The 56231-nt window shown below is 69.4% G+C and carries 56 protein-coding genes (1 of these 56 running past the window's edge); 12 read left to right on the top strand and 44 right to left on the bottom strand.

Annotation, left to right across the window (positions count from 1 at the left end):
• Together AC4BGC_RS00280 and AC4BGC_RS00275 are read left to right on the top strand one after the other, a co-directional pair.
• Window positions 1-636 carry the 3' portion of a methylenetetrahydrofolate reductase gene (locus tag AC4BGC_RS00280; RefSeq protein WP_490553880.1) on the top strand. The gene continues 375 nt to the left of window position 1, outside the view, so only the last 636 of its 1011 coding nucleotides appear in the window; the start codon falls outside the window, past its left edge; its stop codon occupies window positions 634-636.
• A complete protein-coding gene (locus tag AC4BGC_RS00275; RefSeq protein WP_490553879.1) occupies window positions 633-1400 on the top strand; it encodes a class I SAM-dependent methyltransferase in 768 nt (255 codons plus the stop codon). The genes AC4BGC_RS00280 and AC4BGC_RS00275 overlap by 4 nt, the downstream gene beginning before the upstream one ends.
• Window positions 1401-1441: 41 nt before the next feature.
• Here the strand turns inward: AC4BGC_RS00275 and AC4BGC_RS00270 are convergent, their stop codons facing one another.
• Window positions 1442-2197, bottom strand: coding sequence for a DUF1353 domain-containing protein (locus tag AC4BGC_RS00270; protein ID WP_490546742.1), 756 nt, complete (start codon window positions 2195-2197; stop codon window positions 1442-1444).
• Between the two features lie 184 nt (window positions 2198-2381).
• Here AC4BGC_RS00270 and AC4BGC_RS00265 point away from each other — a divergent pair, with 184 nt between their 5' ends.
• Together AC4BGC_RS00265 and AC4BGC_RS00260 are read left to right on the top strand one after the other, a co-directional pair.
• On the top strand, window positions 2382-3797 hold the full coding sequence (locus AC4BGC_RS00265; RefSeq protein ID WP_490555699.1) for an MFS transporter: 1416 nt from the start codon (window positions 2382-2384) through the stop codon (window positions 3795-3797).
• Window positions 3798-3830: 33 nt separating this feature from the next.
• A complete protein-coding gene (locus AC4BGC_RS00260) occupies window positions 3831-4385 on the top strand; it encodes a universal stress protein (RefSeq protein WP_490553878.1) in 555 nt (184 codons plus the stop codon).
• Between the two features lie 22 nt (window positions 4386-4407).
• On the opposite strand, the gene rhaI is transcribed toward AC4BGC_RS00260, so the two are convergent.
• The 11 genes from rhaI to AC4BGC_RS00205 all read right to left on the bottom strand — a co-directional run bounded on the left by rhaI (window position 4408) and on the right by AC4BGC_RS00205 (window position 17808).
• Window positions 4408-5571 carry an L-rhamnose isomerase gene (gene rhaI, locus AC4BGC_RS00255; protein WP_490553877.1) on the bottom strand — a complete coding sequence of 388 codons (1164 nt, stop codon included), beginning with the start codon at window positions 5569-5571 and terminating at the stop codon, window positions 4408-4410.
• A gap of 13 nt (window positions 5572-5584) precedes the next feature.
• The gene (gene rhaD, locus AC4BGC_RS00250; protein ID WP_490546745.1) at window positions 5585-7645 is read right to left on the bottom strand and encodes a bifunctional rhamnulose-1-phosphate aldolase/short-chain dehydrogenase; all 2061 of its coding nucleotides are present in this window, start codon (window positions 7643-7645) and stop codon (window positions 5585-5587) included.
• A 10-nt stretch (window positions 7646-7655) separates the two neighbouring features.
• The gene (locus AC4BGC_RS00245; RefSeq protein ID WP_490553876.1) at window positions 7656-9092 is read right to left on the bottom strand and encodes an FGGY-family carbohydrate kinase; all 1437 of its coding nucleotides are present in this window, start codon (window positions 9090-9092) and stop codon (window positions 7656-7658) included.
• Entirely contained in the window at window positions 9089-9811 is a 723-nt protein-coding gene (locus AC4BGC_RS00240; protein ID WP_490553875.1) for an HAD family hydrolase, read from the bottom strand. Before AC4BGC_RS00240 ends, AC4BGC_RS00245 begins: the two co-directional genes overlap by 4 nt.
• Window positions 9808-10587, bottom strand: a complete 780-nt coding sequence (locus AC4BGC_RS00235) for a class II aldolase/adducin family protein (protein ID WP_490546748.1) — start codon at window positions 10585-10587, stop codon at window positions 9808-9810. Before AC4BGC_RS00235 ends, AC4BGC_RS00240 begins: the two co-directional genes overlap by 4 nt.
• A complete protein-coding gene (locus AC4BGC_RS00230) occupies window positions 10584-11696 on the bottom strand; it encodes an ABC transporter permease (RefSeq protein ID WP_490553874.1) in 1113 nt (370 codons plus the stop codon). The genes AC4BGC_RS00235 and AC4BGC_RS00230 overlap by 4 nt, the downstream gene beginning before the upstream one ends.
• Window positions 11693-12709: an ABC transporter permease gene (locus AC4BGC_RS00225; protein ID WP_490553873.1), complete on the bottom strand. Its 1017-nt coding sequence runs from the start codon at window positions 12707-12709 to the stop codon at window positions 11693-11695. Before AC4BGC_RS00225 ends, AC4BGC_RS00230 begins: the two co-directional genes overlap by 4 nt.
• Window positions 12706-14229 carry a sugar ABC transporter ATP-binding protein gene (locus tag AC4BGC_RS00220; protein WP_490553872.1) on the bottom strand — a complete coding sequence of 508 codons (1524 nt, stop codon included), beginning with the start codon at window positions 14227-14229 and terminating at the stop codon, window positions 12706-12708. The genes AC4BGC_RS00225 and AC4BGC_RS00220 overlap by 4 nt, the downstream gene beginning before the upstream one ends.
• 101 nt (window positions 14230-14330) lie before the next feature.
• Entirely contained in the window at window positions 14331-15368 is a 1038-nt protein-coding gene (locus AC4BGC_RS00215; RefSeq protein ID WP_490546752.1) for an autoinducer 2 ABC transporter substrate-binding protein, read from the bottom strand.
• Window positions 15369-15457: 89 nt separating this feature from the next.
• Entirely contained in the window at window positions 15458-17002 is a 1545-nt protein-coding gene (locus AC4BGC_RS00210) for a rhamnulokinase (RefSeq protein ID WP_490553871.1), read from the bottom strand.
• Window positions 16999-17808, bottom strand: coding sequence for a DeoR/GlpR family DNA-binding transcription regulator (locus tag AC4BGC_RS00205; protein WP_490553870.1), 810 nt, complete (start codon window positions 17806-17808; stop codon window positions 16999-17001). The genes AC4BGC_RS00210 and AC4BGC_RS00205 overlap by 4 nt, the downstream gene beginning before the upstream one ends.
• A 706-nt stretch (window positions 17809-18514) precedes the next feature.
• On the opposite strand from AC4BGC_RS00205, the gene AC4BGC_RS00200 reads away from it, so the two are divergent.
• Window positions 18515-19594 carry an MsnO8 family LLM class oxidoreductase gene (locus AC4BGC_RS00200; RefSeq protein ID WP_490553869.1) on the top strand — a complete coding sequence of 360 codons (1080 nt, stop codon included), beginning with the start codon at window positions 18515-18517 and terminating at the stop codon, window positions 19592-19594.
• 44 nt (window positions 19595-19638) lie between these two features.
• Here the strand turns inward: AC4BGC_RS00200 and AC4BGC_RS00195 are convergent, their stop codons facing one another.
• The gene (locus tag AC4BGC_RS00195) at window positions 19639-19821 is read right to left on the bottom strand and encodes a hypothetical protein (protein ID WP_490553868.1); all 183 of its coding nucleotides are present in this window, start codon (window positions 19819-19821) and stop codon (window positions 19639-19641) included.
• Between the two features lie 155 nt (window positions 19822-19976).
• Between AC4BGC_RS00195 and AC4BGC_RS00190 the strand changes: the two genes are divergently transcribed.
• Window positions 19977-20180 (top strand): hypothetical protein, encoded by a 204-nt coding sequence (locus AC4BGC_RS00190; protein WP_490553867.1) that lies wholly within the window; start codon window positions 19977-19979, stop codon window positions 20178-20180.
• Window positions 20181-20545: 365 nt separating this feature from the next.
• Here the strand turns inward: AC4BGC_RS00190 and bla are convergent, their stop codons facing one another.
• The 3 genes from bla to AC4BGC_RS00175 form a co-directional block, all read right to left on the bottom strand.
• Window positions 20546-21379 carry a class A beta-lactamase gene (gene bla, locus AC4BGC_RS00185; RefSeq protein ID WP_490553866.1) on the bottom strand — a complete coding sequence of 278 codons (834 nt, stop codon included), beginning with the start codon at window positions 21377-21379 and terminating at the stop codon, window positions 20546-20548.
• 247 nt (window positions 21380-21626) lie between these two features.
• Entirely contained in the window at window positions 21627-22571 is a 945-nt protein-coding gene (locus tag AC4BGC_RS00180) for a hypothetical protein (RefSeq protein ID WP_490553865.1), read from the bottom strand.
• 64 nt (window positions 22572-22635) lie between these two features.
• On the bottom strand, window positions 22636-22950 hold the full coding sequence (locus AC4BGC_RS00175) for a hypothetical protein (RefSeq protein WP_490553864.1): 315 nt from the start codon (window positions 22948-22950) through the stop codon (window positions 22636-22638).
• Between the two features lie 359 nt (window positions 22951-23309).
• Between AC4BGC_RS00175 and AC4BGC_RS00170 the strand changes: the two genes are divergently transcribed.
• The 6 genes from AC4BGC_RS00170 to AC4BGC_RS00145 all read left to right on the top strand — a co-directional run bounded on the left by AC4BGC_RS00170 (window position 23310) and on the right by AC4BGC_RS00145 (window position 27534).
• Complete coding sequence (locus AC4BGC_RS00170; protein ID WP_490553863.1) at window positions 23310-23507, top strand: hypothetical protein; 198 nt, start codon at window positions 23310-23312, stop codon at window positions 23505-23507.
• 211 nt (window positions 23508-23718) lie between these two features.
• The gene (locus AC4BGC_RS00165) at window positions 23719-24090 is read left to right on the top strand and encodes a nuclear transport factor 2 family protein (RefSeq protein WP_490553862.1); all 372 of its coding nucleotides are present in this window, start codon (window positions 23719-23721) and stop codon (window positions 24088-24090) included.
• 88 nt (window positions 24091-24178) lie between these two features.
• Window positions 24179-25387: a thiolase family protein gene (locus AC4BGC_RS00160; protein WP_490553861.1), complete on the top strand. Its 1209-nt coding sequence runs from the start codon at window positions 24179-24181 to the stop codon at window positions 25385-25387.
• Window positions 25384-26073, top strand: coding sequence for a 3-oxoacid CoA-transferase subunit A (locus AC4BGC_RS00155; protein WP_490553860.1), 690 nt, complete (start codon window positions 25384-25386; stop codon window positions 26071-26073). The genes AC4BGC_RS00160 and AC4BGC_RS00155 overlap by 4 nt, the downstream gene beginning before the upstream one ends.
• Window positions 26070-26747 carry a 3-oxoacid CoA-transferase subunit B gene (locus tag AC4BGC_RS00150; protein WP_490553859.1) on the top strand — a complete coding sequence of 226 codons (678 nt, stop codon included), beginning with the start codon at window positions 26070-26072 and terminating at the stop codon, window positions 26745-26747. Before AC4BGC_RS00155 ends, AC4BGC_RS00150 begins: the two co-directional genes overlap by 4 nt.
• 4 nt (window positions 26748-26751) lie before the next feature.
• On the top strand, window positions 26752-27534 hold the full coding sequence (locus AC4BGC_RS00145) for an IclR family transcriptional regulator domain-containing protein (protein WP_490553858.1): 783 nt from the start codon (window positions 26752-26754) through the stop codon (window positions 27532-27534).
• Between the two features lie 32 nt (window positions 27535-27566).
• On the opposite strand, the gene AC4BGC_RS00140 is transcribed toward AC4BGC_RS00145, so the two are convergent.
• The 28 genes from AC4BGC_RS00140 to AC4BGC_RS00005 form a co-directional block, all read right to left on the bottom strand.
• Complete coding sequence (locus AC4BGC_RS00140; protein WP_490553857.1) at window positions 27567-28463, bottom strand: dioxygenase family protein; 897 nt, start codon at window positions 28461-28463, stop codon at window positions 27567-27569.
• The gene (locus AC4BGC_RS00135) at window positions 28460-29518 is read right to left on the bottom strand and encodes a maleylacetate reductase (protein WP_490553856.1); all 1059 of its coding nucleotides are present in this window, start codon (window positions 29516-29518) and stop codon (window positions 28460-28462) included. Before AC4BGC_RS00135 ends, AC4BGC_RS00140 begins: the two co-directional genes overlap by 4 nt.
• Window positions 29518-31311: an FAD-dependent oxidoreductase gene (locus AC4BGC_RS00130; RefSeq protein ID WP_490553855.1), complete on the bottom strand. Its 1794-nt coding sequence runs from the start codon at window positions 31309-31311 to the stop codon at window positions 29518-29520. Before AC4BGC_RS00130 ends, AC4BGC_RS00135 begins: the two co-directional genes overlap by 1 nt.
• A 121-nt stretch (window positions 31312-31432) precedes the next feature.
• On the bottom strand, window positions 31433-32395 hold the full coding sequence (locus AC4BGC_RS00125; protein ID WP_490553854.1) for a helix-turn-helix domain-containing protein: 963 nt from the start codon (window positions 32393-32395) through the stop codon (window positions 31433-31435).
• A 50-nt stretch (window positions 32396-32445) separates the two neighbouring features.
• Complete coding sequence (locus AC4BGC_RS00120) at window positions 32446-33468, bottom strand: branched-chain amino acid ABC transporter permease (RefSeq protein WP_490553853.1); 1023 nt, start codon at window positions 33466-33468, stop codon at window positions 32446-32448.
• Window positions 33465-34334, bottom strand: coding sequence for a branched-chain amino acid ABC transporter permease (locus AC4BGC_RS00115; RefSeq protein ID WP_490553852.1), 870 nt, complete (start codon window positions 34332-34334; stop codon window positions 33465-33467). Before AC4BGC_RS00115 ends, AC4BGC_RS00120 begins: the two co-directional genes overlap by 4 nt.
• Window positions 34334-35044, bottom strand: coding sequence for an ABC transporter ATP-binding protein (locus AC4BGC_RS00110; RefSeq protein ID WP_490553851.1), 711 nt, complete (start codon window positions 35042-35044; stop codon window positions 34334-34336). The genes AC4BGC_RS00115 and AC4BGC_RS00110 overlap by 1 nt, the downstream gene beginning before the upstream one ends.
• On the bottom strand, window positions 35044-35802 hold the full coding sequence (locus AC4BGC_RS00105; RefSeq protein WP_490553850.1) for an ABC transporter ATP-binding protein: 759 nt from the start codon (window positions 35800-35802) through the stop codon (window positions 35044-35046). The genes AC4BGC_RS00110 and AC4BGC_RS00105 overlap by 1 nt, the downstream gene beginning before the upstream one ends.
• On the bottom strand, window positions 35799-37067 hold the full coding sequence (locus tag AC4BGC_RS00100) for an ABC transporter substrate-binding protein (protein ID WP_490553849.1): 1269 nt from the start codon (window positions 37065-37067) through the stop codon (window positions 35799-35801). Before AC4BGC_RS00100 ends, AC4BGC_RS00105 begins: the two co-directional genes overlap by 4 nt.
• A 175-nt stretch (window positions 37068-37242) precedes the next feature.
• Window positions 37243-38019 (bottom strand): cupin domain-containing protein, encoded by a 777-nt coding sequence (locus AC4BGC_RS00095; protein WP_490553848.1) that lies wholly within the window; start codon window positions 38017-38019, stop codon window positions 37243-37245.
• Between the two features lie 7 nt (window positions 38020-38026).
• Window positions 38027-38962 (bottom strand): fumarylacetoacetate hydrolase family protein, encoded by a 936-nt coding sequence (locus AC4BGC_RS00090; RefSeq protein WP_490553847.1) that lies wholly within the window; start codon window positions 38960-38962, stop codon window positions 38027-38029.
• Window positions 38963-39012: 50 nt separating this feature from the next.
• Window positions 39013-39537, bottom strand: coding sequence for a flavin reductase family protein (locus AC4BGC_RS00085; RefSeq protein WP_490553846.1), 525 nt, complete (start codon window positions 39535-39537; stop codon window positions 39013-39015).
• Between the two features lie 103 nt (window positions 39538-39640).
• A complete protein-coding gene (locus tag AC4BGC_RS00080; protein ID WP_490553845.1) occupies window positions 39641-40438 on the bottom strand; it encodes an IclR family transcriptional regulator in 798 nt (265 codons plus the stop codon).
• A 97-nt stretch (window positions 40439-40535) separates the two neighbouring features.
• Window positions 40536-41201 (bottom strand): 3-oxoacid CoA-transferase subunit B, encoded by a 666-nt coding sequence (locus AC4BGC_RS00075; protein WP_490553844.1) that lies wholly within the window; start codon window positions 41199-41201, stop codon window positions 40536-40538.
• Window positions 41198-41932: a CoA transferase subunit A gene (locus AC4BGC_RS00070; RefSeq protein ID WP_490553843.1), complete on the bottom strand. Its 735-nt coding sequence runs from the start codon at window positions 41930-41932 to the stop codon at window positions 41198-41200. Before AC4BGC_RS00070 ends, AC4BGC_RS00075 begins: the two co-directional genes overlap by 4 nt.
• A 23-nt stretch (window positions 41933-41955) precedes the next feature.
• The gene (locus AC4BGC_RS00065) at window positions 41956-42624 is read right to left on the bottom strand and encodes an SDR family NAD(P)-dependent oxidoreductase (RefSeq protein ID WP_490553842.1); all 669 of its coding nucleotides are present in this window, start codon (window positions 42622-42624) and stop codon (window positions 41956-41958) included.
• A gap of 25 nt (window positions 42625-42649) precedes the next feature.
• Window positions 42650-43066: an SRPBCC family protein gene (locus AC4BGC_RS00060; protein WP_490553841.1), complete on the bottom strand. Its 417-nt coding sequence runs from the start codon at window positions 43064-43066 to the stop codon at window positions 42650-42652.
• Between the two features lie 91 nt (window positions 43067-43157).
• The gene (locus tag AC4BGC_RS00055; RefSeq protein ID WP_490553840.1) at window positions 43158-43802 is read right to left on the bottom strand and encodes an NADPH-dependent F420 reductase; all 645 of its coding nucleotides are present in this window, start codon (window positions 43800-43802) and stop codon (window positions 43158-43160) included.
• Complete coding sequence (locus AC4BGC_RS00050; protein ID WP_490553839.1) at window positions 43799-44563, bottom strand: ABC transporter ATP-binding protein; 765 nt, start codon at window positions 44561-44563, stop codon at window positions 43799-43801. The genes AC4BGC_RS00055 and AC4BGC_RS00050 overlap by 4 nt, the downstream gene beginning before the upstream one ends.
• Entirely contained in the window at window positions 44560-45330 is a 771-nt protein-coding gene (locus AC4BGC_RS00045; RefSeq protein ID WP_490553838.1) for an ABC transporter ATP-binding protein, read from the bottom strand. The genes AC4BGC_RS00050 and AC4BGC_RS00045 overlap by 4 nt, the downstream gene beginning before the upstream one ends.
• Window positions 45327-47309 carry a branched-chain amino acid ABC transporter permease gene (locus tag AC4BGC_RS00040; RefSeq protein WP_490553837.1) on the bottom strand — a complete coding sequence of 661 codons (1983 nt, stop codon included), beginning with the start codon at window positions 47307-47309 and terminating at the stop codon, window positions 45327-45329. Before AC4BGC_RS00040 ends, AC4BGC_RS00045 begins: the two co-directional genes overlap by 4 nt.
• Window positions 47310-47349: 40 nt before the next feature.
• On the bottom strand, window positions 47350-48591 hold the full coding sequence (locus AC4BGC_RS00035) for an acyl-CoA dehydrogenase family protein (RefSeq protein ID WP_490553836.1): 1242 nt from the start codon (window positions 48589-48591) through the stop codon (window positions 47350-47352).
• Window positions 48592-48677: 86 nt separating this feature from the next.
• Complete coding sequence (locus AC4BGC_RS00030) at window positions 48678-50057, bottom strand: ABC transporter substrate-binding protein (RefSeq protein ID WP_490553835.1); 1380 nt, start codon at window positions 50055-50057, stop codon at window positions 48678-48680.
• Between the two features lie 430 nt (window positions 50058-50487).
• Window positions 50488-51231 (bottom strand): dienelactone hydrolase family protein, encoded by a 744-nt coding sequence (locus tag AC4BGC_RS00025; protein ID WP_490553834.1) that lies wholly within the window; start codon window positions 51229-51231, stop codon window positions 50488-50490.
• A gap of 29 nt (window positions 51232-51260) precedes the next feature.
• Window positions 51261-51716 carry a VOC family protein gene (locus tag AC4BGC_RS00020; protein WP_490553833.1) on the bottom strand — a complete coding sequence of 152 codons (456 nt, stop codon included), beginning with the start codon at window positions 51714-51716 and terminating at the stop codon, window positions 51261-51263.
• 58 nt (window positions 51717-51774) lie between these two features.
• A complete protein-coding gene (locus AC4BGC_RS00015; protein ID WP_490553832.1) occupies window positions 51775-53412 on the bottom strand; it encodes an FAD-dependent monooxygenase in 1638 nt (545 codons plus the stop codon).
• A gap of 146 nt (window positions 53413-53558) precedes the next feature.
• Window positions 53559-54584 (bottom strand): formylglycine-generating enzyme family protein, encoded by a 1026-nt coding sequence (locus tag AC4BGC_RS00010; protein ID WP_490555698.1) that lies wholly within the window; start codon window positions 54582-54584, stop codon window positions 53559-53561.
• 118 nt (window positions 54585-54702) lie between these two features.
• The gene (locus AC4BGC_RS00005) at window positions 54703-55221 is read right to left on the bottom strand and encodes a flavin reductase family protein (RefSeq protein ID WP_490553831.1); all 519 of its coding nucleotides are present in this window, start codon (window positions 55219-55221) and stop codon (window positions 54703-54705) included.
• Window positions 55222-56231 lie beyond the last annotated feature (1010 nt).

Here is a 56231-nt window from a genome sequence, read left to right as displayed (position 1 = left end):
CTGACCTGCCGGGACCGGAACCGGCTGGTCCTGGAGCAGGAGCTCGCCGGCCTGCGCGAGGTGGAGGCCGACGGCGTCCTGTGCGTCACCGGCGACGGCCGGGCCCAGGGGGTGCGACCGGGCGTGACCCAGGTCTTCGACCTCGACGGGACCCAGCTGGCCGCGCTGGCCCAGGAGATGGGCCACGCGGTGGCGGTGCCCGAGGCCCCGGAGGCCGCCCCCACCGCGCTGCGGCCCGGCCGGCTGGTGAGCAAGCAGCGCGCCGGGGCGCACGTCGCGATCCTCAACCACGTGAGCCGTCCGTCCGAGGTCGCCCGGTTCGTCGCGCAGGCGCGGGCACTTGGCCTGGAGATCCCGGTGATCGCCGCGGTCGCGGTGTACACCGACGAGGCCTCGGCGCGGGTGCTGCAACGCTTCCCCGGGCTGCACGTCGATGCGAACGAGGTCGACCGGGTACTGGGCGCACCGGACCCACGGGCCGCCGGGATCGAGACGGCGCTCGCGGAGGCGCAGCGCCTGCTGGCGGTCGAGGGGGTGGCCGGGGTCAACCTGTCCGGGCTGGCCTCGGGTCGTGGTGAGCTCGCCGGCACCGAGGTGAAGGCCGAGATCGGACACCGACTGAAGGAAGAGCAGTGAGCGAACCAGACGAAGCGATGATCGACGAGTTCGACACCGTGGCCCGGTGGACCTCCGACGCGGTTGAGGAGCTCGGCAGCGACCACGCGCTGCCGGCCGCCTGCCGGGGCAGTGGCAGCCCCGCGGCCCTGGAGTGGCTGGGCACGACCATGGGGCTGGGCAAGGACACCTCGCTCCTCGACGTCGGCGCCGGGGTCGGTGGTCCGGCCGAGGCGGCTGCGCGCACCCACGGCGTGAAGCCGGTGCTGGCGGAGCCGATGCTGGGCGCGTGCATCGCCGCGCGCACCCTGTTCGACAACCCGACGGCCGCAGCTGACGGCGGCGCTCTGCCGTTCCGCGACGACTCCTTCGACGCAGTGTGGTCGCTGGGGGTGCTGTGCACCCTGGAGGACAAGGCTCCCCTGCTCGCCGAGGTCACGCGGGTCGTCGTACCGGACGGAGTGGTGGGTCTGCTGGTCTACCTGCGCAGCGTCGAGGAGCTGCCCGACCAGCCCGAGGGGAACCACTTCCCGAGCGAGGACGAGCTGGAGCGGCTGCTCGGTGAGGCGGGCCTCGGGGTCGTCGACTCGGCCCTGCTGACCGACTTCGAGGCAGCCGCGCCGGAGTGGAAGGAGGCCGAGTCGCGGGTCGAGGAGGTGATCGAGCGGGACCACTCCCACGACGAGCGGTGGCAGCGGGCCCAGGAGCAGCAGGACACGATCGTCGGGCTGATCACCGACGGGCTCGTCGTCGGCCGGATGGTGGTCTGCCGGCCGGTGGCGTGACTGCCCGTGCCGGGACCGGGGGCCGCCCACCAGCGGTCGGCTCAGAAGTGCCCGTACTCCACCGGCTCGTCCCCCTTGACCTCCGCGGCCAGCGGCAGCGCGGACACGGCTCGCTCCACCAGCCAGTAGACCCAGAAGCCGACAGCCCCCAGGATCGTCGGCGGAAGCACCCACACCGCTGTCGCCGCCGCGGTCAGCCCTGCGCCGAACTGGCGCCCCCACAGCAGTGAGGCCGGGAACGGCGCGAGCAGGGCGAGGGCGACGACGCTCCAGTCCTGCGCGAACGATCCGTAGACGAGCGCGGTCATCCCTACCACCGAGGCGAGCACCCACAGCAGCAGCACCGGCCGCAGCCGGTCGCTGCGCCACCGGGTCGCGAACGCCACGGCGGTCCACATCATCCAGCGGCGGACGAACCGCACCCCGAGCTCCCGGAGCATGAACCGGAAGAACCGGTCGGCGTCGACCGGGGAGACCCCGAGGTCGTTGGCCCGGCCGACGAGCCGGTCGTGCAGCAGCGCGGCTGGGGTGTGCACGCCGTACGGACTGACGAACCAGCGCAGCGCCGGCGGCACCGAGGCGAGGTCGGTCAGCGCGGGGTCGCCCAGGTCCTCGGGGCGCAGCACGGTGGCCGCGTCGGGCAGGTCCGGCACCCCGGTCTCGCCGAGGTACTCCAGGGAGGACCGGAGCACGAACGTCTTCCGGGTCACCTGCTGCAGCTCGATCACGGCCGGTACGCCGGGCAGGTCGGGGTCCTGGAAGCAGTCCGCCCAGGGCGCGGCAGGTAGGGACGCCATGTGTTCAGGTTCGCTGGTCCGCAGCCGCGACGACAAGACCCCATCGATGAGGATCGAACCGGGCGTTACCTGAGCCGAACGCCGGGTACGGGTTCCTCGCTCGTTTCCAGATGGAGGTGTCCGCGTGTCCAGTTCCGCCACCACACCACAGGACCGGCCGATCCGGAGCCTGATCCCGGCGCGCATGCACGACATGCCGTGGTCCCGGTTCCACTGGATGGTCATCTTCGGGCTGGGCACCGCCTGGATCCTGGACGGCCTCGAGGTGCAGATCGTGGCTGCCGGTGGTTTCGAGAAGTCGCTGGACATGAGCGCTGCCGACGTGGGACTGGCCGGCACCGTCTATCTGCTCGGCGAGGTGGCCGGCGCGTTGATCTTCGGCCGGCTCACCGACACCCTCGGCCGCAAGAAGATGTTCACGCTGACGCTGACCGTCTACCTGGTCGGGGCCGCGCTGGCCGGCCTGGCGCCGAACATGTGGATCTTCCTGGTGTGCCGGTTCATCTCCGGCATGGGCATCGGCGGTGAGTACTCCGCGATCAACTCAGCCGTCGACGAGCTGATCCCGGGCAAGCACCGCGGTCGGGTCGACCTCGCGATCAACGGCACCTACTGGGCCGGCGCCGCCATCGGTGCTGCCGCCAGCTCGTTCCTGCTGGACACCGACCGCTTCGGCGAGAACATCGGCTGGCGGATCGCCTTCTTCATCGGCCCCGTCCTCGGCCTCGGCATCATCTACCTGCGCCGGCACATCCCCGAGAGCCCCCGCTGGATGCTCACCCACGGCCGGGCCGAGGAGGCGGAGAAGATCGTCTCCCGGATCGAGGAGCAGGTCCGGGCCTCCGGTCTGGAGCTGCCGCACCACGACGACTCGGAGGCGCGGTGGATCAAGGCCGGCTCGGGCCTCACCGGAAAGCAGCTTCTCTTCGTCTTCTTCAAGCTCTACCCGACCAGGACCGTCCTGGGACTGACGCTGATGATCACCCAGAGCTTCCTCTACAACGCCATCTTCTTCACCTACGCCTTGGTGCTGAAGAACTTCTACGGCCTCAGCGCATCCCAGGCGGCCCTGTTCTTCTTCCCGTTCGCGATCGGCAACCTCCTCGGACCGCTGGTGCTGGGTCCGTTGTTCGACACCGTGGGGCGTCGCAAGATGATCGGGGGCTGCTACGCCACCAGCGGCATCGTGCTCGCGATATCGGCGTTCCTGTTCCAGGCCGACGCGCTGACCGCCGGGACCCACACCGCGTTCTGGTGCGTGGCGTTCTTCTTCGCCTCCGCCGGAGCCTCCGCGGGCTACCTCACGGTCTCGGAGATCTTCCCCCAGGAGGTCCGCGGCCAGGCGATCTCCTACTTCTTCTCGATCGCCCAGGTCTTCGGCGCCCTCGGGCCCGTGCTCTACGGCGCGCTGATCGGCGACGGCACGGACCGCAACCCGATGTTCTGGGGCTACCTCCTGGCCACCGGGGTGATGCTGCTCGGGGCCCTGGTGGCGGCGGTCTGGGGCGTCGATGCCGAGGGCAGGTCCCTGGAGGAGATCGCCCCGCCGCTGACCGAGTTCGACGAGGACGGCAACCAGAAGACCCTGCTCCCGGTCTGACCCCCCAACGACTCACGACAAGAGAGGTTCACCATGCCTGAGCAGCACGAGCCGTACACCGTCGTGGTGGGTGTCAGCCCGACGACGAAGTCCCCCACCGCGCTGGCGTGGGCGCACGCCCAGGCCCTGGCCAACCACGGCCGGGTGGTCGCCGTACGTGCCTTCAAGACCGCCAAGGTCCCCGGAGGTCCCTCGGGAGCCGCGCTGCACGTGCCCCAGGACGCCCAGACCCTGCACCAGGAGGTGCTGTCGCAGCTCCAGCAGGACGTCGCCGAGGTGCTCGGCCCGGACCACGGCGTGGAGACCCACGCCGTCCAGGGCGGCAAGCGCCGGGTGCTGCTTGCGGAGGGGAGCAACGCGGACCTCCTGGTGATCGACGCCCCCCGGAAGCCGTCCACGTCCCCGCTGCTCGCCCACCACCTCGTCTATGCCGCCCAGTGCCCCGTCGTGGTGATGCCGCCGTCGATCGCCGGGGCTCCTGAGTCGGCCCTGTCCAAGTCGGCCCGCGCCGTCGGCCGGGCGGCCCTGCGCTCGGCCGCGACCAGCGGGCGGCCGGGCTACCGGCCGCCACTGATCACCGACGAGTGAGCGCGACCGCGCTGGCGGTCCCTCAGCTCCAGCCGACCTGGGTGCCGCCCACGCGGTCCGACTCGATCTGCTTCTGGTAGCCGCTGTCCCGGTAGGCCGCCATCGGGTCGCCCGGCAGGCCGCGCTCCTCGCGCCACCGGGCCAGGTCGGCCCGCACGTCGGTGTAGAAGGCGTCCATGAACACCTCGTTGGCCGCGAGCACGTCGCCCTCGGTGCGAGCCCGAGCGAGCGCCTCGGTGTCGAGCAGCAGGGCCCGTGCGGTCATCTCCTGGACGTTGAGCACCGACCGGATCTGCCCGGGCACCTTCGCCTCGATGTTGTGGCACTGGTCGAGCATGAACGCGACCTCGGAGCCGGGGCCGAACCCGCCGCCGCGGATCACCTCCACCATGATCCGGAACAGCTGATAGGGGTCGGCGGCACCGACGATGAGGTCGTCGTCGGCGTAGAACCGCGAGTTGAAGTCGAAGGACCCGAGCTTTCCGAGGCGAAGCAGCTGCGCCACGATGAACTCGATGTTGGTGCCCGGCGCGTGGTGGCCGGTGTCCAGGCAGACCATCGCCCGCTCCCCCAGCGCGCTGACGTGGGCGTACGACGTGCCCCAGTCGGGCACGTCGGTGTGGTAGAACGCCGGCTCGAAGAACTTGTACTCCAGCACCAGCCGCTGGTCCTCCCCGATGTGCTCGTAGATCTCGAAAAGTCCCTCGGCCAACCAGTCCTGACGGTCGCGGATGTCGCCCTGGCCTGGGTAGTTGGTGCCGTCGGCCAGCCAGATCTTCAGGTCTCGTGACCCGGTCTGGTTCATCACCTCGATGCAGTCCAGGTTGTGCCGCACCGCCTTGGCCCTCACCCGCGGGTCGACGTGGGTGAGACTGCCCAGCTTGTAGTCGTCGTCCTGGAAGGTGTTGCTGTTCACCGTGCCCAGCCGGACGCCGAGGTCCTCGGCGTACGCCCGGAGCGCGCCGAAGTCGTCGACGACGTCCCAGGGGATGTGCAACGCCACCGACGGGCACAGCCCGGTCACCTGGTTCACCATCGCGGCGTCGGCGATCTTCTCCTCCACGCTTCGCGGCGTGCCCGGCGACCCGAACACCTTGAAGCGGGTGCCGGAGTTCCCGTAGGCCCAGGAGGGCACCTCGACGGCGAGTGCCCCGAGGCGGTCGCTGATCCGGTCGAAGGTCTTCATCTCTCACTTCCGTTCATCGCAGGAACGCCTGGGGTACGCCGGAGTCGACCGGGACGATCAGGCCGGTGGTGATCGGCAGGGTGCCGTTGGTCAACGCCAGGGCCGCGGAGGCGACGTGCTCGGGCAGCACCTCGACCTTGAGCACCGTCCGCTGCGCGTAGTACTTGCCGAGGTCCTCCTCGGCCACGCCGTAGGTCTCCGCGCGCGAGGCTCCCCACCCCCCGGAGAAGATTCCGCTCCCGCGGACGACCCCGTCGGGGTTGATCCCGTTGACGCGCACGCCGATCTCGCCGAGCTCCGCTGCGAGCAGCCGCACCATGTGCGCCTGGGCCGCTTTGGCCGAGGAGTAGGCGACGTTGTCGGGTCCGGCGAAGACGGCGTTCTTGGAGCAGACGTTGACGATGTCGCCGCCGAGCCGCTGTGCCCGCAGCACCGGCTCGACCGCCTTGCTGGCGAGGAATGAGCCGCGGGTGATGATCGCGTACTGCCGGTCCCAGTCCTCCAGGCTGGTGTCGGCCAGCGAACCCGCCCGGGTGATGCCGGCGTTGTTCACCAGCAGGTCGATGCCCCCGAAGGCGAGGACCGCCGCGTCCACGCCCGCCTGCACCGCGGCGGCGTCGGTGACGTCCATCGCGACGCCGGCGGCCACGTCGGCGCCTCCGAGGTCGGCTGCCACCTCGGCGCACCCGTGCGCATCGAGGTCGGCGACCACGACGTTGGCGCCGTGCTCGGCGAAGATCCGGGCGGTGGCCAGCCCGATCCCGGAGGCACCACCGGTGACGAGCGCGACCCTGCCCGCCAGCGCCCGGGGGCGGGGCCGCCGCTTGAGCTTGTCCTCCTCGAGCTGCCAGTACTCCACCGCAAACTTGTCGGCCTCGGAGACCGGCTGGTAGGTCGAGACGCCCTCGGCGCCGCGCATCACGTTGATCGCGTTGAGGTAGAACTCCCCGGCCACGCGGGCGGTCTGCTTGTCCGCGCCGAAGGAGAACATCCCCACGCCGGGCACCAGGACGATCGCCGGGTCGGCACCTCGCATCGGCGGGCTGTCGGGCGCCGCGTGGCGCCGGTAGTAGCCGGCGTACTCCTCGCGGTACTCCGCGTGCAGCACCGCGAGCCGCTCGACGACCTCCTCGACCGGCGCGTCCACCGCGTTGTCCAGCAGGAGCGGGCGCACCTTGGTGCGCAGGAAGTGGTCGGGGCAGGAGGTCCCGAGCGAGACGAGGTGCTCCAGCTTCTGGCGGGAGACGAAGTCGAGCACGGCCTCGGTGTCGGTGAAGTGGCCGACCTGGCGACGGTCGGCGGAGGCGACCGCCCGCAGGTGCGGGAACAGCTGGGCTGCCCGGGCACGACGCTGCTCCACGGGCAGCGCCTCCCGGCCGGGAACGACCGGGCCGAAGGGCTCCGGGGACGACTCGCGGGAGAGGAACTCCTCCGCCTCGCGGATGATCCGCAGCGAGCGCTCCTCCACCTCCGTGCTCGTCGCTCCCCAGGCGGTGAGCCCGTGACCGCCGAGCACGGCGCCGATGACCTGGGGGTCGCGCGCGAGCTCGGCCATGGCACGACCGAGCTCCCAGCCCGGTCGCATCCACGGCACCCAGGCCACGACACCGCCCCAGATCTCGCGGACCAGCTTCTCGCCGTCGGCGGCGCAGGCCAGGGCGATCACCGAGTCGGGGTGGAGGTGGTCGACGTGCGGCAGGTCGACGAGGCCGTGCATCGGGGTGTCGATCGACGGGGTGGCGCCACCGTGTCCGAAGGAGCAGTACGCGAACAGGCCCACCATCTCGTCCTCGTGCTCGACGCCGCGGTAGACAGCGTCCAGCGCCACCAGGCGCTCCCTCTCCAGCGCCGCCAGTCCGTCTGCCTGCAGCGTCCCCAGGTCGCCACCGGAGCCCTTGACGTAGAGCACCTCCACCTCCTCGCCCGTTGCAGGGCTGGTGACCGCGACCTTGGCCGAGGTGTTGCCGCCCCCGTAGTTGGTCACCCGCGGGTCCGAACCCAGCCGGTTGGAGCGCTCCAGCAGCTCGCGGGCCTCTTTCGGCAACTGGCCGGTCGCTGTCCTCGTGGTATTCATCGTCGTCCTCCTAGGCAGTCCTGGGTGCGGGAACGTGGTCGAGCAGCCCGCGACGGTGGAGCTCGTCGCGCAACCGGTGGAAGCTCTCCAGGAGGCGGTCCCGCTCATCCTCGAGCGGTTCCACCAGCGCCTGCTCCGCCGGCGACGAGGTGCGAGCGACCACCTCGGGAAGAGTCGCCTCCTCCGTGGCGGCCAGCGCGAGCAGCGCAGCGCCGTACGCACTCGAGGCGCGGCGGGCCCGGATGGTCGGCACCTCCAGGACGGTGGCCCGCAGCCGCGACCACAGCTCGCTGCGGGAGCCGCCGCCGGCCAGGTGGTGCAGCCGCGGCACGACGCCGTGGGACCGCAGCGTGTCCAGGGCGATGCGTTCCACGAACGCGACCCCCTCCAGGAAGCTGCGGTACGCCGCGGCATCGTCGGCGGGCCGGCCGAGCGTGAAGCCGGTCGCGTCCGGGCGGGAGAACGGGAACCGTTCGCCGGTGCCGCGCAGCGGGTAGGTCACCGACGGCGACGGCCCAACGGCACCGACACGTCGCTCCAGGTCGGCGAGGGCCTCGGGCGTGGTGCCCCCGAACTCGTCGCCCACCGCCCCGGCTCCGACGTTCGAGGCTCCTCCGGCCCACCAGGAGCCGTCGGGTGCGTAGTGGGAGTACAGCGCACCGCCGATCCCGCGCACCTCCTGGGCGGCCACGGCCTTGACGACCAGCGTCGTGCCGAGCACGCCGACGCTGTCCCCTTGTGCAACCGCTCCCGCCGCGATCTGGGCGGTGCACCCATCGGTCATTCCGGCGACCACCACCGACCCCGCGGGCACCCCGGTGCGCTCGCACATCGCGGCCGTCACCTCACCCAGCACCGTGCCGGGGTGCACGAGCTCGGGCACTGCGTCGTCGGGTACTCCGAGGACCCCCAGCGCGGACCCGTCCCAGGTGCGCCGCAGCGGGTCGATCCCCGCCTTCAGCGCGTGCGAGGTGTCCGCTGCGACGACGCGCCCGAGCAGGCCCGCATGCACCACGTCGGGCGTGTGCAGGACCATCTCGGCACCCATCGAGTGGAGGCGGCCGATGCGCGCCATCGGCGACGTGGCCGTCGCCTCGATCCCCGCGCGGCGCAGGCGCGACGCCTCGGCGCCGGACTGCTGGTCGTTGTAGAGCAGGGCCGCTCCGGTCGGGCGACCACGGTCGTCACAGGGCACCATCGTGCCGGAGGTGCCGGTCACCGACATCGTCCTCACTCCGCCCACCCGGGACCCGAGGTCGCTCGCTACCTGGCCGAGGAGCGCCACCGCGGCCTCGAGGTACGCCGCCTGCTGCTCCCTCGCGTCCGGTGCCGGAGAGAGCACAGGGGGCAGCGGGGTGTCCCGCTCGGCCAGGACCGCACCCGCGTCGTCGACCGCGACCACGCGGGCATGTGCCGTGGCCAGGTCGATGCCGAGCGCGATGCTCATGCGGACGCCCCTGCCGGGAGCAGCACCCCGGCCAGTCCTCGCAGGTCCGGGACGGCGAGGTCGGGCTCGGCCAGCTGCTCGGGGGTGGGGTCGTCCGGGGCCTCGCCGCGCAGGACCCACACCGTCGCGAGGCCGAGCTGCCTTGCCGGACGGACGTCGGTGTCCAGGCGGTTGCCCACGTGAACCGCCTCCGCCGCCTCGACCCCCGCCTCCGCGAGCGCCCACCCGAACAGCTCGGGGCTGGGCTTCTCGTGGCCGACGACGGCGGAGATCCCCCACACGTCGACGAGGTCGCCCAGCCCGTCACGCCGTAGCGCGTCCATCACGGCTCGCTCCTGGTTGGCCACGACGCCCACGACGAGTCGGTCGTGCACGGCGCTCAGGAACGGGACCACGTCGTCGTACATCGTGCCGACGGGGTGCACCCAGTGCTCGCGGGTGCGCTCCTGCAGCTTGCCGCGCAAGCCCGGGTCACCGAGCAGCTCCTCTGCCAGTGCCGTGCGCAGCGAGCCGGACTGGGCAGCGCGGATCCGGTCGTAGACGCACCGGAACTCGGCCCGGTCGACGGGCCCGCGACCCTGGGTCGCCCGGATCTCGTCGAGGGCGGTCAGGGCCGCCCGCACGAAGTTCTCGTCGGAGTAGATCGGGCCCCCGACGTCGAGGAACACCGCGCGCAGGCCCGGTCGCAGCGTCCCGGGCACCTCGCCGCCCGCCGTCACAGCCTGCCTGCCGCGATGTTGCCCCGGCGCTCCGCGACGTCGTCGCGGGCGAAGAACTTCGCCACGGCCTCGTCGCTCAGCGGCGCCAGATCGCCTACGCCGTAGGCGATCCGGCGCACGGCCGCCGCCTTCACGGCCATCTCGGAGATGGCGTCGACGCCGTCCGCGGTCGGGGCGATGGCCACGATGCCGTGGTTGGCGAGCAGCACGAGCTGGGGCAGGGTGCCCTCGCGGTCGGCGTACTCGACCAGGCACCGGTGGTAGACCCGCCCGAGGTCGAGCCCCGGTTGCGCGTAGGGGACGAACAGCGGCCGGCCGATCACGACCGCCTCGTCGGAGTACGCCGCCTGCCGGAACGACTCCTCCGCGCGGGTGCTGGCGAGCAGGCCGACCACCTCGGTGGGGTGGGTGTGCCCGACGTACTCCGCCGGGGCGACCGCCTGCACCGCCGCGTGCACCAGGGTCTCGATGGACCCGCGTCGAGCCGGTGCACCCTCCGCGGTGGTCGCCACCAGGGCCGCGGTCAGGTCGGCCTGGGTGGCAGCAGTGTCGGTGACCAGCTCGACCAGCGGCCCGACCTCGACGGTCACGAAGTCCTCGGCCGTGGCGTCACGCATCCGCGCCCCGGACGCCTTGACGACCATGCGCCCGTCAGCGAGGCGCTGGGAGGTGTTGCCCTCCGCCAGGATGACCAGCCCGCGCTCGGGGCGGCCGAGCTCGCGGGTCAGCGCGAGCAGCTCAGGGCTGACCAGCTCGGGCCGGTGCAGCGCCGTCATCTCGTGCCCCCGTAGCGGCGTACGGTCCACGCGTTGAGCAGGGCGGCGAAGACCAGCACCGAGCCGAGTGCGAGCAGCTGGAACTGGGTGCCCTGGTTGCCCTCGAAGTAGAGCAGGATGCCGGCGTTGAGCCAGGTGACCAGGAGTGCGGCCAGCACCACGCCGGAGACCCGTCCGATGCCGCCGGTGATGGCGACACCGCCGAGGACGGCGATGGTGATGGCCGGCAGGGCGAGGCCGTTGCCACTCGTGCCGGCGTCCGGACGGGCGGACGCGAACTGCGCCGTCAGGTAGACCGCGACCAACCCGGAGAGGACCCCCGCGGCGACGTAGGCCACCAGCCGGGTCCGGGCCACGTGCACGCCGCTCCAGGCGGCCGCCACGTCATTGGTGCCGATGGCGTAGAGCCGGCGTCCGTAGGTGCTGCGGTTGACCACCAGCCACACCACGACGACCGCGGGGAGCAGGAACGTGAACACCCCCAGCGGGATGGGCGGCAGGAACGCGGAGAGCCCGGGGATCTCGACGCTGCGGGTCAGGGAGTACATCGAGGCGATGTCGCCACCGCTGATCGGCTTCTGGTCGTTCACGACGACCGCGAGCGAGCCGAAGGCGTAGTACGTCGCCAGCGTGGCGATCAGCGCCGGGAAGCCCAAGTAGGCGACCAGGACGCCGTTGACCGCGCCGAGGAGCCCGCCGACCACGATCGCCAGCAGGACCGCGGCCGTGAGCGGCCAGCCCCACTCGCCGTAGGCGAACCCGAAGATCATCGCGGTCAGCGAGACGATCGACCCGACGGAGAGGTCGATGCCACCGCGGCCGCTCACGATCACGATCAGCTCGGCCAGCGCCAGCAGCGCCAGTGGGACGAAGTCGATCAGCGCGGAGCCCATGTAGTCGCGGTCGTAGTTGGCGGTCAGGTAGCCACCCCAGCTGAGGTACATGAAGCTCGCGACGACCACGACGAGGAGGACGGCGATCAGCATCTCGCGCTGGGTCACCACGGCCTTGACCACTCGCGCCCCGAGGCCGGGCGACCTGTCGGCGGAGCGCCCGTCGCCGGGCTCGGGCGAGGAGGTGTCGGCGGGGAGGGACGAGGTGCTGGTCATGAGACGGTCCTGGTGCGCTCGCGAATGAGGTCGGCGCCGACCGCGACGATCACGAAGACGCCGACGAAGAGGCTGGAGAGCTGGCTGGGCCAGCCCAGCTGGGTGACGCCCGAGACGACGGTCTGCACGAGCAGCGCACCCAGCACGGTGCCGAGCACCGAGCCGCGGCCGCCGACGATCGAGGTGCCGCCGATGACGACCGCCGCGATCACCGACAGCTCGAGGCCGAACCCGATCGACTGGTCCAGGGTGCTGGTGCCCTTGGCGATGGTGAACACCGCGGCCACACCGACCATCACCCCGGTCAGGACGTAGGCCGTGGCCACCCTGCGGCGTACCTTCACGCCGGCGAGGTCCGCGGCCAGCGGGTCACCGCCGATGGCGTAGTAGTGACGGCCACCGGGGGTCTGTCGGAGGTACCACCACGCGGCACCGGCGACCAGCAGCATCATTACGAACGAGTGCGGCACCGAGAAGGTGCTGCCCGCCTGCCCGCGGCCGAAGAAGTCGAAGGTGCCGGGGATGCCGTTCACGGTCGAGGAGTCGAACACCTGGCGCCCGACCCACTGGAAGATGTTCAGCGTCCCGAACGTGATGATGATCGGGTGCACCCGCCCCCAGGCGATGAGCACGCCGTTGACCAGTCCCAGCGCGGCCCCCACCGCCATCGAGACGAGCAGGGCCGGCAGCAGCGCCAGTTCTTGGTCGACCAGCAGCTTGGCGGTGACCACGCCACAGACCATCACCGCGCTGCCGACGGAGACGTCGATGCCGCCGGCGATGATCACGAACGTCATGCCGACGCCGATCAGGGCGATCGGGGCGACGCCGATCAGCAGGGGGCGGATCGACCCTCCGGTGAGGAACGCCGGCGTGAACAGGCCCAGCACCACCCACAGCGCGGCGATGACCACGAGCAGCACGACCTCCTGCCCGGACACGGGCGGCGCGATGATCCGCTGCTTGCTCCGCCGGCCTCCGGACGCGGCCGAGGGCTTCGTGGTGGTGCTCATGCGCTCACCTCCGACTCGTCCTCGGCACCTGCTGCGGCGGCCAGGACGTCGGCCTGGCGGGCGCCGCGCCCGAACTCCCGGGTGGTGGTGCCGTTGCGTACGACGATCAACCGATCCGCGATTCGCAGGGCCTCCGGCAGGTCGGAGGTGACGACGAGGACGGCCGTGCCCTCGTCGGCGAGCTCGGTGATGATCCGGTGGATCTCCTCCTTGGCACCGACGTCGACGCCCTGCGTGGGCTCGGCCAGGACGAGCACCTCGGGGCGCTCCACGAGCTGGCGGGCGAGCACCACCTTCTGGGCGTTGCCACCGGACAGGTCCCCGATGCTCTGCCGCTGGCTCGGCGTCTTGATCGCGAGCCTGCTGATCATGTCGTCGGCCACCTTTCGTTCGCGGCGACGCTCCATCCAGCCCAGCCTGGAGAGCAGCGGGAGGTGGCCCACCGAGATGTTGAAGCTGATCGCCAGGTGGGCGAACATCCCCTCGACCTTCCGGTTCGCCGGGAGCAGTGCGATGCCCAGTCGCTGCGCGTGTCTGGGGCTGGCCGGGCTGACGGTCCTCCCGTCGAGCCGCATCTCGCCGGCGGAGGCCCGGGTGATGCCGTAGACGGTCCGGGCGATCTCCGCGACGCCGGAGCCGACCAGCCCGTAGAGACCGACGATCTCGCCGGGCCGCACGATCAGGTCGACGTCCTCGTACTCGCCCTCGCGGGTCAGGCCGACGAGCTCGAGGCGTGGGTCGCCTCCGGGCACGCTTCGGGGCGCGGCCGTCTCGTCGAGAGCACCGCCGACCATCAGCTCGGCGATGCGGCGTACGTCGAGCTCGCCGATCGGCCAGGTGCCGATCGTCTCGCCGTCGCGCATCACCGTGACCTCGTCGGCGATGCGGAACAGCTCGTCGAGACGGTGGCTGATGTAGATCACCGAGACACCCGACTCGGCCAAGCGGCGTACGACGCCGAAGAGCACGTCGATCTCGGCGTCGGTGAGGATCGCGGACGGCTCGTCGAGGATGAGGATCCGGGCCTCCCTGGAGAGCGCCTTGGCGATCGAGACCTGCTGCTGCTGGGCGATGCTGAGGTGGCCGACCGACCGCGTGCTGAGCGAGGCCGGCAGGCCGAGCAGCTCGAGCAGCTCGACGACCTGTGCGTTCTGTGCGGCCCAGTCGATTCGCGGGCCCTTGCGCCGCTCCCGCCCGAGGTAGATGTTCTCGGCGACGCTGAGCTCCCCGAACAGCTGCGGCTCCTGGTAGACGGTCGCGACCCCGAGCCGGAGGGCGTCGCCGGTGGTGGCGATGGAGACCTGCTCGCCGTCGATCGCGACGGTCCCGGTGTCGGGGGTGACCGCTCCTGCGAGGACCTTGATCAGGGTCGACTTCCCGGCGCCGTTCTCGCCGACCAGCGCGTGGACGGTTCCCGGCTGCACCTCGAAGTCCGCGTTGCGGATGGCGCGGACTGCGCCGTACCGCTTGGCGATGCCGTGCATCGCGAGACGTGCCGCTCCGGTGCTCTCCTGGCTCACACGAGACTCCTGGCCTGGGTGAAGGATGTGGTCGAGCTTCGGGCGTCCGGTGGTGGCCAGCAGGTTCCGGCCGGCCACCACCGACGCGCGACGTGGACCGATCAGTAGTCGAACTCGTCCACGTTCTTGGTCGTGATCTCCAGCGGTGGGCCGAGCAGCAGCGTCTTGCTGGCCTCGTCCCAGGTCACGTCGGGGAGCTTCTTCTTCAGCTCGTCGTCGGGCTCGAAGCCCTCCCCCGACGCGGCGCGCTTCCCGGCCCACGCGGTGAGGTAGCCGAGGTCCTCGACGTTCCACAGGATCGAGGCCGAGGAGGACTTGTCGCTCAGGTAGGGCTTCATCGACTGCGGGGTCCCGAGACCGACGGTGAAGACCTTGCCGATCTTGTTCGCGTCCTTCACGGCCTGGGCCACGCCGGGAGCCGAGGAGGTGCACTCGCCCACGAGGCCGGTCAGGTCGGGGTTGGAGTTCATCAGGTCGGTCGCCATCTGGGTCGCCTTGGCCTGGTCCTCGCCGGCGTAGACGATGTCGACGATCTCGGCGTCGGGGTACTTCTCCTTGGTGTAGGCCTTCTGCACGTCGATCCAGCCGTTCAGGTTCTCGGCCGTCTCACCGCAGGAGACGATCGCGTACTTGCCCTTGCCGCCCATGGCCTTGAGGAGCGAGTCGGTCAATGCCTGGCCGATGCCCTCGGTCGACGCCTGGCTGACGAACGCCTCGCGCACGGAGTCGGGAGCGTCGGTGTCGGAGGTGAGCACCGCGATGCCGGCGTCCTTGGCCTGCGAGAGGATCGGTGCCATCGAGTTGGGGTCGTTCGGCGCGACCACGATCGTGTCGACCTTCTTCTGGATGTAGGAGCGCACGATCTGCGCCTGCGCCGCAGCGTCGGCCTGGGTCGGCCCCTGGTACTGCCAGGTGACGCCGTCGAGCTCCTTCTCGGCGCCCTTGCCGCCGCTGTCCATCGCCTCGAAGTACGGGATCCCCTGCAGCTTGGGCACGAACGCCACGGTGGCCGTGTCGCCGCCCGAGCCGGATCCGGAGCCGGAGCCCCCCGACCCCTTCTGGCTCCCGCATCCACTGGCCGCCATCACGGCGACCAGGCCGATCGCCGCGAGGGCGGTGGTCTTCCTGGTTCTGCGCATCGTCTCTCCTGTGTTCTGGTCCCCGCCCGCGCACGGAGGGGGCTCGTGGGTGCTGCTGTCCTGGTGGAGCGCGGAGGGCCGCGTCAGGTTCAGACCGCTGCCCCCCGTTCCCGGTGGCCGGTCTCGTGGCGGAGTCCCGACTCGGCCTGGTCGCGGCGCCTGAGCCGGGCCACGACCTCGGCCGCGGCGGCCCAGTCGTGCCCGGTCCTCGAGTCGCTCGCCGGTTCGTAGGTGACGAGGCCGGAGGAGGCGGCGACGACGCTGCGGATCTCCCCGAGGCCGTCCAGCTCGCCGAGGGCCGCGAGCTGCACGGCCCCGTTGCCCAGGGCTGTCGCCTCGACGGGTCCGCAGCGCACGGGCAGCCCGGTGGCGTCGGCGGTCAGCTGCGAGAGCAGCCCGTGGCTGGCTCCTCCGCCCGTGATGGCCACGGCGCCCGGCGCCTCGCCGGTCACGGCCTCGATGGTCTCCGCGACCGCGCGGTAGCCCAGGGCGAGCGAGTCGATCACGCAGCGCGCGACCGCACCGACCGAGTCCGGGACGGGCTGGGCGCTGCGACGGCAGTACTCGCGGATCCGCCCCGGGAGGTCACCCGGCGCGAGGAACTCCTGGGCGTCGGGGTTGATGACGCTCCTCAGTCCCGGCGCGGCAGCCGCGAGGTCAGCGATCTCCTGGTAGCTCAGCTGCTCCCCCTCCAGGGCCCACTGGCGCCGGCAGCCCTGGAGGAGCCAGAGCCCCATCACGTTGGACAGCAGCCGGATCGTGTCGGCGTACCCGCCCTCGTTGGTGAGGTTGGCCTCGCGCGAGGCCGCGCTGACCACGGCGTGCGGGCGCTCGACACCGACGAGCGACCACGTGCCGGAGGAGATGAAGAGCTCGTGGGGTGCGCGGAACGGTGTGCCGACCACGGCGCTGGCGGTGTCGTGCGCCGCAGGCAGGACGATCCGGGCTCCGGCGAGCGCACCCGAGTGCTCGCCGAGCAGGGCGCCCACGTCGGTGCCGGGCGGGACGACCTCGGGCATCAGCCGCGCGGGGATGCCCAGCCGGTCGAGCAGGGCGGTGGCCCACTCGCCGGTACGCATGTCGAGCGCCCCGGTCGTCGAGGCCGCGGAGTACTCCGTGACGGTGCTGCCGCACAGCAGGTGGTGGATCACGTCCGGGAGCATCAGCAGCCGGTCCGCGGCGACGATCCGGTCGGTGTGGTCGCGCACGTCGGAGACCAGCGAGAACAGCGTGTTGATCGCGATCAGCTGCACCCCGGTGGCGTCGTACAGCTCCTCGGGTCCGTGGTTGTCCAGGGCCCACCGCATCGCCGTGAGGTTGCGCTGGTCGCGGTAGCAGGTTGGGGTGTCCACGAGGGCGCCCGAGCCGTCGAGCAGCCCGTAGTCGACACCCCAGGCGTCGACCCCGACCGAGGAGACCGGCTCCTCGCCGGCGTCGACGCGAGCCAGGCCCTCCTCGACGTCGCTCCAGATCTGGTCGAGGTCCCAACGCAGGATGCCGCCCTCCTCGGTCGGCACGTGGGTGAACCGGTGGGCAACGTCGAGGTGCAGGCGCTCGCCGTCGAAGGCGATCGTCGCGACCCGGCCGCTCTCGGCACCGAGGTCGACCGCAGCGACGGTGCGCCGGGCGCTCATGCGGAGTCCGGGTGGATCAGGCTCACCTTGGCGCTGGGGCCTGCCGTACGGATCTCGACTCCGGCCTCGCGCCACTCGGCCCGCACGGCGGGAGCGATCCCGGCATCGCTGTAGAGGGCCGTGATCCGCTCGGTCTCCACGAACGAGTGCAGGGCGAACCGGTCGGCCTTGGCGTGGTCGAAGAGTCCGTAGACCTCGTCGCAGGCGGCCGCGAGAAGACCCTTGGTGTGCGCCTCGTCGATGCTGACGTCGAGCAGCCCGAGCTCGGTGGAGAGCCCGACCAGGCCGAAGAATCCCTTGCGGATGCGCCCGCGGCCCGAGAGCAGGTCCCCGATCGGCCCCACCATCGACTCCGAGGAGCGGCGCAGGACTCCACCGGGCAGGACGACCATCGCGTTGCTCCCCTCCATCAGCAGCCTGGCCGTGCGGAGCCCGTTGGTGACCACCACGAGGTTGCGGCGCTCGAGCAGGCGGTTCGCGAGGTAGAAGCAGGTGGTCGAGGAGTCCAGGGCGATGGTGTCGCCGTGGCGGACCTGCTCGGCGGCAGCGGCCGCGATGTCCTGCTTGGCCTCGGCGGAGTGCCGCACCCTCATCGACCAGGCGCCCTCGTCGGCGTTCCCGGCGCTCACCGCACCGCCGCGGATGCGTCGCAGCAGGGAGCGGCGCTCGAGACCGTCGAGGTCCTTGCGCACCGTGACGGCCGAGACCCCGAACCTCGGGACGAGGTCGTTGACCATCACCCGGCCGCTGGACTCGAGCTCGAGCAGGATCGCCTGCTCACGCTCGTACTCGTCGAGACCTTCCATGTCCCACTCCCAAGATCACCGTGTGACTGTTGTGAAACCTGTCACTCGCGCAATCGGGAGGTCAATGAATTGAAAGGAAGCGAAAGTCGTCGGGTTGCGAAGTCGTGCTTCGCACGTGCGTCGGCGTCGGCGCCGGGCAGGGAAGGTGGTTCCCTCGCGGCGCCTGAGCCGAGCCTGGCTCGTACTACGAGAGCGGTGTGGGCCAGGCGCGTCGCGTAGGCCAAGTCAGGTCACGGAGGTCCGGATGGTTTTCCCGCCTCGCGAGGGACGCGAGTCCCGTACGACGGTCAGCCGGCTGGGCCTGCCGGCAGGTGCTCACCGCAGCGACTGGAGGGTGTTCCGGTCGTCCATCGACAGGGCGTGGCCCAGCGCGTAGGAGTTCAGCACGCTCGCGAAGGCGTGCGCAGTGGTGGGTCGAGTGAGTGGTATGTCGCTACCCACATCGACTTGCCGTGGACTGGGGTCGGCGGTCCCGGAGAAAACATCGGGCAGATCGCACCGCCACCTGTCCGAGCCGTCCCTCTACCGCGCCGTATCTCTGACCCCTGCCGTGCCATATCTCTGATCGGAGAATGTGGGGTCTCCTGACGACTTCGAGGGCCTACCGCCCGGCCCCGGGCGCTCGAGGTGCCCCAGCAGAGCCACCGGGGCCGGCGGCTCCGTTAGCGTCACCGGACGCCGTCATCGAGACCGAGGAGCACCCCCCATGAAGTTGTCCATCGTCGATCTCGCGACGGTCGCACCAGGAACCACCGAGAAGGACGCCCTGTCCGACGCACTGGACACCGCCCGCCATGCCGAGGAACGGGGGTTCCACCGCATCTGGTTCGCCGAGCACCACCTGAGCCGATCGGGTGCCTCCCACCACCCCGAGCTGCTGATCGCAGCCGCCGCCATGGTCACCAGCGAGATCCGACTGGGGTCGGGGGCCGTACTGATGAACCACTACAGCCCGTTCAAGGTGGCCGAGATGTTCAAGCAGCTCGAGGTGATGGCGCCCGGGCGGATCGACCTGGGCATGGGCCGGGCCACCGCAGGGCCGGTCCTCGACCTCGCCTTCCAGCAGAACCGTGAGAACCCGGCTCAGGTCAATCACCAACAGCAGGTGCTGGAGACACTGGCCTGGTTGTACGAGTCCTTCCCAGACGACCACCCGTTCGCCGAGCACCCCTTGATGACCACCGTGCCCGAAGTGCCACAGACCTGGCTGCTGGGCTCCAGCCCGAACGGGTCGAACCTTGCCGCCGCTCTCGGCATCGGCTACACCTTCGCCGGCTTCATCAACCCGCCCGGTGCCGCACCGGCCCTGCGCCACTATCGCGAACAGTTCAAGGCCCAGGGCTTCGGGCTGGACTCGCCACGGGCGATCCTGGCGGTCAACGTGGCCGTCGGCGAAACCACAGATGAAGGCCTGCGCCTGGCCAACTCCCCCAAGGGCTACTACGCCCGACTCAGCCGCGCCGGCCGGGCCGCAGGTTCGGTGATGGCACCCACTCCTGAGGAAGCCGCCCGGGAGATGACTCCGACCCAGTTGGACGAGCCGACGACAATCGTGGACGGTCAGTGGCCGCGCTTCGTGGCCGGCGGGCCCGACGACGTCCGCGCCACACTGGAAACAATGCTGGAGGAGAGCGGCGCTGACGAGGTCATGGTCCAGGACCTGATCGTCGACCCCGTCGACCGTCGCCGTTCCCACGAGCTTCTGGCGCACGCCTTCGGCCTCCCCCCACGGGGAGCCGCACCCGCCACGGCCACGACGGGCCGGTCCCGTTCGACGACGTGGTGACCGACGACGTCGAGTTCGACCTCACCTGCGCCGGCCCAGCCCAATCACCGGGCACGTGCGCCCACGCGTACACCCGGATCGTCCTCGGTGCCGACCACGGAACGTTCACGAACCCCGATCCGGTCGTGGATCCGGCGTAGCCACGCGGGCGACCACCAGTTCCGCTTGCCGAGCAGGCCGTCAGTGACGGCACGAGCAGCGAGGTTGGAACGGGAGCTGGTCTGCACCTGGGCAGTCCGGGTTGGCGGGCAGCCTCGTAGGCAGCCAGCGCAGCGGCTGGCTTTGACCGTTTCCCCTCAGCGAGCGCCCGAGCGAGGACGACCGCGACACCGCTCGCATCCAGCTCATGGGTATGCGAGACAGGGACCAGCGGCCAGCTCACGTGCGCGTCGACCGGGAGACCCTCACACTGGGCTATGCCGGTGTCTACGGCAGCTTCCTGCGCCACGCCGAGGCGGCAGCTGAGCGCTACGGCGTCGACGTCCGCACCATCCTCATCGAGGTGGGCAAACGCGGCCTCGTCGGCGGCCAGGAAGACATGATCACCGACGTGACGCCAGGACTTGCCGGTCGAGGTGCGGCCTGATGTCTCCGACGTGCGGCACTCACGATCGAGCAGGGGCAGGGTGCAGGCGCCGACCTTGAGGTGACCCAAGCGGCGTTACCTGAGCAGCCTGTGCGACATGGACACGCTGTCCTCCCACCGCGGTCGCTGCGACACGGATCGAGTGCACCCGAGAGTCCCTGGCGCCGCAGGCTCGGAGCTGGCAGCGGCAGCCTTCGCGAAGGCGTGCGCGGCCTCGGGCTACGGGGCCGGTGTGCCGAAAGACCCAGAGCCGTTGGTGGGTCGGTGATGAGCCGGCGGTTCGGGCTAGCTAGTCATCAAGTCCATCGAGCGCGATTCCGCGAGAACAGGCAGCCATGGATGTCAGGTCACCCTGTGGCAGGTGCTCACCGCAGCGACTGGACGACGACCCGGGCAGCGTCGGCGACCAGCTGGTCGTCGTACTCCGCGTCGGCGTCCGCGCGGTCGGAGAACACCGCGAGGACGATGGGGGCTGCCCCGGGCGGCCAGACGACCGCGATGTCGTTGCGTGTTCCGCGTCCGCCCGCGCCGGACTTGTCGATGACGCGCCACCCCTGCGGCAGGCCCGCCTTGATCAGCGTCTCCCCCGTGCGGTTGCCGCTCATCCAGCGCTGGAGGGTGTTCCTGTCGTCCGCCGACAGGGCATCGCCCAGCACGTAGGAGTTCAGCACGCTCGCGAAGGCGTGCGCAGTGGTGGTGTCACGTACGTCGCCGGGGGCGGCCTCGTTGAGCTCGGTCTCCGTGCGGACGGACACGGTGACGTCGTCACCGAGCGCCTCGAGGGTCTTCTGCAAGCCGGCGGGGCCGCCCAGGTGCTCGAGGAGGAGGTTGCCAGCGGTGTTGTCGCTCTCCCGAACCGCCGCCTCGGCGATGCGCCCCAGGGACAGCCCGGCCCCCAGATGACGTTCGGTGACCGGCGAGTGGGCGACGAGGTCCGAGGCGTCGTACCTGACGACCCGGTCGAGCTCGGCCGGAGTGGTCCGGTCGAGGACGGCGGCAGCCGCCAGTGCCTTGAAGGTCGAGGCGAAGGCGAACCGTTCGTGGGCGCGGTGCGCGACGGTGGCGCCGGTGCCGGTGTCGAGCGCGAAGACGCCGAGGCGGGCCGAGTAGCGCTTCTCGAGCGTGCGGAGCCGTTGCTCCGCCCGCTCGGACGGCGCGCGGTTCTCGCTCTCCCCAGGGGGGGTCGGGGTGGCTGACACGGTCGGCTCGTCACGACCCTGGGGTGTCTCTGAGGCGCACGCTCCCGACAGGGCTACGGCAAGGACGACCAGGACTGTGCGCGCTGCATCCCGAGCCGGCGTGCGCTGCGCGGTGGCGACGGGCCACAGACGCATGTGTTCCTCTCAGCAGGTGGAGGTGTCGGGTTGATGAGTGTGTCAGCACCGCGAGGAACGGCCGCATGCGGCGTTCGCCCTAGGGCCGGATCTCCCCGGCCTGCGCTCGCGGTCACGACCGGCGACGGGGCCTCGGCCGGCCGACCGTACGCCGGAAGCGTGCGGACATCGCCCTGACGAGGTCGCGCGCCCCCAACGGCGGAGCCGGATCTGCGAGCGACAGCCAGGCAGCGTCGAAGTCGAGCCACGCGAGCTCCGACTCCAAGAGCTCCGAGCCTGCGACCAGCAACGCCTGAGGGGCCGGACCGATGTCGATGACCGAAGCGAACTTCCGGTCTGGTTCCTCGGAGGCGCGTAGTGCTCGATGAACGTCCTCCCCGTAACGCTCCACCACAACCTCCGCACCGTCCCTGCGAATCCTTGAGATCTTCAAACCACGGGGATCGAAGTCATCGGCGACGCGCACACAGAGCACGACCTCCAGTGAAGCCACGAGAATTCGATACCGCTGCCCCCGGGCATCGACGAACTTCGTCAGCGGCAATCCGGCCTCGACGTACTCGCGCTCGGACTCGAACTCCAGGTCGGTCGCTAGATCACTCGGGCTCTCGTAGGTTCGGTCCAGGCCATCTCCGGTGGCTCGGATCGGAGGTACTGGCCCGGTCCCCGCTCCTGCTGCCACGGTCGCCCCCATCCCCTCCCTCGCCAACACGCTGCGCGCCACTTCATCTCCTGCCGCCGTGTTGTCCAGCCATCCGATCGCTCCCGGCGTCGGGACCTCGTCTCCCCAGTTCTCGATCCATTCGCGGGAGATGCGATCGACGGACTCCGCCGAGTCTGCGTTCCAAGGGACGTGCCGACCAGCCACGATGTCGCCGGCAACCACGAGGCCGGAGCCCAAGAGGTCGGCGATCAGAGCCAGGGTCGAGTCACGCAGCGTGCCGGGATCGACGTCCTCGGGCGGTCGTACCGCCCCGGCTGCCCAGCTCACGTCGGTCCAGTCCGTCAGCCCACCGACGAGCACTTCCTCCATGGCCGTCCTGGAGTTCGTCGTCATGGCTGAACACACCTCCTGACCGGATTCCGTGAATACCTGATGCCGAGGGTCCCGTTCACCGCCCTCACGGAGCGGTGTCGACGACCTTCACCTCGACCGATGCCGAGTACATGATCGCGTGGGCCGGGACGGCGCCCACGCGGCCGAGCTGGGTCTGGCGTTGTCCAAGGTAGTCGCCGCTCCCCGGGTCGACGATGACCTCGTTGAGATCCTTTCCGTTCGAGCTGGGTACGCCGATCGCGGTGCCCGTGCGGCCCTCGAAGCTCGCCTGGTCGTCGGTGATCACCACGCCGGGCAGCAGCGCGATCACGTCGTACATGGCCGCCTGGAGGTCGCGCGGCACCAGTCCCGACCGCAGCATCGCCGTGACCTGGGACATCACCTTGTCGACGCGGGGCCCCTCGGCACCCGGGGCGTTCTCCAGCCGTTTCAGCAGCTCGGGTCCACTGGTGGCGACGAGGGCAGGTCATCGACCCCGATCAGCTGCCCCTCACCGCCGCCGAGCTCCCCGTTGCCGAACGCACCGGACGGGCAGTCGATGCGCCCGTGTCGGGGCTATAGCGGTTGACAGGCGTCGGAGCTGGGGTCGCCTGTCGGACAGGACCGCCTTTATCGCAGTTCGTCCTCCCGATCCGATGCGGACGCCGGGCTCCTCCTCCTTGCCCGAGGACCTTTGACCCACAACCGGCAGCCAACCGACACTGCCGTGGACAGCGTGCCGGCGAGAACGTGGGGAGCATGGCGCGCTTTGTTCGCAGGGTCGCCCGGACCTCGCTCAGGCACGCCCGCTGCCGCCACTGCGGCCAGGACATCGTGCTGGTTCCGGAGATCGGCTGGCTCGACCCGACCCCGGGAAGCACCTACGACATGTGTCCCGACGCGCCGTACGCCGACCACGAGCCGAGTGACCCCCGAGGCGACATCCCGAAGGTCTAGGGCCCCACGTCGACGAGAACCTCAGGGCACCCACGCCCTGGCCTGGCAGACACCCTCTCGACAGATCCCGCGAGTCCCCGAGTCGGAGTGCATCGAGGCTGCGTCGCACCGGCCGTGCGGAATGCGCGATTTCCCTCCTCGGCAGGTTCGGTGCCGGGGGGTCCGTTCACGCCGATGCTTGCAGCCCAGGACGACCCGTACGCTCCGCCTTGTGAACACAGCCATCGAGACCACAATTCGCTCCCTCGAGAAGCAGCGTTTCGCTGCGATCGTGGCCGACGACTGGGACGGGTTCGGTGCACTCTGCGACGCCGACCTGCACTACGTCCACGCCAGCGGCACCATCGACACCCGCGACTCCTACCTCGAGAAGCTGCGTGGCGGCTTCTACGACTACCACCGGATCGACAGCACGGTCCACACGCTCCTGGTGACGCCTGATCTCGTCCTCGTCCGGGGCAGCATGTCCCTCGACCTACGGGCAGGCGAGCGCGAGCTATCGCTCGAGAACGTCACGGTCTCCGCCTGGGTGCGGCGCGATGCCTCATGGCTGCTGGTCATGCACCAGTCGACCGGCGTCTGACACCGGCACTGGCCCCCCGGGCGATTCCTGGGTAGGCTCACGGTTGTTCATTCAACGAACACTTGTGCGCATACCGAACCGGAGACCCATGTCAGCCTCACACATCTACGCCTCCACCCGCACCCCGTTCGGGCGGTACGGCGGCGCCCTGGCCGCCTCGCGGCCCGACGACTTGGCGGCCACGGCGCTGTCCGGCGTGCTCGCGAAGGCGCCAGGCCTCGACCGGTCGACGATCGGTGACGTCTTCTGGGGCAACTCCAACGGATGCGGCGAGGACAACCGGAACGTGGGGCGCATGGCGGCGCTGCTGGCCGGCCTCCCGACCTCGGTGCCGGCCGTGACCGTCAACCGGCTGTGCGGATCGAGCCTTGACGCCGCAATCATGGCCTCACGCACGGTCGAGGTCGGCGACGCGGACGTGGTCGTGGCCGGTGGGGTGGAGTCGATGACCCGTGCCCCGTGGGTGCTGCCGAAGCCCGCTCGTGGATACCCCGCCACCGACATGACCGCCGTCTCGACGACCCTGGGATGGCGCTTCGTCAACGAGCGGATGCCCAAGGAGTGGACGGCCTCCCTCGGCGAGTGCAACGAGCTGCTTCAGGAGCGGTTCGGCATCAGCCGCGAACGGCAGGACGAGTTCGCGGCCCGCTCGCACCGGCTCGCGACCGCCGCCTGGGACGCCGGCTTCTACGACGATCTGGTGGTGCCGGTCGACGGTGTCGACCTCCCGCGCGACGAGTCGATCCGCGAGGGCACGACGGCCGAGAAGCTCGCCGGGCTCAAGACCGCCTTCCGCCCCGACGGGACCATCACGGCCGGCAACGCCTCCCCGCTCAACGACGGCGCGTCGGCCCTCCTGATCGGCTCCGCCGACGCGGCGACGTCGATCGGCCTGGACCCGCTGGCCCGCATCGCCGGTCGAGGCGTCCACGCCCTCGACCCGCAGGACTTCGGGTTCGCGCCGGTCGAGGCCGCCAACGCTGCGCTGGTGCGAGCCGGCATCAGCTGGTCGGACGTCGAGGCCGTGGAGCTGAACGAGGCGTTCGCGGTGCAGTCACTCGCCTGTGTCGACGCCTGGAAGATCGACCCGGAGATCGTCAACACCAAGGGCGGGGCCATCGCGATCGGCCACCCCCTGGGCGCATCGGGTGCCCGCATCCTCGGCACGCTGGCGCACCGGCTCGTCGAGTCGAATCAGCGATGGGGCCTCGCGGCCATCTGCATCGGGGTCGGACAGGCGCTGGCCGTCGTGCTCGAGAACGACCGACTGGGCTCCGGCAGCCAGGCGTCCCGATGACCGTCATCGCCCCTGACGCCGCCGCGGCGGTCGGCGGCGTCGAGGACGGCGCCACGGTCCTAATCGGTGGCTTCGGCATGGCCGGGATGCCCGTCGCGCTGATCGACGCCCTGATCGACCACGGCGCGACCGACCTCACAGTCGTGTGCAACAACGCCGGAAACGGCGACACGGGTCTGGCCGCACTCCTGGCCGCCGGCCGGGTTCGAAAGGTCGTCTGCTCGTTCCCCCGGCAGTCCGACTCCTACGTCTTCGACGATCTCTACCGAGCCGGCAGGGTCGAGCTCGAGGTCGTCCCCCAGGGCAACCTCGCGGAGCGCATGCGTGCGGCCGGGGCGGGCATCGGAGCGTTCTTCAGCCCCACCGGCGTCGGCACGCCGTTGGCTGAGGGCAAGGAGACCCGCACGATCGACGGACGCGACTACGTCCTTGAGCTGCCCATCAAGGGCGACCTCGCACTCATCAGTGCCTACGCCGCCGACCCGATGGGCAATCTCGTCTACCGCAAGACCGCCCGCAACTTCGGTCCAGTCATGGCCACAGCCGCCGCCGTGACCGTCGTGCAGGTGTCCCACCTCGTGGAGCTCGGGGACCTCGACCCCGAGGCCGTGGTGACGCCCGGCATCTACGTCGATCGCATCGTGCACGTGGGCACCACCCCGCAGGAGCAGGAGACACCGGCATGACGACTGCCGACCGCACGATCGAGCACCCCGACCGCGACCCCCTGACCCGGGACGAGATGGCCGCGACCGTGGCCCGCGACATCCCGGACGGCTCCTTCGTCAACCTCGGCATCGGCCAGCCCACCCAGGTCTCCAACCACCTGTCCGCCGGCTCCGGCGTCGTCCTGCACACCGAGAACGGCATGCTCGGGATGGGACCGGTCGCGACCGGCGACGACATCGACTCGGACCTGATCAATGCGGGCAAGATCCCGGTGACCGAGTTGCCGGGGGCGTCGTACTTCCACCATGCCGACTCGTTCGCCATGATGCGCGGCGGCCACCTCGACGTCTGCGTGCTCGGCGCCTTCCAGGTCTCCGAGCACGGGGACCTGGCCAACTGGCACACGGGCGCACCCGATGCCATCCCCGCCGTCGGTGGGGCCATGGACCTCGCGATCGGCGCGAAGGACGTCTTCGTGATGATGAACCTGTTCGCGAAGGACGGATCCGCCAAGCTCGTGCCCCATTGCACCTACCCACTGACCGGTCTGGCCTGCGTGAGCCGGGTCTACACCGAGCACGCCACCTTCTTGACCGGCCCCGAAGGCGTCACCGTCCTGGAGACCTTCGGCACCACCGTGGAGGAGCTCGCGACCCGGGTAGACGTCCCGTTGCGCCGGCTGCAAGCCTGAGGCCATGACTCCCGATCCGCGCGTCGCCGGCGAGCAGTTCGTCCAGTCGCTGGCTCGCGGACTGTCGGTCATCACGGCCTTCGACGCCGACCACGCGGCGATGACGCTCAGCGAGGTCGCGGTCCGCACCGACCTCAGCCGAGCGACGGCCCGGCGCTTCCTGCACACCCTCGTCGAGCTGGGCTTCGTGCGTACCGACGGCCGGCTGTTCAGCCTCACACCCCAGGTGCTCCGGCTCGGGACGGCCTACCTGTCCGGGTCCGGTCTCCCCCAGATCGCCCAGCCACATCTCGAACGGCTGTCCGCCGAGCTCGGCGAGTCGACCTCTGCGGCCGTGCTGGACGGCACCGACATCGTCTACGTCGCGCGTGTCGCCACCCGCCGCATCATGAGCGTCGGCATCACGGTCGGCACCCGCTTCCCGGCGTACGCCACGTCGATGGGGCGGGTCCTGCTCGCCGGCATGGCGCCGGACTCGCTCGACGCATCTCTCGCGTCCGCCGACCTGGTGGCCCTCACCCCGCTGACCCTCCACACTGCGGAGGATCTCCGGGTCGAGATCACCCGGGTCCGCGACCAGGGGTGGTCGTTCGTGGACCAGGAGCTCGAGCAGGGCCTGCGATCGCTCGCCGTGCCCGTGACCGACGCCGGTGGAGTCGTCATCGCGGCCCTCAACGTGTCGGCGTCGATGGCCCTGCGCGACCCCGGCGACTTCGTGACGACCGCGCTGCCGCCCCTCCGGGCGGCGGCCGCCGCAGTCCGCGCCGACCTCGCCCACACGGCCTGAGGCTCAGGCGCGCGCCGGCCGGCCCCGGTCCGTCATGCCCGCTCGGGCGCGAGCACGATGTCGAACTCGACCCGGCTCCAGCTGGCGTCGCCCAGGTCGCGGCCGTCCGGCGTCGGTGTTCCCGCGGGCTGCTCGACGAACTCCTTCACCAGCGAGTCCTTGACACCGAACACGCTGTCGCTGGCGAGCAGCTCGTCGCCTCGGACGAAGATGTGGGTGACGAGGGTCCGGCAACCGGCAGCTTCGACCATGAAGTGCAGGTGCGAGGCCCGCATGGGTGACCGGTTGGTCGCCGTCAGCATCGCACCCACGGGGCCGTCCGCCGGGATCGGGTACGGCGTGGGCGTGACCGCCCAGAACCTGAACGACCCGTCGTCGGCACTGAACAGGTGACCCCGTCCGCCGACGCGTGCGTCCGTGTACTGCACGTCGTAGAACCCGTCCTCGTCGGCCTCCCACACCTCGATCCGCGCACCGGCAATCGCGTGGCCGTCGATGTCCTTGACCGTTCCCTCCACCCAGCAGGGCTGGCCGGGAGCGGCGCCGGAGATGTCCCCGCCGAGCTCCACGTGCGGCGCGTCGTCGACGAAGAAGGGCCCGAAGACCGTGGCCTCGGTCGCGTCCCCGACGGCCTCGTTGTTGATGGCGATGGTCTGCATCGACGCGCCGAGCGTGTCGGACAGCAGGATGAACTCCTGCCGGCGGTCGTCGGTGATGTGACCGACGGCGGTCAGGAACTCGATCGCCTTCTGCCACTCCGACTCCGTCAGCCGGACCTCGCGCAGCAGGGCGTGCAGGTGACGGACGACCGCCTGCACGAGCTGTTTGAGCCGCGGGTCGGGGGTGTCGTCGAAGGAGGCCAGGACCAGCTGGATCAAAGCTTCCTCGCGGGCCTGCTGCTCCTGCGAGATGCCGTCAGGGGATGTCATCGGGGTTCAGTTCCTTCCCACGCGGCATGCAGCAGCGCAGAGATGTTGTCGGTCGTGACCGACGTGGGGTTACCGGCCGGTGCGGCCTCGACGACGGCCCGCGCCGCCGCATCGATGCCGTCCTCGGGCATCCCGTAGTCACGCAGGGCCGTCGGGGCGTCCAGCCGCTCGCGCAGCCTCCTGAGCCCGTCGACCGCGGACGAGCTGCCGAAGGCCGTCGCCATCCGCTCGCCGGCCTCCTCCGCCGCCGGCACGTTGAACGCCAGCACCTGCGGGAGCACGACAGCATGGGTCTGCGCATGGGGCAGGTCGAACATCCCGCCGAGCACGTGGCAGATCTTGTGGTGCAGGCCCGAGCCTGCCGACGCGAAGGCCACCGCCGCCAGGTAGGCGCCGTGGAGCGCCTGCTCGCGGCCCGGGAGCCCGCTCGGGTCGTCGAGCACGGCGGGCAGTCCGAGGTTCAGTGCCCGGATGCCCTCCGCGGCGAGTGCGCCGTTGATCGGGTCGGCGCGCGGCGCCCACAGCGAGTCGACGCAGTGGGCAAGGGCGTTGAGTCCCGATGCGATGCTCATGTCGACCGGCAACGAGACCGTCAGGGCCGCGTCGTAGACGATCGCCTGTGGGAGCACCCGCGCGTCGACTCCCGTCGTCTTGCGCGAGGCCTCCGTCAGGCCCCACACGTTCGTGGCCTCCGAGCCGGCGTACGTCGTCGGCACCGCCACGATCGGGACGCCGGTCGTCAGCGCCACCGCCTTGGCGAGGCCGGTCGTCGACCCTCCCCCGATGCTGACCAGCAGATCGGCGTCGTGGTCGGCCGCCACCCGCCGCGCGCGCTCCGCCACGTCGACCGGCACGTGCATGACCACTTCGTCGTGCAGCACCGTGACCGGGAGCCCCTCGGTGATCTCCTCGGCAAGAGCACGCTCCTCGGCGGACGCGATCACCATGATGCGGTTCGCGCCCACCAGCTCGACCTCCGTCGCCAGGGCGTCGCGCGCGGCACCGGAGCCGAAGCGGACCCGCTGGCCGAGCGTCTCGTGGACGAAGCGCACCATCAGCGCTCCCGCGAGAGCACGGTCATCAGCGCCTCGCGGAGCGCGGCGGCGGGCTCGTCGACGAGCTCGTCGGCGCGCCAGCAGATGTGCTTGTCGGGACGCACCAGCAGCGCGCCGCTCTCCTGCACCTCCCGCAGCCGCGACCAGTCGAAGTACAGGTCGGTGACCTCGCGGCCGGGGCCGATCACGACGCTCTTGACCGGCACGCCCAGCTCGGCGCTAATCGCCTCGGCGGCCGACTCCCAGGCCGAGCCTGCGACGCCGGTGATGAGGGTGAACTGGTCGTACGGCGCCAGGTCCATCATCGCGAGCTTGCGCTTGTGGTCACCCACCCAGGCGTGCGGCAGGTGGCTGCCCGGGACGGTGGAGACCTGGTAGTAGAGGTCGGTGTCGCGCTCCGGCTCCGGCAGGGATCCACCGGGCACGACGGCCGTCGACTCGTAGAACTGTCCGAGCTCGACGCCGTGCGCGTTGAACTCGTAGTTCTTGATCTCCATCGCCTTGACGAGCGCGGCGCGCTTGGCGGCACCTTCAGGGGTGTCGGCCTTGCGCTCCTCGATCCGCTCGATCATCTCCTGCTCGGTCTTCGCCTCGGTGACGCCGAGAGCGACGAACAGATCGGCGAACTCGCGGCCGGACTGGTTGGCGCGCTTGACGATCCGTTCGGCGACCGGCGCTCGCTCGGTCGAGTAGGTGTCCAGCAGCGACTCCCCCGCCTGGCCGCGCAGCACCGCGGCGATCTTCCACGCCAGGTTGTACGAGTCCTGGATCGACGTGTTCGAGCCGAGGCCGTTGCTCGGCGGGTGACGGTGAATGGCGTCGCCCGCGCAGAAGACACGCCCCTTCTGCAGGTGGGTCGCGTAGACCTCGTTGTTGCCCCACAGCGACGTGCCGGTGATCTCCACCTCGAGCTCGGGCATCCCGAGCAGGTTGCGGACGATCTGGATGGCTGCAGCCTCGTCGACGACCGGCGGGGGCTGGGAGATGTCGAAGCCCCAGACGATGAGCCACTCGTTCCACGGCCGCACCATGCGGACCAGGCCGGCACCGATGCCACCCACGTTCGAGCCGGGCTGGATGACCCAGTACAGCACCGAGGGCCGGTGACCCACGTACTCGGCGATGTCGGCCTTGAAGGTGATGTTCATGGACCCGGCGATGTCCATCGAGCCCACCAGCGGCAGGTCGATGTCCGTGGCGACCTTCGAGCGGGCGCCGTCCGCACCGATCAGGTACTTCGCGCGAATCGTGTACGCCTGACCGGTCAGGCGATCGACGACCGACACGTCGACGCCCTCGGCGTCCTGGACGTGGGACACGTACTCGGTCGAGAACTGGGTCTGGGTGCCGCGCACCGTGGCGTTCTTGAGCAGGATCGGCTCGAGGTACGTCTGAGGGATGTCGACCGTCAGGCACGGGGAGGCGAGCTGGTAGTCGGCCTCGCGGTCGGCGCCGGTCCCCCACGTGCGGATGCGGCCGATCTCCTCGCCGGCGATCGAGGTGCAGAAGACCGTATCGCCGACCAGGCCGTGCTCGGTGGCGTCCGCCAGCACCTGGTCGTCGATGCCCATGTCGCGGAAGATCTCCATCGCCCGCTGGTTGGTGATGTGCGCGCGGGGCGTGTTCGCCGTCCAGCGGTACTTGGTGATCATGATGTTCGGGATGCCGAGCGTCGACAGGAACAGCGCCGCTGACGATCCCGCCGGGCCCGATCCCACGATGACCACATCGGTCTCGATCACCGATGAGCCGGGCAGTGCCGTCATCTGCTGGCCGTCGTCGAACACGGGCATCCGGGTCACCTCTCGTCATGCCCGCTACACGTGCGGGCGTACGGACCCAGTGTCGTCCGTCACGTACGAGAGGCGCCGTGGTCGGGGCGGATCAGGACGCAAAGCCCAACAACTGGCCGATTCAGGAAGCGGACGAGGCTGAGCGCGCTGCCACCGCGTCGCGACGCACGTCCGAGGCCCGCTCGGAGAACTTCAGCACGAAGGCGTTCGAGAAGTGCGTGGCCGAGGCGAAGCCGCAGAGGTGGGCGATCTCCGCGATGGTCATCGAGGTCGCCGCCGGCTTCTCCAGCAGGGCGCGGGCCAGGTCCAGGCGTCGCGCGAGGATGTAGCGCGGCACGCTGACCCCGTCGGCGGCGAAGACGCGCGACAGGTGCCGCGCGCTGATGCCGATCGCGTCGGCGACCATGGTCGCCGACAACGACGGATCGGCGATCCGCCGCTCGATGAACGACTTGGCGGCGGCGCGGTGAGCCGTGTTCCGGTCGTCCCGGGCCCCGTTCGCCAGCACGGCGATCAGCTCCAGGATGGCCTTCTCGTCGGGCGGTACGGGACTGCCGGCGCGGGTGGCCCTGTTGACGTGCTGCGCGAGCGCGGCGGCGTGCGCATTGCCTCGTTTGCTGAAGTCGAAGACCATCGGATCGGCCAGCGACCTCGGCCCCGCCACGTCGTCGAAGACCGAGCGCGGCATCTTCACCACGAGCTCCTCCAGCCCTCGCGAGAACCCGCGCATGAAGGCCTTGTCCGCGTCGCACAGCAGCAGCTGGCCGGGGCTGACCGTTCGCACCCCGTCCTCGGAGTAGAAGAACGCCTCGCCGACCAGGCTGAAGTACATGACCACGGAGCCCGAGGGCCGACGCCGGATCAGGTCGGCGTCGCGCTCGACGACGTGGGAGGTGCCGACGACCCGGGCCAGACCGATCGAGTCCAACTGCAGGTTGATCTCGGTCGCCTCGAGCTGCGAGGCGTCCAGCGTCCGGCACCGCAGCCCGACCAGGGCCTCGGCGTTGTGCCCCTCCCACAGCTCGATACGGTCGTGGTCGGGCAGCCCCACCGTGGAGAACTCGATCAGTGACGGCACGCTCATGACCACGTCCCGCCGCGCGGCACCGGTGTGATCCACGTCATGTTCGCACCCTACTCGACGGCGTGACGACGTACCTGGAACGCCACCGGGAAGAGGGAGAACCGGCCCCTCGACAACAGGCTCCACACCCCTCGCGGGGCGAGCAGCACCACCAGGATCGACACGATGCCCAGGGCGACGAGGTACCACGTGCCCTGCTGCGCCAGCTGCTGCTGCAGGACGAAGAAGATCACTGCACCGATGACGGGTCCCTCGATGGTCCCGATGCCGCCGATGACGACGATGAAGATCATGAACGCGCTGTAGTTGACCGAGTAGATCGAGTCGGGAGCGACCCGCAGCGTGTTGATCGCGATCAGCGCCCCGGCCAGACCCGCTCCGGCGGACGACAGGACGTAGACGATCCGCTGGGACCTGCGCACGGAGACGCCGAGGCTCGCCGCGGCCGTCGGGTCGTCCCGGATGGCCAGGAGGGCCAGGCCGGTCCGCGACCTCATGAGCAGATAGGTACCGACGACCACAAGGACCGCGAGGGTCAGACCCAGCCAGTAGACGGTGGCGACCCGATCGACCCGGTCGACGCCTCTGAACGCCTCCAGCGACAGGCCAGATCCCCCGCCGAGCGCGTCGATCTGGGTCGTCACCAGCTTGAAGACCTCGGCCACGACCCACGTCCCGATCGCGAAGTAGCCGCCCACCAGCCGGAACACCAGGAAGGAGGTGGGCAGGGCCATTGCTGCGCAGACCACCCCTGCCAGAACCACGGCGGCCACCAAGGGCACACCGATCTGGTCGGCCACGTAGATGACTCCGTACCCCCCGGCGCCGACGAAGGCCTGCTGGCCGATCGACACCAGCCCGCCGTAGCCCGCCAGCAGGTTCCAGGTGGTCGCCATGATGACGAGCGCGAAAAGCCCCACGAGGTCGGTCAGACCACCGAGCGACACGTTGTACGGCACCCAGAGGGCCAGGAAGAGCACCCCGATGAGCAGGACGCCCAGCCCGATGAACGAGCCTCGTCCACCGCGGTCCACCCGGGGTGATGCCGATCGGGTCGACGTGGTCGTGGTCATGCGGTCACCATCTTTGGCATCAGTCCGCTCGGACGGAAGGCGAGTACGGCGAGGAAGACGAGGTGGCCGAACAGCACTCCGTAGGCGGGGTCGATCTGGGCGCCGACGGTCTGCGCGACGCCCAGGACCAGCCCTCCGAGGAGGGTCCCCCAGAGGGATCCGAGGCCGCCGATGATGACCGCCTCGAAGGCGAAGATCAGCACCAGGTCGCCGTATCCCGGGGTGAACTGGGTGCTCATCCCGATGAAGGCCCCGGCGAGGGCGACGCTGCCGACGGCGATCGCCGTGGCGAGGGCGTACAGGTGCCGGTGGTCGATGCCCATGAGCTGCGCGGCCTCCCGGTCGTCGCTGGTGGCCCGCATCGCGCGGCCCGTCCGCGTCCTGGCCAGGAACAGCTGGATGCCGATGACGACCAGGACCGCGACCACCAAGGTGATGAGCGAGAACACGCCGATCGAGAGCCCGGACACGACCCGGATGCTGGACGTTGCCAGGTCACCGATGCCGATGCTGCGCGAGTTGGAGCTGGCGGTCTCCTGGAGGACGTTGACGACGATCACGGCCAGGCCGAAGGTCACCAGCAGGGGCGCCAGCTCGCCGCGGGAGAGCGCAACGTTGAGCAGACCACGTTGCAGCGCGTAGCCCACGACGGCAGCCACGGCCACCGACAGGACGAGCGCGATGGGCAACGGCAGCCCGATCTCGTCCACGAGGAACAGCACGACATAGGCCGAGGCGACCGCGAGCGCTCCGTGCGCCAGGTTGACGATGCGCATGACGCCGAAGATCAGCGACAGTCCGCAGGCCAGCAAGGTGTACTGACCGCCGAGGAGAAGTCCCTGCACGAGGGCGTTGACCCAATCCATCACTGGTCCTCCAGACCGAAGTAGGCCGATGCCACCTGGTCGCGGGTAACCGCGGAGGCGGGCGCCTCGAGCACCGTCCTGCCCTCCAGCAGGCACTGGACGTGGTCCGCGACGGCCAGCGCCTGGGAGACGTCCTGCTCGACGACCAGGACGGTCGTCCCGCGGGCGGTGATGACCGGCAGTGCGCGGTAGATGTCCTTGACGACCACCGGCGCCAAGCCGAGCGAGACCTCGTCCAGCAGCAGCAGGCGTGGATTCGCCATGAGGGCGCGGCCGATCGCCGTGGCCTGCTGCTCGCCCCCGGACAGGTGAGTGCCCACGCGGGCCCGGCGCTCGGCCAGCAGCGGGAACGCGGCGTAGACCGACGACAGGTTCCACGGACCCGGCCGCCTGGTGTACGCGCCGACCTGCAGGTTCTCCTCGACGGTGAGCGACTTGAACACCCGGCGCCCCTCGGGGACCAGCGAGATTCCAGCGGCCACTCGTTCGTGGGGGGCCATGCGAGCCAGGTCCTGCCCGCCGAACCGGATGGTTCCGTTGGCAGTGCCCATCAGCCCCGCTACTGCCTTGAGCAGCGTCGACTTGCCGGCACCGTTCGCGCCCATGACGGCGAGCGTCTCGCCCTCCTCCAAGGTCATCGACACCCCGTGGACAGCGTGGAAGTCCCCATAGTGGACGTCCACGGCGTTGAGCTCGAGCAGCGCGGCCATCAGGCGTCCTCGTCCGGCTCGGGGATGCTGCCGAGATACACCTCGGTCACCTCGGGACTCCTCATCACTGCGTGCGGATCGCCCGTCGCCACGACATCCCCCATTGCGAGGCACATCAGCCGGTCCACGACCTGCAGCAGCGCGTGCACGATGTGCTCGATCCAGATGATCGCCATCCCCGAGTCGCGGAGGCGGGTGATCACCTCGATCAGCTCGGGCAGCTCCCGGTCGGTCAGCCCACCGGCTATCTCGTCCAGCAGCAGCAGACGGGGCGATGTCGCGAGAGCACGGGCGAGCTCCAGTCGCTTGCGGTCCAGGAGGCGCAGGCTGGAGGCCTGGACGTTCTCGACGTGCGCCAGCCCCGACGTCTCGATGGCCTCGTGGGCGCGATCGTATGCTCCGCTGCGTCGGGTCTGGCCGGCGAAGCTGGCTCCGACGAGCACGTTCTCAAACACCGTCAGCCCGCCGAACGGGCGCGGGATCTGGTGCGTACGGGCGATCCCGCGCCTCCCCCTGGCCGCGGCGTCGAGCGACGTGACGTCCTGCCCGTCGAACACGATGCACCCCGCATCGGGTCGCTGCCCCCCGTTCACCATGTCAAGCAGCGTCGACTTCCCGGCGCCGTTCGGACCGACCACCCCCAGCACCTCCCCCGCGCTGACGTGGAAGGAGACACTGTTGGCGGTCGTCACCCGACCGAACCGCTTGGCCAGACCCTCTGCACGCATCAACGGGGCCGGGCCAGCGTCGATGCTCACGGGAGAGGTTCAGCCTTGCCGCCCAGCGGCACCTCGGGGGCGAGCTTGTTCGTGACGACCACCAGGTCGTACGGGTGGTCGGTGCCCGGGCGCCACTGGCCACCGGCGAGCGGCGTCTTGGCCACGTATGCCGGGATGGTCGAGTCCTTGCCCCAGGCCACGTCGCCGACGACGGTCTGCACCGCGAGGGACTTCATGGCCGCGGTGATCGCGTCCGCGTCGGTCGAGCCCGCCTCCTGCACCGCTCCTGCGGTGACCTCGAAGAGCGCGTGGGCGAAGCCGAGCGGCTGGGTCCACTGCTGCCCGGTCCCCTTCTCGTAGGCGTCCGCAAGCTCCTTCGCGCTCTGGCCGGTCAGCGAGCTCGTGTACGGCGCCGTCGGCGTCCACCAGACCTCGCTGGACAGGTTGGTTGCGATGTCGCCGAGCGCCTCGACCGAGGACGGGAACAGCAGCGCCTTGCCGATCGTGGCGACCTTGGGCTCGTAGCCCTGTTGCTTGGCCTGCTTCCAGAAGGTGGTGAAGTCCGGCGGGATCGGGACGCCGAGCAGGATGTCGCTGCCCTTGAACGCCGAGATCTGCGCCGAGAAGTCCTTGGTGCCGTTCGCGTAGTTGCCCGGGTCGTCGATCGTGACCCCGGACTCCTTCGTGAGCCCCGGGAAGTTGGCGCCCCACGCCTGGCCGTCCGGGTCGTTCGGGAACAGGCCACCGGCCTTGCCGTTGTTCTCGACCTGGCTCCAGATGTCGGAGTACACAGCGGCCACGTCCTCAAGGCCCCAGAAGAAGTGGTAGCTGTACTTCAGGTCGGCGGGCTTGTCACCGCTGCGGATGGCGAACGGCTGCCACGGCGCCACGGTCGTGATGCAGGGAACGGAGTTGGCCTCGCACTGCTCCGAGACCGGGTTCACGATGTCGGGCGTCGAGGACGCGATGACCACGTCGACGTTGTCGCTGTTGATGAGCTGCGAGGCGACCTCGCCGGCACGCGTCGAGTCGCTCTGCGCGTCTCTCACGACGATCTCGACGTCGTACGAGTCGCCGCCGACCTTCAGCGGGTTCTTCTTGAAGTACGACTTCATCTCGTCCACCACGAAGGTGTTGGCCTCGCCGAACGGCGCCGATGAGCCGGTCGTCGTCGATACGAACCCGATCGTGAGGGTCTTGTCACTGGCGGCGGAGTCGCCTCCACCCACCGACCCCGAGCAGGCCGACAGCGAGACCACCAGTGCGGCGGCTGCCGTCGAGATGAGCGTGCGTGAGATTCTCATGAATCCTCCTGAGCCGAATGCCGTGACAGATCAACGACGCGCAGTGCCTCTGCGGCTCCCAGTGTGTGACGTGCATCACGCACTACGCCTGTTCGCGCCGATACAGGGCACATCTACGAACCGATGGCCGAAAGGGCACACCGTCCGGCCTGCGGCCGGTTCCCGCCTCTGAGGCTCACCGCTCCGGGGTGAGCTCCAGGTGCCCGGGAGCGACGGTGACGAACAGCATCCACCGGTCCCCTTGCCCGCGCGTCAGGTGCCCGTCGCCGGTGACGTCGTCGATGAAGGCGATGTCGCCGGCCACGGGCGACGTGATCGTCCCGTCGCCGGTCTCGTTCTCGGCCCGGCCGTTCAGGGTGATGCCGAGCTGGGACCGCGGTCCGTTGTGCCAGACGCCCGGCACGTAGCCATCGTCCCCGTAGTCCCGGCGAGTCACGAAGGCTCCGAGGGACTTCGGCCACTCCTCCACCGGCGGAACCGGTGCGAGGTCAGCCGGCCACCGGAGGGGCTCGGAACGCGAGGTGCCGCCGTCATCGTAGATCCAGGTCAGCAATGGACGACCGGCTCGCGTCTCGGCGTCCGGGCGTGCCTCGTTGTCGCCGAGGTCGGGCAGCCAGCCGTCCGTCGCGACGTAGAGCAGCCACGCGAACCCGTCCCAGGACAGGCCGAGGTCGTCCGCGCTGCGGACGTCGGCGCACAGCACGTCGCCCGCCGTGAGGGTCCGGGCCGCGGCCCCCCGCGGCGCGACGCCCAGCTCGCCGGAGAGCACCACGACGGCGTGACATCCCAGCCCCGCCGGGTCCGGCACGTCGTCCACCCGCGCTCGCGTCAACCAGAACGCGGTCGCGGGGATGACGTCGGCCGGACCCTTGACGCGAGAGTCACGGTAGGGCAGCAGACCCGTCCCCACCTCCACCTCCGAGGAGGTGGAGCGGACCCGAAGGATCTTCACGAGCCGATCAGGCCGACGGGGCGTAGGGCCCGGTGAGCTGCGGAGGCGTCCTGCCCTCGTTGCCGCCCTCGGTCCACTCCAGGCGAGTCTGACGGCTCCACGTCCGGTGCAGGTCGTCCTTGATCAGGACGGTGAGACGCCCGAGGTTGCCGACCTCGAGATCGATCTGGTCGCCGTCCTGGAACGAGTGCAGGCCCCGGTGGTTCGTGCCGGTCGCGATGATGTCACCCGGCTCGAGGGTGTGCATCGCCGAGACGAACGCCACCGACTCGGCGATGTCGTACGCCATGTCGTTGGTGTTGAAGTTCTGCTTCAGCTCGCCGTTGTTCCACAGCTTCACCGGCAGGTTCTGCGGGTCCGGCACCTCGTCGGCCGTGACCAGGTAGGGGCCGATCGGGCAGAAGGTCTCGCGCGACTTCATCTGGTAGAAGGCGTTCTGCATCGGCGGGATGCCGCGGGCGGAGCCATCGATCAAGTTGGTGTAACCAAAGATGTGATCGTAGGCCTCGGCAACAGGGACGTTCTGCGCCCGCTTGCCGATGACGATCGCGAGCTCGGCCTCCCCCTCGAAGATCGTGGCGGGGATGTCGGGCAGCACCATAGTGTCGCCGTGGCCGATGATCGAGTTCGGCGACTTCGCAAACCCGTTGATCGGGGGGCGCTCCGCGAGAGTGCCGTCCTCCATGTAGTTGCGCGCCATGCAATCGATGTTCGACGGACGCGGCAGCGGCGGACGGACGCGCACCGACTCCAGCGGGACTCCGACTCCGGCACCGACGGCGGCCTCGAGGCGCCCCCGGTACTCCTGCCACCCCGCGATGACGCCGTTGATGACGTCCTGCGGGTGGGCAGCGGCGATGTCCTTGACCTCACCACTGACGTCGACGACCAGGCCATCGTGCAGGACTCCGAGCTTGAAGTCGTCGAAGAAGAGCAGCTTCATGGGTGATGCCTCTCTGGTGATGTGCGGTGGTTCGGTGGATGGGAATGAGCTCAGGGTTGGTCGTGCGGCACGAATCGGCCGTACTGGCTGCGGAAGAAGACCAACGCGCGACCGTCCTCGACGGCTTCGAGATCCGCGACGCGGGCGACGACGATCGTGTGGTCGCCGGCCCCGTACTCGGCGTACATCTCGCAGTCGAGGCGGGCGACGGCGCCGTCAAGCGCCGGACCCGCAGGCTCGTCGTGCCACGTCTCACCGGCGAATCGATCCTCGCCCGGCGCGGCGAACCGGCGGCTCGTCTGCTCGTGGTGATCGGCCAGGACGCTGATGCAGAACCTGCCCGCCCCCCGGATGCGCGGCCACGTCGTGGACGTGCGGGCGACGCAGATCGAGACGAGCGGCGGGTCCAGCGACACGGAGGTGATGGAGTTGACCGCCATCCCGACCGGGCCGCTCGGGGTGTGCGCAGCCACCAGGACGACGCCGGTGGGCAGGTGGCTCAGGACCTTTCGGAACTCCCGGCCGAGATCGGAGGCCGCCGAAGTGGGCTCGGGCCCCTCGGGTGATGCCGTCATTCCCACCCCCCTATTCCGTCTGATGAAATCTGATTTCAGTGGACTGTAGGGCATGCGAAACACGACCGTCAACCCTTGTAGACCAACCGGTCGAGGAACGGGGTCAGGCGGGCGTGGACGGACCTGGCAGCTCGTCGGGGTCGGCGAGGTCCAGGGCTGAGGCCGGCAGGTCGCCGGCCCCCTTGAGCCGCTCCGACATCTCGCGCGTCAGCGCCAGCATCTGCTGGACGATCTCATCGTCGCGCTCGGGCTCGATCTTGCCCAGGCACAGCATGGCCGCGATCGGGCGACCCTCGGTATCCATCACGGGGGCTGCGATGCCGCGTCCGGCGGCGAACCGTTCGAAGTTGTCCACCGCGTAGCCGCGCTCCTGGATGGCCGCGAACTCCCGCTCGATCCCACTCGGATCGGTGATCGTGCTGGGAGTGAACATCCGCAACGGCTGGGTTTCGTACAGCCGACGCCGCTGCTCCGCCGGCATGTACGACATCAACAACTTGCCGTCGGCCATCGCGTGCGCGGGCTGCGGATGCCCCGGCTCGAACTCGATGAACTCGGTGTGCGCGCCCGCCACCCGAATCAGCTGCACCGTCTTGAAACCGACCAACGTGCTCAGCACAGCATCATGTCCCGACCACTCCGCCAGCCGCGACAAGAACATCCGAGCATCGTGCAGCACCGGGTTGGACACCAGGCCCACCATGCCCACGCCGGTCGTCTGCATGCCGAGGCGATACTTCGCGGTCCGTGTGTTCTGCTCGACCCACCCCACCTGTACCAGCGTCATCAGGATTCGGTGCACGCTCGCGGGCGAGAGTTGGACGAGCTGGGCCAGTTCGACGATCCCCAGGGGAAAGGGGTGCTCGGCCAGTGCCGTCACGATTCGGGTGGCACGGGCCACCGCACGTACCTGCCCTGAGTCACGGCCTCTACCGCCGGACGAGGCCCCCGACTCAGCACCCTGATCGTTCACATCGTCTCCATCCAAGGAGTATCGCCTACCGGGACGGTCCTGCGCGGAATCCTGGCATCGTGACTCGCGCACCCGTTTGGTCCACCACGTCCTGCGGCGCCACCCCGGGCGCCAGCTCGCGCACGACGAAGCTCTCGTCTGCGACGTCCATGACGGCCAGGTTGGTGACGACCCGATCGACGACGCCCCGTCCCGTGAGCGGCAGGGTGCACCGCGTGAGGAGCTTCGGCGCACCGTTGCGGTCCACGTGCTCCATGAGCACGATGACTCGTCGCGCACCAGCGACCAGGTCCATGGCACCGCCCATTCCCTTGACGAGCTGCCCAGGGACCATCCAGTTGGCCAGATCACCAAGGGCCGACACCTGCATGGCCCCCAGGATCGTGACATCCACGTGCCCGCCACGGATCATCGCGAACGACGTCGAGGACGACACGAACGACGCCCCCGGCAGCACCGTGATCGGCTCCGTGCCCGCGTTGATGAGATCGGGATCCAGCTCTTCGGGATTAGGAGACGGGCCGGCCGCCAGCACACCGTTCTCGCTGTGCACCACGACGTGCACCCCCGCCGGGACGTGGTCCGCCACACGGGTCGGCAGACCGATGCCGAGGTTGACGCACTGGCCGTCGACCAACTCCTGGGCCGCGCGGCGCGCGAGCTCATCTCGGCCCCAGCCCTTCCCCGTCACTGGGCCACCTCCTCTGGCGCCTTGACCACACGTTGGACGAAGACTCCGGACAAGTGAACCGCGTCGGGGTCGAGCATCCCCGGCTCGACGACCTCGTGGGCCTCCACGACCGTGATCCGACCCGACATGGCGACGTCAGGGTTGAAGTTGCGGGCCGCTGCGTGGAAGATCGCGTTGCCGTGGCGGTCGGCGACGGCCGCCCTCACCAGGGCGAAATCGCTGACGATGCCCTCCTCGAGCACGAACTCGCGCTCGCGTCCGTCGACGGTGAATCGTCGGACCTCCTTGGGTGGCGACGCCGTCACGACGACACCTCCCGGACCGTGACGACGCGGCAACCCACCGTCGGCCACCAGGGTCCCGACGCCCGTCGGTGTGTAGAACGCGGCGATCCCGGCGCCGCCGGCGCGCAGGCGTTCAGCAAGGGTTCCCTGCGGGTTGAGCTCCACCTCGATCTCTCCGGCGAGGTACTGCCGGGCGAACTCCCTGTTCTGGCCGATGTAGGACGCGATCACGCGCTCGATCCGATGGTCGTGCAGGAGCATCGCGAGACCGGCACCGTTGACCCCGCAGTTGTTGGTGACGATGGTGAGGCCGGACGCGCCATGGTCGCGGAGGGCCTGCACGAGGGTCCACGGCACCCCGGACGTGCCGAAACCCCCCACGGCGATGGTCGCGCCGTGGGGGATGTCGGCGATCGCCTCGGCGGCGGACGCGACGAGCTTGTCCACCCGTCAGCCCCCCACCTGGAGCGTCACAGCAGCACCAGCCCGCCGTCAGGGCAGATCGTCTGGCCGGTGAGGGCCTGCGCCTCGGGTCGCGCCAAGAAGGCCACGACCTCGGCGACGTCGCTCGGGACGAGCGGGCGGGTGAGCGCCTGCCGGGCATTCACGTCCGCACTGACCTCGGCCGTCATGACCTCGACCGGAGGAGGTGTCAGCCCGGGGGCGACGCAGTTGACGGTGATGCCGGAGGAACCCAGCGAGCGTGCCAACGAGCGTGCCGCCCCGACGAGCGCCCCCTTGCTCATGATGTACGGGAGCATGTCTGAGACCGGCGGCGGGTTGAAGAAGGTGTCCGACACAAGGAACACGATTCGCCCGAAGCCACGCTCACTCATGGTCGGCTCGACCTCCTGCGTGAGCCACAAGACGGACTCGACGTTGACCGCCATGACGTCCCGGAGAAGCGACGCACTCAGGTCACCGAGGGTAGCCCGGCCGAACGAGACGCCGGCGTGCACGAGCACGTCAACGTGACCATGCTCGGCGAGCACACCACGCGCGGCCGTGCGCACCGCCTGTTCGTCGGACAGGTCCACGGAGACGTCGCCGCCCTCGAGGTCGAACACGACCACGTGATGACCGGACGCCCGCAACAGCTCGACGATGGACGTGCCGATGAACCCGGCGCCGCCGGTCACGATGGCGACCGGCGACTCCGAGGACTCAGGCACCAAACTGGCTGTTCAGACCGTCAAGAGCACCGTCGATGTCCGCACCGATGCCCACGCGAGCCATGTCCTGCATCTCGTCGGGCACGTCGGCCTCGATGGCGTACTCGACCTCGGAGCCTTCGCCGGCCTCGCGGACCGTGAACGTCGCGGCCAGGTGCTGCATCGGTCCGGGCTGACCCGGCACGAGCTCGTAGGTCAGCGTCCGCGCCTCGTCGTCCTGGCTGGCGATGCGGTCGAGGACCGAGTCACCGCGGGTGAAGTTGACCTTGCGGACACCGTCGGCCTGCATCTCGGCGGACTCGATGTGCGGCTGCCAAGAGGCGTAGCCACCGAAGTCACTCACGAAGGACCACACCTCGTCGACCTTGGCGGGCAGGGTGGTCGTCTTGCTCAGCTGGACAATCGTCATGGTGTTACTTCCTTCTTGGTGTGGGCACCGTGCCTCGTGCACGATGCATCCGTCGTCGCGTCATGAGCGACGCGACGTCGTGCCGAACGGACTAGCTGGCAGTTGCCTGTGCGAGCCTGGCTTTCGCGTCCTCGACGGACTGCATCTCCATGACTCCAGGCAGGGGACCGCTCATGCCCTGGAGCTCGCCGCCGACGTGCAGGTCGCCAGTGTCGACGGCCGCGCCGCCGATCGTCGCCAGCAGCTCCGCGACCGTGGCCTTCGCGGCCGGGTCGTCGCCCGCCACGTAGACCGCGTGCTCGGAGCCGTCGTTCGTGCCGAGCGTCGTGGCCATGATGTGGATCGGCGTGACGTTCAGCGCCTTGACCAGGCGCGCGCCCGGAACGTACTCAGCGACGATCTCGCTGGAGATGCGTCCGCCGATGTCGATCAGTCCGTCGGGACCGGGGGCCCGGCGGTTGTTGGTCGTGTCCACGACGATCCGACCGGTCCAGTCGTCGACGACCGAGACGGCCTCGGCCGTCTTGCCCCACGGTGTGGCAAGGAAGACGATGTCGGACTTCTCCACTGCCTCGGCCACGGTTCCCGCGCTGCAGCGCTCGTTGAACTCCTCGACGACGTCGGTCAGTGACTCCGGGCCACGGGAGTTGCTCAGGATGACGTCGTGCCCGGCACGCGTGAACAGCCCGGCCAGAGCCTGGCCCATGCGTCCTGCACCGATGATTCCAATATTCATATCGCTCCTTTTGATGTGGTCGTGGTGGCAGCCAGCTCGTGTTCACTGGCTTCCCATTGCTCGCCTCCGAGATAGCTCGCACGGAGCAAGCCTTGATCGTCACGCAGCACGTGTGCGTCGTGACTGGTCGAGATGTCGCCGTGGGCCATGAGGTAGGCCCGGTCGGCAATGTCCAGCGCCAGCTGCACGTGCTGCTCGACGAGCAGCACCCCGCAGCCCGTGTCGTCGGCGAACCGCCGAATCACCGGGAGCAGCCCCTGCACGATGACCGGGGCCAGCCCCAGACTGAGCTCGTCGAGCAGCAGCAGACGCGGCTTGCGCGCCAGGGCGCGACCCACGGCGAGCATCTGTTGCTCACCGCCGGACATGACGCCGGCGAGCCGGTGCCTCAACGGTTCGAGGGCCGGGAAGTAGTCGTACGCGACCTGAGGGTCGAGACGCTCCCCACGGCAGTTCAGCTTGAAGTGCTCGGCGACGGTCAGGCCGGAGAAGATCCCGCGGTCCTCAGGGACGTGCGCGATCCCGCGGCGGGCGCGGTGCGTCGGGGAGACGCCCGACAGGTCTCGACCCCGCAGGTGCGCCGTCCCTTGGGACGCACGCACCAGACCCGAGACCGCTCGCAATGTGGTCGTCTTGCCGGCGCCGTTGGGTCCGAGCAGCGCCACGACCTCACCCGCCCCGACCTCGAGGTTGATGCCGCGGACGACGACCGATCGCTGGTAGCCGGCCGACAGCCCCTGGACACTCAGTACCGAACTCATGCGTGGGCCTTCTCTGCAGAGTCGATGTCCTGGCCGAGGTACGCGGCGATGACGCGCGGGTCGGACCGGACGACCTTCGGCTCGTCCGAGGCGATGACCTGGCCGAACTCGAGAACGACGACGTGGTCGCAGGTGTTGAACACGAACGAGATGTCGTGATCGATCAGCAGCATGGGCGTGCCCTGGTCGCCCAGGCTGCGCAGCTGCATGCCGAGGCGCTGGCTCTCGGTGCTGTCCAGTCCGGCCGCCGGCTCGTCCAGACACAGGATCTTCGGTCGGGAGGCAAAGGAACGGGCGATCCCGACCAGCTTGCGCTGACCTTCCGACAGCTCCGTCGGGAACGCCCCGGCCAGGTCGGAGATTCCGACGGCCTGCAGGGTGTCGTGGATGGCCGACAGGTCACTCGAGCCTCGACCGGCCATGCCCCGGAGCGTCGACCGCAGGGTCACACGACGGGCCGCGACCGCGAGGTTCTCAGCCACCGTGAGGTCGTCGAAGAGCTCCACGCCCTGCCATGTGCGGCTCAGCCCGGCCCTCGCACGAGTGTGGGGCCGCTGCTGACTGACATCGCGACCAGCGACCTCGACCGAGCCGTTGGACGGCACGAACCCGGTGATGGCGTCCACGAACGTGGTCTTGCCGGCACCGTTGGGTCCGATCAGCCCGACGATCTGGCCGGGCCGGACCTCGAGGTCGACCCCCCTCAGGGCACGGACGCCGCCGAATCGGACCTCGATGCCGCGGGCAGCAAGCACGGTGGCGCTCATGACCGCACGCTCCCTTCCAGTTCACGTTGGGACACATCGACTCGCGGTTCCTTGGTGGCGCGCTCCTTCTTGACGAAGCTCGACACGAGCAGGCCGTCGGGGAAGAACCGCAGCTGGAGCAGCAGTCCCCCACCGATGAGGAGCTGTACGTAAAGGGACACCCGGTCCTCGGGCAGGACCCACTTCTGCAGGATCAGCGGGATGACCGAGCCGATCGCACCGAAGCCTGCGAGCACAGCGCCCTGCGCCAGTGTCACGCCGAGGACGTACACGCTGGCCACCAAGGTCAGGGCGACAGCGATCGAGTAGCTGTTCGCCGACACGGTGCCGAACTGGTAGGCGTACATGACCCCCGCAATGCCGGCGAGTGCCGACGTGATGCCGAAGGCGATGATCTTGACCGACCGCACGTTGACCCCCGCTGCCGCGGCGGCGCGCTCGTTCGACCGGATCGCGAGCATCTGCCGGCCCAGGTCGCTGCTGCGCAGGTACGCGACAGCGATGTACATCAGCGTCGCGACCACGAGGGCGACGAACCCGAAGACCGGGCTCGGCAACGAACCGTCGAGCCCACGGAGACCCGCGTCGGGCCCGAAATTGATCCCGAACAGGCGGGGCGACTCCACCGGCGCGCCCGTCTGGCCGCCGCCCCACTCGGAGTTGGCGAAGACGAAGCTCTCGATGGCCACGGCGGCAGCAAGCGTGACGACCACCAGGGTCACGCCCCGCACACGCAGTGCCGCTGCGCCGATGGCCATGCCGAGACCCGTCGCCAAGAGGATCGCGATGATGGGAGCCAGAGGGAAGCCCAGTCCGAACTCGGTGCCCAGGCGTGAGACGGCAAAGGCTGCGAAGCCCGCGAGGGCGAGCTGCACGACCGACAGCTGACCGACGTAACCCATGATGACGACGAAAGACAGGCACAGGACCGTGGCGACGAGACCTACCGTCACCGCCTGACGAAATTCCGACGGCAGGACCACGAGGGCGACGGCGCCGGCGACGAACACGGGCGCGACGCGACGAAGGAGTCGCTCCTGGCGCGGCACTGGCGGCAACGACCGGCCGACTATCGCCCCGCGCTGCGGAAGGGGCGACCCCCGCCACCACAGGGCGATCACAATGAGCAGGAACTCAGCGAGCTGCTGCAGGCCCGGCAGCGCCAGCCCGTCCTGCGACGGGAACCACGACTGGGTCGAGGCGTAGGACAGCAACGACTCGGCGATGCCGATGAGCAGGCCCACGGCGCAGGCGATGCCCAACGAGGTGAAGCCCGCGAACAGGGCGGCTGCCAAGGCTGGGATGACCAGCAGTGGCAGCGTGGAGGCACTGATGCCCACGATCGAGGCAGCCAGGATGCCGACGAAGCCCGCGGTGACGTACGCCAGGACGGAGTTGGCCAGGGAGATCGACGCCGGCGACAGACCGGCCAGCACGGCTGATTGCTCGCTCTCGGAGGCGGCGCGAGTCGCGACGCCGAACCGGGTGAACCGATAGAGCGCCGCCAGCGCGGCCGAGATGACCACGACGACTCCCGCCAGGATGAGCTGCGCGCTGGGAACCGTTGCACCGGCCACCGTGACGACCGATTCGGTCAGCACCGCGGGGCTGTTGAGCGGCGAGGTTCCAAACACGAGCTGGACCAGCGACTGCATGAGCAGCAGCACACCGATCGACGCCACCAGCTTCGCCAGCGGCGAGGCTGATCGCAGCGGCTTGACCGCGGCGAGCTCGACCAGCACCGCGAGCAGCGCCATGAGCGCCAAGGTGATGAGCAGGGCTGCCGGAGTGGTGAGCGCCGGGAAGAAGTACCCGGTGCGCAGGGCCCAGAACAGATAACCTGCGACCATCACGACGGCACCCGCCGCGATGTTGATCGTGCCGCTGCCCTGCCAGCTGAGCACGACGCCGACGGCGATGCTGGCGATGAGCGCACCTGAACCCAGCCCGAGCAGGGCAAAGAGGAACAGTGTCTCCATCTGGACTACGCCTTCCTAGGTGTAGGGGCGACGGCTCGCGTCACGCGCGAATGTCGAGCTGGAGACCGAAGTGCTGCTGGGCGACGACCGTAGCGTAGGCCTCGAACTGCAGGCCGATGTTGGTGCGAGCGGTCGAGATGTCGCGGTAGTAGCGCTGCATCTTCGAACCGTTGCTGCCACCCTCGCTGGTCCCGGAGGTCCGGAACAGCAGCTCGACGGCTTCCCAGATCAGGTTGACCGCGTGGTGCGTGCTCGAGTTGATGCTCTGCAGCTCCTCGGCGTCGAACCCTGCGCCGGTCACGGCCTTCTCGCTCAGCTCGGCGAAGTACTCGCTCATCTGCAGCAGCACGTCCTCGGCGGCGTGGATCTTGCCGGAGGCCAGGCCCCAGTAGCGCTGGAAGTCCTTGTTGTGGAAGCGCGGCACCGGGTTGGGGCCGAGCGTCTTCTTCTCGCGCAGGATCCGCTCGTACTCGTCCAGCGCTGCGTAGCCACAACCCACGAGGACCGAGGTGATCTCGAGCTGGAGGAAACCGGTCGAGTGCCCGGCGTACATCGCGTTCTTGTGCACCTCGTACCCGGGGGTCTCCAGACCGCCCTCGAGCTGGAGCACGTTGCCGCGCACGACGAACTCCTCCGGCACGGTGGCGCCCTCGACGATGATGCTGTTCGAGCCGCTGCCTCGCATGCCGAAGGCGCGGTGACGCCAGTCGTCCTGCAGGATCCAACCCTTGCGCGGGACGAGGGCCAGGCCCTGCCCGGTCATCTGGTCACCCTCCATGAGGCGGACGCCGACGATGGCGTGCGTGGCGTAGGGCGAGCCCGAGCAGTAGTCCCACTTGCCCTCGATCGTCCAGCCGCCGTCGTCCTGGCGGGTCGCGGTGCCCATGGGGATGCCGCGCATGGGGGCGATGAACTCGCCGTTCTCGCCGATCGCCTGGCTCTGCGCCTTCTCGCCCCACAGGCTGCCGATCTGCAGGCCGTGACCGGCGCCGAGGCTCAGGCACCAGCCCGTGCCCGGGCATCCGCGGGCGATCTCGACGACCATCTTGACGAAGGTCTTGACGTCGAACTCGAGCCCACCGAACCGGCGAGGCACCAAGGTGCGGTACAGGCCGGCCTCACGGAACAGCTCATGCGTGTCCGGTGAATAGGTGCCGCGGTCGTCGGTTGCGTCCTGCTCGCTGCGCAGGCGGTCGCGGAAGGATCGCGCCCGCTCGAGGAGGTCCTCGGGGCTCAGACCGCTGTCGGACTGTTCGGACGAGACGTTAGCGATCGCAGTCACGATGGCCTACTTTCCTTGAAGAAGTTGCGGTGGGATGTCAGAACGGGAGCCCGGCCGGCCAGCAGCTGACCGACCGGGCGGCAGCATTACTTGGCGGAGGCCTCCAGCCAGTCGGTAAGCGCCTTGTACGAGCCGTTGCCGGAGTACTCGAACACTCGGGTCTGGGCTCCGCAGATGCCCGGTGCGGCCGAGTCGCTGCCACAGGCGATTTTCTCGCTGCCCAGCAGCATTGGGCCGGTGAACGACTTGGCCTGGTCGGCGATCGTCTTTCCGGTGGCGTCGGCGCCACCGGCGGCGTTGGTCAGACGAGCGGCCGTGAGCACGAGGCCCCAGGCCAGAGCCGCGTCGGGAGTCGACTGCGACGGACCGGAAAGGCCAGCCTTCGCGGACGCCTCGATGTAGGTCTGAACGTCGGGCTGCGTCTTGTCGGCGACGTTCGTCTGGGTGGAGATCTGCTGCCACCTGGGCGCATCGCCACCGAGACCCTGGGCGACCGCCGGAGAGAAGCAGAAGGCGCCGGCCGAGACCACGGGTGCCTTGACTTTGAGCGTGTCGAGCGCCTTGGCCGCAGCGACGCACGCCGGCGGCGAGGAGACGAGGGGGACGACCGCATCGGCGTCTGTGGCACCGGACGCGACCACTGCCGACGTCAGGTTGGTGGTGGCCGGGTCGAAGCCGACAGCTTTCACGTCAATGTCAAGCGCGCTGAGGGCCTGCTCCAGCACCTTCGCACCATCGGAGCTCTGCGCATCCTGCGGGTAGATCAGAGAGACCTTCTTGGCCTTCACGACGGTGTCCAGGTAGGTCGCCAGTCCGCTGAAGATCGAGCCCGGGTTGCCGTTGTAGATGAACACGTTCTCGGCCTGGGCGTCGGTCGAGCTGATCGAGTTGGCCATCAGCACGGGCTTTTGCCCCTTGTTGACCGCCAGGAACGACTGGTTGCCGGTGATCGTCGAGCCGAACAGGACCGTCTTGACGTCCTTGTCGTTGACGAGCTTGAGACCGCAGCTGTTGCCGTCCTGCTCGTTCTCGACCACGAAGCAGGTCTTGAGCTTGAGGGTATGTCCGTTGATGCCGCCGAGGTTCTTGTTGATGTACTCGACCGCGGCTTCGGCCCCATCGGTCGCGCTCGGGAAGCCGAGGGCACCTCCCTGCTGGTTGACCCAGCCCAGCGTCACGGGTGCCAGGCTGTCGTCGGCCGCTCCCTTCGAGCCACCGATGTACTTGACGAGGTCGGTCACGGCAGCGGGGTTGGTCGCCACGGAGGCGGTCGGTGCATCGCCAGCTGTGGAGGCGTCGCTGGAGTCCGATTCCGCAGCACACCCCGCGGTCACGAGCGACATGGTCGCGATCACAGCGGCCACACGCGCGGTCCGCGATCGGACCGACTGTGCGACCGTGCGGCCGAAAAGAGAGTTTGCCATTTTTGAGGGCTCCTTAGAGAGCGTTCGGCGGGCGATGCGCATGTGCTCCCCAAGCGGCTCACGCGACACTTATCGGAATGTGTTTCCGGAGTGCGGAATGATGCTAGCGATGTGGGCCCCGTCACACAACCCATTTCGCCTCGAACTTTGTCGGCCACCACCAGGACGGCCTGCGTTGTCGCGGCAGTCCTTCGTGCACCCCGAACATGCAGGCTTCGTCGAGCAGTTCGTGCCAGGCGATGGTCGGGTTCGTCATAGCGAGCGTCCCGCCGACCTGCATGTCCTGGGGCACCTCGAGCGGACCGGTGCCGAACCCAGAGCGCATGGCGTCCCAACGCGTCGGCGACAGATGGGGCTTTCGACACCACCCGACGACCGTCGGTGTGATCGCGTCCGCCGCCGGCCCAACTCCACGACCTACGCGGCATCGTCGCGCTCCTCGGCCGCACCTGGAAGTGGTCGTGGCGACCGCCTACTGGAGGTGCTTTTCGTAGAACTCAAAGACACGCAGCCAGCCGTCGACCGCCTGGGCCTGCTGGTAGTGCGGGTGGTCGGAGGCGAAGAACCCGTGGTCCGCACCGTCGTAACGGTGGAACTCGTGATCTTTGCCGAGCCTGGTCAGCTCGGCGTCGATCGCGTCCACCTGCTCGGGATCGGGGTTTGTGTCGTCGTTGCCGAAGATGCCCAACAGCGGAGCGGACATGTCTGGCGCACGGTGGATGACACCGCGCGACGGTGCGTTCGGCTTGTCGGGATCTGCCGGCTGCGGCATGATGCTGCCGCCCCAGCAGTCGACAGCCGCGTCCAGCGACGGGACGTCGCATGCGGCGAGAAAGGCCTGCCGTCCGCCGGAGCAGAATCCGATCACCCCGGCCTTGCCGTTCGAGCTCGGCTGCGCCTTCAGGTGGTCGACGGCTCCGGCGATGTCGCCCATGACCTGATCGTTGGGCATGGCCTTGCCGAGACCCTCGGCGCGTGCCGCCGCAGCGACATCCGCCCAGTGGCCGGGCCCGCGACGGTGATACAGGTTCGGCGCGAGTGCGGCGTAGCCACCTTCGGCGAATCGGCGCACGACCTCCCGGCACCAGAAGTCGAGACCCGGGGCGTGGTGCAGGACGACGACGCTGCCCATCGGCTCAGTGGTGGTCGGTCGAGCTGAGTAGCCTTCGATGATGTCGCCGTGGTGGCCGGGAAACCCGACCACCTCGGCGATCATTCCGTTCTTCACAGTGCTGGCCCGTGTCCCTACGCCGCGACCATGTCGTCGAGGAGCTTCATGAGCTCCTCCTCGGAGAGGGACAGGTCGACAGGCTCGCTGAACGGCTGCGGCCAGTTGATGCCGGTGGGCCAGTAGACCTCGACACGGTTGCCCTCGGGGTCACGGAAGTAGCAACCGATGGCGTTGCCGTGGTTGCTGATGTGGTCGACCTCGTACTTGCGCTCCACGATCTCGGCGTAGAACTGGCGCAGGTCGGCCAGGTTCTGGACGTGGAACGACAGCTGCTGCGGGTCGGTGTGGCGCTCCTCGTTCTTGGCCAGCAGGAGCTCGTGGTGCTCCTCCTCCGGACGCGCGCTGAGGAACACGCGGCGCTCGTCGCGGTCGGTGACCGTCATTCCGAGGAAGTTGGAGTAGAAGTCGAGCATGATCTCGGGGTCCTTGACGAACAGTCCGACGTGGCCGAGACGGGTGACACTGGGCATGATGGTGGAACCTTCCTGTTGGGTTTGACGAGTTGAGGTGAACGGGGATGCCAGGGCCCTAGGCCCAGGACACCGATCCCGTGACGATGTCGAGCAGGCGATCGAGGTCGTCCGGCAGAGCATCGCCGCGCCAAGCGATGTGGTGATCGGAACGGATCAGCGCCGCGCCGGTCTGGTAGAGGATCGTGAGCTCCGCGAGATCGGGCTCCTCGACCTTCAGAACCTGCAAGGGGACGTTGCGGGACTGCGCCAGCCGGACCAGCGCGCCGACCTCGATGTCGTCCAGCACCAGCAGGGTGAATCCGTCGCCGAGGTGGTCGTACAGCGACGACCCGTCCTTCAGCCAGTGGTGCGGGGCCCGGTTGCCCGGGGCCGAGGACGGCACGTAGTCCTCGAAGGAGGGTGCAGGCTGGTTCGTGCCGTCGCGGTAGATGATCGGCGACGATGAGTATCGGTAGCCGAGCTGGCCGCCCATCCGCTTGAACTGACGCGCCTTCTGGATCTGGATCTCCTCGGCCACCTGTGCTCGCACGGCGTCTCCGATCGGACCGTCCTCCTCGATGCCGTCGCGCACGAGCTCGCGCGGGCCGACAGCCTGGTTGCTCTCGCATCCCTTGAGGATGAACCGCGCCGCTTCGCCGCGCTCGATGCTGTAGCTCGGGAGCAGCGCGGGGCCGCCCCATCCGTCCAGGATGGCCGCGAGCTTCCAGCCGAGGTCGGCGGCGTCGCCGATGCCGATGTTCATGCCGAACCCGCCCATCGGCGAGACCATGTGGGCCGAGTCGCCGATCAGGAGCACGCGTCCGAAGTCATAGCGGGGAGCCTGGATCGAGTGGGTGATGAACGTGCCTCCGGCCAGCGGCTCCGTCTCGAACTCCTGGCCGATCGCCCGGAACAGCATCGCGCGGCATGCCTCCCAGTCGTCGCCGTCGACGTCGTCGGGCACGGGCGAGGCGAAGTAGGCCCAGTGGTCGGTGCCGGACTGGGGCACGAGGCTGTCTCCAGCACGGTCCTCGTTGTAGAACAGCAGCATCGAGGCCATCGGCGTGGCCTTCCACAGCTCGGCGAGCGCAGGTGCGTAGAAGTGCCAGAGGAAGCTGCGGGCCAGATTGGGGTTGCCCTCCATCCGCACGTTCAAGCCCTCGCGGCGAAGCTTGCTGCGACTTCCCTCAGCCACCACCAGGTACTGGGCGACGTGCGTCTCCTCGCCGGCGGGCGTGTTGACGCTCACCGTGACATTTTCGTCGTTCTGCTCGAAGGACAGGACCTCGTTGTCGAAGCGAAGGTCGATCAGCGGCAGCGACTTCACCCGGTCGCGCAGCGTGTTCTCGATTGCCTCGTTCGGCGCCCACTCGGCCACCTCGGACGCGATCGGCAGACGCTCTGACCACTCATAGGCACGTGGGAAGCGCAGGACCTCGTGACCGCTCAGTCGCGTGACGAACGCGACGTCGCGGTGGACCTCCGGGCTGACCGGGTCGTTCTCGCGCAGTGCGTCGGCAATCCCCCACCGCCGGAAGTGCTCCATCGACCGCACGTTGGTCATGTTGGCTCGCGCGACGATCCGCTGCTCCTGCGACCGCTTCTCGAACAGAACGCTCGGGATGCCCCGGAGGGCGAGGTCTATGGCGAGTGCCATGCCGACCGGACCGGCACCGGAGATGGCTACCGGTGGAACATCATGACGATCGGACACGTGTACTCCTCATTGCAAACTTAGATTGAGATTCCGCCTAGCGGTATCGAGTTTCAACTTAGCAGCGGGTGAGGGTCGTGTCCAGCGTCACATTCGATCGGCGCGCTGGCCCGTCCCCGTACTCCCCGCGGCCTGCCGGTCGTTGGTCAGGCTGGCGAACCCGGGGCGCGGACGACGCAGCGAAATCCGATGTGCGACATGGACGACTCGATCGGCTGGGCCTGCCGCGCGGCTGGGCGATAACGGCGGCAGTAGTTGTCGGAGCACAGGTGCGACCCGCCCTTGAGCACACGCCGCGGGATCCGACCGAGTGAATCTCCCGGGTCGTGGCTGCCCTCGGCGACGCTCACCCGAGGATTCTGCTGCGGTCCGCAGCACGCCCGGCCGCTCGTCTCACCGTGGTCGGACCGGTAGAAATCGCAGGTCCACTCCCACACGTTGCCCGTCATGTCATAGAGCCCGTAGCCGTTCGGCGGGAACGAGCGCACCGGTGTCGTGCGCTGCTGGCCCGCGGGGTCGAGGTTCTGCCACGGGAACTCCCCCACCCAGTAGTTGGCCAGTCGTCTGCCGAACGGGGACCGCTCATTGCCCCAGGCATACATGGCTTGATCCAGCCCGCCGCGCGCCGCGTGCTCCCACTCGGCTTCAGTGGGCAGCTCTTTGCCAGCCCAGGCCGCATAGGCCGAGACGTCCTCCCAGGCCACGTGCACCACCGGGTGGAGCTCCCGGCCCCGGGTGTCGGAGCCCGGCCCCTCCGGGTGCTTCCAACTGGCTCCGCCCACATAGCGCCACCAGGTGCGCCAGTTGTCCAACGGCACCGGTCCGGGCGTGGGCGTGAACACCAGTGAGCCCGGCACGAGCAGGGATGCGTCCACCCCCGGGTAGTCCCTCGGGTCGATCGGTCGCTCGGCGACCGTCACATGCCCGGTCGCCTTCACGAAGCGCCTGAACTGCGCGACCGTCACGGGAGACTCGTCGATCCAGAAGCCGTCGACGGAGACGTCGTGCACCGGCCCCTCCTCGGGATACTCGGCGAGCTCCGAGCCCATCGCGAACCGTCCGCCCGGGATCCATCGCATCGATCGCATCGATCGCGACGGCGGAGCGGCGGCGACCGGGCTGCCGAGGCGTGACGCGGACGATGCCTGGTCCGGCAACGGAGACGAGGTCATGATCTTCACCGTTTGTGAGGGGCGGGCTCACCGGCCTGGGGTCGCGCCGGTGAGCACCTATGTATAAGGAGAGGTCCAACAGGTCGTTCGGGGAACTCCGACAGAGCAGCGCGGAGGCTTAGAGCTTTTCGTGCGGAGAGAACGTTCCATACGATCCGCGGAAGAACACCAGCGCGCGACCATCATCCACGGAGCCCAGGTCCCGGACCTGCGACACCACGATGGTGTGGTCCCCCGCCGCGTATTCGGCGTAGACGTCGCAGTCCAACCAGGCGACAGCATCGTCCAAGGCCGGGCCGCCGGACTGCTCACGCCATGACGCGCCCGCGAAGCGATCAGCGTCGGATCCGGCGAAGCGTCGACTGGTGTGCTCGTGATGATCGGCCAGGATGCTGATGCAGAAGCGGCCCATCGAACGAATGCGCGGCCACGTTGACGAGGTCCGGGCGATGCAGATCGAGATCAGCGGCGGATCAAGGGAGACCGAGGTGATCGAGTTGACGGCCATGCCGATCGGCCCGTCGGGTCCATTCGTCGCCACGACGGCGACACCGGTCGGCAGGTGTCCGAGAACGTTGCGGAAGTGCCGCCGGGGGTCCACCCCGACGGAAGCGCGAGTGGTCGCAGTCACGGTCATTGGGCTACTCATTTCACCTGACGGAATGTTATTCCGTACAAGTTACGACGCAACCGCAGTGCCGTCAAGAGTCGGGCCAGCACTGCCCCGGTTGGCCAACGGTCTGGCGCATGCAGGCCTGCTCGACCCGACCAGGAGTCGCCCGCTCGCACAACCGCTCGGTCAAGCGCAGTGCGCCCTCGCGCCGAAGGCGCGCTTGAACCAGTAAGGAAAGTCGTAACAGCACACGCAGCCGCAGCCGTGGCTCCGTGTGCTCGTCGACCCGCGTGGCGCCCAACTTGGCGGGGTCATGCTCACCGCGCGGATCGCGGCCATGAGCGTGCATTCACGACGGACAATGGCGGCCAGTCTGTGGTGTCGAGGAGGCGGCCACGACATGCCAACCAGGCGACCTTCGAGTTCCTCCTATCTCCCGATCGGGTTCTGAAAGCGGCAACCCAGTCACGCGAGCTGGACGCGGGGGTCCGAGTCGTTGGACGCCTTCACGTCACTTTGAAGCCCCCTCCCCCCTCCCCCCGGTGGAGGGGGGGAGGGACTGCTGCTTCATTCCAGCGCCGCCCGTTGCAATAGGCCGCCTGTGTCACCCGAGATCGGAGTGCGTGTGCCAACCAGGCGACCTTCGAGTTCCTCCTATCTCCCGATCAGGTTCTGAAAGCGGCAACCCAGTCACGCGAGCTGGACGCGGGTGTCCGAGTCGTTGGACGCCTTCACGTCACTTTGAAGCCCCCTCCCCCCTCCCCCCGGTGGAGGGGGGAGGGACTGCTTCATTCCAGCGTCGCCCCCGTTGCAATAGCCGCCTCTGTGGCACCCGAGTTTCGAGTGCGTGTGGCGGTTAGGAGTCAGGCGTAGACGTGGCCATGCGCCGGCGCACAGTCCCTGTCGTGGTGCTTGTGGCCCCAGTCCTTGTTCCGGTCCTTGTCCCAGTCCTTGTTCTGGTGCTTGTGGCCCCAGTCCTTGTTCCGGTCCTTGTTCTGGTCCTTGTGGCCCCAGTCCTTGTCGTGGTGCTTGTG

Source organism: Nocardioides sp. Z38_18 (genome assembly GCF_058215695.1).
The sequence above is the reverse complement of the archived record's forward strand: the minus strand, read 5'-3'. Positions and strand labels throughout refer to the sequence as shown.

Bases quoted from the DNA above. Each gene is read 5' to 3' on its own strand.
- AC4BGC_RS00030 (WP_490553835.1), bottom strand. From the start codon at position 50,057: ATGCGCATCGCCCGCCGAACGCTCTCTAAGGAGCCCTCAAAAATGGCA.
- AC4BGC_RS00200 (WP_490553869.1), top strand. From the start codon at position 18,515: ATGAAGTTGTCCATCGTCGATCTCGCGACGGTCGCACCAGGAACCACC.
- AC4BGC_RS00040 (WP_490553837.1), bottom strand. From the start codon at position 47,309: ATGGAGACACTGTTCCTCTTTGCCCTGCTCGGGCTGGGTTCAGGTGCG.
- AC4BGC_RS00050 (WP_490553839.1), bottom strand. From the start codon at position 44,563: ATGAGTTCGGTACTGAGTGTCCAGGGGCTGTCGGCCGGCTACCAGCGA.
- AC4BGC_RS00140 (WP_490553857.1), bottom strand. From the start codon at position 28,463: ATGACATCCCCTGACGGCATCTCGCAGGAGCAGCAGGCCCGCGAGGAA.
- AC4BGC_RS00085 (WP_490553846.1), bottom strand. From the start codon at position 39,537: ATGACGGCATCACCCGAGGGGCCCGAGCCCACTTCGGCGGCCTCCGAT.
- AC4BGC_RS00215 (WP_490546752.1), bottom strand. From the start codon at position 15,368: ATGCGCAGAACCAGGAAGACCACCGCCCTCGCGGCGATCGGCCTGGTC.
- AC4BGC_RS00260 (WP_490553878.1), top strand. From the start codon at position 3,831: ATGCCTGAGCAGCACGAGCCGTACACCGTCGTGGTGGGTGTCAGCCCG.
- AC4BGC_RS00225 (WP_490553873.1), bottom strand. From the start codon at position 12,709: ATGAGCACCACCACGAAGCCCTCGGCCGCGTCCGGAGGCCGGCGGAGC.
- AC4BGC_RS00020 (WP_490553833.1), bottom strand. From the start codon at position 51,716: ATGCCCAGTGTCACCCGTCTCGGCCACGTCGGACTGTTCGTCAAGGAC.
- AC4BGC_RS00090 (WP_490553847.1), bottom strand. From the start codon at position 38,962: ATGAAGCTGCTCTTCTTCGACGACTTCAAGCTCGGAGTCCTGCACGAT.
- AC4BGC_RS00010 (WP_490555698.1), bottom strand. From the start codon at position 54,584: ATGACCTCGTCTCCGTTGCCGGACCAGGCATCGTCCGCGTCACGCCTC.
- AC4BGC_RS00245 (WP_490553876.1), bottom strand. From the start codon at position 9,092: ATGAGCATCGCGCTCGGCATCGACCTGGCCACGGCACATGCCCGCGTG.
- AC4BGC_RS00205 (WP_490553870.1), bottom strand. From the start codon at position 17,808: ATGGAAGGTCTCGACGAGTACGAGCGTGAGCAGGCGATCCTGCTCGAG.
- AC4BGC_RS00125 (WP_490553854.1), bottom strand. From the start codon at position 32,395: ATGAGCGTGCCGTCACTGATCGAGTTCTCCACGGTGGGGCTGCCCGAC.
- AC4BGC_RS00025 (WP_490553834.1), bottom strand. From the start codon at position 51,231: ATGATCGCCGAGGTGGTCGGGTTTCCCGGCCACCACGGCGACATCATC.
- AC4BGC_RS00110 (WP_490553851.1), bottom strand. From the start codon at position 35,044: ATGGCCGCGCTGCTCGAGCTCAACGCCGTGGACGTCCACTATGGGGAC.
- AC4BGC_RS00045 (WP_490553838.1), bottom strand. From the start codon at position 45,330: ATGAGCGCCACCGTGCTTGCTGCCCGCGGCATCGAGGTCCGATTCGGC.
- AC4BGC_RS00210 (WP_490553871.1), bottom strand. From the start codon at position 17,002: ATGAGCGCCCGGCGCACCGTCGCTGCGGTCGACCTCGGTGCCGAGAGC.
- AC4BGC_RS00175 (WP_490553864.1), bottom strand. From the start codon at position 22,950: ATGTCCCAGGTCACGGCGATGCTGCGGTCGGGACTGGTGCCGCGCGAC.
- AC4BGC_RS00160 (WP_490553861.1), top strand. From the start codon at position 24,179: ATGTCAGCCTCACACATCTACGCCTCCACCCGCACCCCGTTCGGGCGG.
- AC4BGC_RS00235 (WP_490546748.1), bottom strand. From the start codon at position 10,587: ATGACGGCGCTGCACCGGCCCGAGCTGGTCAGCCCTGAGCTGCTCGCG.
- AC4BGC_RS00155 (WP_490553860.1), top strand. From the start codon at position 25,384: ATGACCGTCATCGCCCCTGACGCCGCCGCGGCGGTCGGCGGCGTCGAG.
- AC4BGC_RS00230 (WP_490553874.1), bottom strand. From the start codon at position 11,696: ATGACCAGCACCTCGTCCCTCCCCGCCGACACCTCCTCGCCCGAGCCC.
- AC4BGC_RS00005 (WP_490553831.1), bottom strand. From the start codon at position 55,221: ATGACCGTGACTGCGACCACTCGCGCTTCCGTCGGGGTGGACCCCCGG.
- AC4BGC_RS00170 (WP_490553863.1), top strand. From the start codon at position 23,310: ATGGCGCGCTTTGTTCGCAGGGTCGCCCGGACCTCGCTCAGGCACGCC.
- AC4BGC_RS00100 (WP_490553849.1), bottom strand. From the start codon at position 37,067: ATGAGAATCTCACGCACGCTCATCTCGACGGCAGCCGCCGCACTGGTG.
- AC4BGC_RS00055 (WP_490553840.1), bottom strand. From the start codon at position 43,802: ATGAATATTGGAATCATCGGTGCAGGACGCATGGGCCAGGCTCTGGCC.
- AC4BGC_RS00270 (WP_490546742.1), bottom strand. From the start codon at position 2,197: ATGGCGTCCCTACCTGCCGCGCCCTGGGCGGACTGCTTCCAGGACCCC.
- AC4BGC_RS00150 (WP_490553859.1), top strand. From the start codon at position 26,070: ATGACGACTGCCGACCGCACGATCGAGCACCCCGACCGCGACCCCCTG.
- AC4BGC_RS00060 (WP_490553841.1), bottom strand. From the start codon at position 43,066: ATGACGATTGTCCAGCTGAGCAAGACGACCACCCTGCCCGCCAAGGTC.
- AC4BGC_RS00145 (WP_490553858.1), top strand. From the start codon at position 26,752: ATGACTCCCGATCCGCGCGTCGCCGGCGAGCAGTTCGTCCAGTCGCTG.
- AC4BGC_RS00120 (WP_490553853.1), bottom strand. From the start codon at position 33,468: ATGACCACGACCACGTCGACCCGATCGGCATCACCCCGGGTGGACCGC.
- AC4BGC_RS00265 (WP_490555699.1), top strand. From the start codon at position 2,382: ATGCACGACATGCCGTGGTCCCGGTTCCACTGGATGGTCATCTTCGGG.
- AC4BGC_RS00135 (WP_490553856.1), bottom strand. From the start codon at position 29,518: ATGGTGCGCTTCGTCCACGAGACGCTCGGCCAGCGGGTCCGCTTCGGC.
- rhaI (WP_490553877.1), bottom strand. From the start codon at position 5,571: ATGAAGACCTTCGACCGGATCAGCGACCGCCTCGGGGCACTCGCCGTC.
- rhaD (WP_490546745.1), bottom strand. From the start codon at position 7,645: ATGAATACCACGAGGACAGCGACCGGCCAGTTGCCGAAAGAGGCCCGC.
- AC4BGC_RS00180 (WP_490553865.1), bottom strand. From the start codon at position 22,571: ATGACGACGAACTCCAGGACGGCCATGGAGGAAGTGCTCGTCGGTGGG.
- AC4BGC_RS00130 (WP_490553855.1), bottom strand. From the start codon at position 31,311: ATGCCCGTGTTCGACGACGGCCAGCAGATGACGGCACTGCCCGGCTCA.
- AC4BGC_RS00115 (WP_490553852.1), bottom strand. From the start codon at position 34,334: ATGGATTGGGTCAACGCCCTCGTGCAGGGACTTCTCCTCGGCGGTCAG.